The sequence below is a fragment of the Candidatus Collinsella stercoripullorum genome (genome assembly GCF_027669965.1).
GTDB lineage: Bacteria > Actinomycetota > Coriobacteriia > Coriobacteriales > Coriobacteriaceae > Collinsella > Collinsella stercoripullorum.
The window spans coordinates 1-55,620 of the sequence record NZ_JAQECM010000003.1; the positions used below are offsets into that span (position 1 = coordinate 1).

Below are 55,620 nucleotides of genomic sequence, written 5' to 3' on the forward strand. Positions count from 1 at the left end.
CCTCGCGGTCGACGTGGACGGTGACGGCCGGTCCGCCGCGGGGCCGGCGGACGACGTCCCGGACTCGTTCACGCTCGTGTACCCGGAGGAGGCGCGCGCCCGCGTGACGCCCGCCCCCCGCCCCCCGCGCGACTCCTACAGCTACACCTCGCTGTCCGCGGAGCTCCATGCGGATCCGGAGGACCGCGCCCCGGCGCGCGCCGCCGGATCGGATGCCGTGGACGCCCTGAACGCCGCCGCGGTCCCCGACGAGCCCGTCCCGGGGTCCGGGGTGGAGCTGTCGCCTGTCGCGGCCTGCGTCACCGATGTGGTCGAGGTCGACGGGGTCGGAGCCGCGACCGCCGCGCCCGCGATCGCCGTGGCCGCGTCGGACCCGGCCACGCGGGGCGCCGACGGCGATCCGACCGCGCTCGGGTCGGCCTTCCATGCCGCCGCGCAGTGGCTGATCGAGACGGGCGCTGACACCGTGCCCGCGGAGCGCGTCGACGCGCTCGCGCGCTACTGGGGCGTGACGCCCGCCCAGCGCGTGCGGCTCGAGGCGGCGCTCGCGCGCTGGGAGGCCTCGCGCGCCCGTGCCGAGCTCATGGCATGGCCGCAGGTCCGCGCCGAGGTCCCGTTCTTCTCCGTCGGCCTGGACGACGCAGAGGTCCGCGCGCGGTTCGGCGCCTATGCGGAGGGGGCGATCGACGCGCTCGCGACCGATCCGTCGCATCCGGGCGCGGCGCTCGTCATCGACTACAAGACCGGCGGGAGCCCCGATGAGACGCCCGAGCGGCTGCGCGAGAAGCACGCGCTGCAGGCCCGCGTGTACGCCGACGTGCTGCACCGCGCCGGGTTCGCCGAGGTCGAGCTGCGCTTCGTGCGCGTCGAGGTCCCCGATTCCGAGAACCCCGGCGAGCCCCAGGCCGTCACCTACCGTCTGTGACGGCTCGGCCGGTCTCCCGTCCCATCTGAAACCACCCGCGCCCCGCGGCGCTGCTCCCCGCCCCGGGGTGCAGCGCCGTGCCCCGGGAGGCCGGGCACCTGCCCCGACGACGCCGCACCGTGCCCGGGATGCCGGGCACTTGCCCCGGAAACGCCGGGGCATGCCCCAGGGACGCCTCGCCCAACCCCGGGAAGCCCGGTTTCACCCTGAGACAGGGGAAACCGGGCTTCCCGGGGCGGGGCGCTCCCTTCCGGGGGTAGCGCGCCTCCAGCCGAGCGCGCCCCCCGCCCCGCCCCGCGCCCTGCCCGTCCCCGGTTTTCGTTCTCCCTATGGTTTTGCTCTGTTTGCGCGCCGCTCCGCGCCCGACGCGTTAGGATAGGCGCTCGGCCGATCCCGTCCGAGAGGAGCACCATGAAGGTATTCGTCGCCCACATGTCCGCCGAGTGCAACGAGCGCGTGACCCGCGACGCCAAGCTGTCCGATTTCAAGCTGCTGTACGGCGAGGACTGCATCGAGGCCATGCGCGTCCGCGACGTCTTCGAGGGCGCGGGGATCGAGATCGTCCCGTCGCTCTACGCGGGCATCAACCCGAGCGGCATGATCGAGCGCGAGGCCTACGATTTCATCAGCGGCCGAATCCTCGACGACCTGCGTGCCCACCTGCACGAGATCGACGCGATCTACCTCCAGCTGCACGGCGCCTCCGGCGTGCTCGGGCTGGACTGCGTCTCCGGCGAGCACGACCTGCTGCGCCGCATCCGCACCGTCACCGGCGTGCACCTTCCCATCGCGGTCTCGCTCGACCCGCACGGCAACGTGACGGCGGAGCTCGCCTCCTACACCAACATCCTGCGCTGCTACCGCGAGTCCCCGCACATCGACACCGTCGACACCTGGCGGACCGTCGCGGCCAAGCTCATCGACCTCATGCGCGACCGCCGGCCCATGCACCCGATCGTGCGCAAGCTTCCCATCATCGTGGAGGGCGAGCGCAGCGTGTCGGCCAACGAGCCCATGCGCTCCATCAACCGCCTGCTCGACGAGGCCGAGGCCGACGAGCGCGTCTTCTCCGGCTCCTACCACGTGGGCTACCTGCGCCACGACGACGACAAGCTCGGCGCCGCGGTGGTGGTCGTGCCCAACCGCCCCGAGGACGCGGGGCACTGCGCCGAGGTGGCCGACCGCATCGCGCGCTACGCGTGGGACCATCGCGCCGAGTTCACCTTCGGCGGCAACTACGGCGACCCCGCGACCGCGGTCGCGCAGGCCGTGGCCTTCGACGGCAAGACGGCCGTGATCACCGACTCGGGCGACAACTGCGGCGCGGGCGCCACGGGCTACGGCACCGTCATGGTGCGCGAGCTGCTCGCCGCCGACCTGCGCGGCAAGCGCGTGCTCGTGGCCGGCGTGAACGACCCCGCATCCTGCGAGATGCTGAGCGACCGCGCGGTGGGCGACCGCGTCGAGTTCATGCTCGGCGTGGGCGAGGACGAGGTGTCCGAGCCCGTGGCCATCTCCGGCGTGCTGTCCGTGCGCGGCGAGGCGACGCTCGGCGTCGGGGTGCGCGAGCACTCCGTGGGGCCCGCCTGCATCGTGACCGTGGACGGCACGGGGCTCGACGTCCTCGTGATGCCGCGCAACGTCCAGTACGGCCACATGGAGCAGTTCGCCGCGGCCGGCGTCGACTTCCACGACTACGACATCGTCGTCGTCAAGATGGGCTATCTCGACACCTACCTAATCCCCGAGACCGCCTACCACGTCATGGCGCTCACCGGCGGCCCCACCGACCAGATCTACGAGAAGATCCCGCTGCGCCGCATCTTCCGCCCCATGTGGCCCATCGACGAGATGGACGAGCTCGTCTACATCGAGTAGCCGAGGGGTCGGTTGGGGACGGGTTCGTTTCATCCCATCGCGCTGGGAGGGGTCGGTTGGGGACGGGTTCGTTCCAACCCATTCCGCCGCGGGCGCCCTTCCGCCCGCGGCGCCGTGTCCGCGCCGTGCGGTAGAATGCTTTTCAGCAAGCACGTGAGAGATCCGAGGAGCATATCGGCCTATGGCGTTCGTCCACCTGCACAACCACACCGAATACTCCATGCTCGACGGCGCGACGCGCATCGGCGACATGGTGAACCGCGCCGTCGAGCTGGGGATGCCCGCCGTCGCCATCACCGACCACGGGTACATGTACGGCGTGCCCGAGCTGGGCCTCGCCTGCGACGCCGTGAACCACGGCACGCCCGAGTACAAGGTGTGGAGCCACGACAAGTCGTTTCTGACCAAGGGGCGCCGCGACGAGCTCGAGGTCCCCGACCCCGAGAAGAACCCGCGCGGCTACGCGCAGTTCCAGCGGGACATGGAGGAGTGGGACCGCTCCGGCAGCCTGGACGCCACCAAGCCCCCGCTCGTCATCAAGCCCATTTTCGGGTGCGAGGTCTACTTCACCCCGGACGATACGCTCGCACGCGACCGCAAGCCCGAGCTCTACCACATGGTGCTGTTCGCCCGCAACGAGACGGGCTACGTGAACCTCATGCAGACGGTTTCGGAGGCCGCGGTCGACGGCTTCTACTACAAGCCCCGCGTCACCCTGGACAACCTGCGCCGCCACCGCGAGGGGCTCATCGCCAGCTCGGCGTGCATCGCGGGGATCATCCCCAAGTGCATCGACCGCGGCGACCTCGACGCCGCGGTGCGCTGGGCGGAGACCTTCCGCGACCTGTTCGAGCCCGGCAGCTTCTACATCGAGATCCAGGAGCACGGCATCACCACCGATTCGGGCCTTACCGACGAGCAGCTCGACCGCCAGCTCATCGACATCGCCAACCAAGTCGGCGTCAAGGTCATCGCCACCAATGACTTCCACTACCTCACGCGCGACGACGCGCCGGTGCAGGACATCATGATGTGCATCGGCATGAACTCCAAGGTAGACGATCCCAACCGCATGCGCATGCAGGGCTCCGAGTTCTACATGAAGACCGAGGAGGAGATGCGCGCGCTGTTCCCGTACTGCCCGGAGGCGTGCGACAACACGGTCGAGATCGCCGAGAAGTGCAACGTGGAGCTCGAGTGGGGCAAGATCATCCTGCCCCGCTACCCGCTGCTCGACGAGGGGGAGACCCACGAGAGCCAGTTCCGCCGCGAGTGCGAGGAGGGCCTGGCCAAGCGCTACGGCGAGGACTGGCGCGACCAGGTGATCGGCGGCGTCTCCATCAGCGAGCGCTTCGAGTACGAGTACAAGGTCATCTGCGACAAGGGCTTCGCGGCCTACTTCCTCATCGTGGCCGAGTACGTGCGCTGGGCCAAGCAGAACGGCATCGGCGTCGGCCCGGGCCGCGGCTCGGCGGCGGGCGCGCTCGTCGCCTACGCCATGGACATCACCACCTTCGACCCGCTGTCGAACGGCCTCATGTTCGAGAGGTTCCTCTCACCGGAGCGCTCGGAGATGCCCGATATCGACATGGACTTCGACGATGAGCGTCGCCTCGAGGTCATCGAGCACGTGCGCCAGCTCTACGGCCCCGAGAAGGTCACCCACGTCATCACCTACTCGACCATCAAGGCGAAGCAGGCCATCAACGACGCCGCGCGCGTGCTGGACTACCCGGTCTACATCGGCCAGCGCCTGTCAAAGATGATCTCGAGCGACCCCTCCGTCAAGCTCAAGCAGGTGCTCACCCGCGTCGAGGGCAAGGAGGACCTCTACAACCCCGATTTCGCCGAGGCGTATCAGAAGGACGACGACTCCCGGCGCATCATCGACGCGGCGCTCGCCATCGAGGGCCTGACGCGCGGCGAGGGCGTGCACGCGTGCGCCGTCCTCATCTGCCGCGACCCGGTCAACGAGCACGTGCCCACGAAGCTCGACACCAAGGGCGGCGTGGAGATCACCCAGTACGAAGGCCACACCGTGGCGGACATGGGCCTGCTCAAGATGGACTTCCTGGGCCTGCGCACGCTCACGGTCATCTCCAAGGCCAAGGCCAACATCAAGGCGAACCACGGCATCGACATCGACGTGGACGCGATCCCCTTCGACGACCCCAAGATCTTCGAGCTCATGCAGGCCGGCCATACCGCGGGCGTGTTCCAGATCGAGTCCGCGGGCATGACCGCGACCATCAAGAACATGAAGCCGACCGAGTACAAGCACGTGGTCGCTCTGATCGCCCTGTACCGCCCGGGCCCGCTCGGCGCGGGCATGGTCTCGTCCTACATCAACCGCATGAACGGCAAGGAGCCCGCCGTCTCCTACGACCCGCGCCTGGACGACATCCTGGGCGAGACCTACGGCACCATGGTCTACCAGGAGCAGGTCATGAACATCTCGGTCGAGATGTGCGGCTTCTCCAAGGGCGAGTCCGACTCGCGCATCCGCAAGCCGGTGGCCAAGAAGAAGATCAAGATGCTCACCGAGCAGGTCTTCAACTGGTCGGACGGCGAGGATGAGACCATCTACGACCACTGGATGAACGGCGCGGAGCGCAACGGCTACAAGCGCGAGACCGCCCAGCGCATCTGGGACGACGTCCTCGAGTTCGCGTCCTACGCGTTCAACAAGTCGCATTCGGCGGGCTACGCCATCCTGGTCATGCAGACCGCGTGGCTGAAGGCGCACTATCCGCACGAGTACATGGCGGCCGTGCTCACCTCCTACACCGGCAAGACCGAGAAGATCGTGCACTACGTCTCCGCGTGCCGGCACGACGGCATCCCCGTCCTGCCGCCCGATGTGAACGAGAGCGGCCGCGAGTTCACGGCGACCGCCGAGGGCGTCCGCTTCGGCCTCGCCGGCATCCGCGGGGTGGGCGAGGGCGTGGCCGACGCGATCATCGAGGAGCGCGAGCGCGGCGGCGCTTTCAAGAACCTGCACGACTTCGTGGACCGCGTGGACTCCAGCCAGGCCAACCGCCGCGTGATCGAGGCGCTCATCAAGGCGGGCGCCTTCGACGCCAGCGGCTACCCGCGCCGCCAGCTCATGAGCTTCGTGGACAAGAACAACCCGGAGAACATCATCGACGCCGCGGTCAAGCGCCAGAAGGACCGCGCCGCGGGGCAGACCTCGCTGTTCGACGTGTTCGGCGATGTGGAGGGGTCGGGCTTCGAGGTCGTCGTGCCCGAGCCGGACGGCCAGGAATGGGACCGCCACATGAAGCTGTCCGCCGAGCGCGACGTGCTGGGCATCTACGTGTCCGACCACCCGCTGCGCCCGTTCGAGTACGCGCTCGCCAAGTCGCGCGAGTACTCGCTGTCCCAGATCGACACCGGGTTCGAGATCGCCAGCCCCACGGGCGAGGGAACCGTCAACCAGGAGATTCCCGAGGGCAAGCCGTTCTGGTTCGCCGGCATGGTGGCCGAGGTCTCCAAGCGCGTGACGAAGAACGGCGACCCCATGGCCATCGTGCGCATGGAGGACATGGAGGGCGAGGCCACGGTCGTGGTGTTCCCCAAGACCTACAAGGAGTGCGAGAGCTGCCTGTACGGCGAGACGGACCCCGAGACGGGCGCCGTGCTGTCCGACGCGTTCATCCGCGTGCGCGGCAAGCTCGAGCGGTCCGACCGCGGCGACCAGATCATCGCGCAGGAGATCCTGCCGCTCGAGCTGTCCGAGGAGAACAACCGCCCCAAGGTGTTCGAGATCATGGTGCCGAGCTCTCGGTTCTCCCAGGGGAACATGGCCCGCCTGGCCACCGTGCTGTCCACCAACCCCGGCGGGGACCGCGTCGAGCTGTTCATCGAGCAGAACGACGGCCAGACGATGCGCGCGGAGATCCCCGTGCGCGTGAACGCCCGCAGCATCCCGCTGCTCGCCGAGGTCAAGGGCATCGTCGGCAGCCGCGGCCGCGTCACCGTGGTGTAGCGCCGGCGGGTCCGGCGCCGGCGCTGTCGGGATTATAGGGCACGGATCGGTGCGGTCGCTTCCTTCGGTGGGGGGCGGCCGCATCCGCATTCGGGGCGCTCGGGGACGGCGCCGTCGGGATGCGAGCGGGCGCGGTAGAGGTCCCCCGGGGGTCGCGTGCTCCGATCGCGCTCTGCCCTCCTTGAATCTCGCATTCGCCGCCCTGGTTCGTCGCCGCGTCTCCCGCATGTGTTGCCTCAGCGCGTCGCCCTGCCGCCGCGGGCGCCGATTTTTCGTTCGTTTTCCGATTCCTGGCACGAAAACGCTGTTTGGGGGAGTGTCGATCATGCAACGGCCTCCCACGTTCGCTCGGTGCCGCCTCCAGGCCCCTTCGCCCGTCAGGTTTTTGTCGGGTGATGGGTCATGGAGGCTCCGGCGTGGTATTCCACGGGCCGCGGATGCCCTTCCGATGCGCCGGAAGCCTCTGTATCCGACCCTTTGCCCGCCGGTTGCCCGGAGCACCCTCCCCCAAACGGTGAAATCGTGCCAGGAAGCTGAACACGAACGCAACAGAGTATCGCGTCACGAAAAGTGGTGCGGGCGGGCCGGCTGGCCGTCGCCTCGAGTACGCGGCCTCATCGTTTGTGTTCCTTTGCGAGGTTTTGCCGTGGAGCTCGGTCGCGTAGCGCGACTGCGCCCCGTCGCGCGCATGAACCGTTTCCATCTTTACCTGCGCTGACGGCGCGGTGTCGGATTTCGTTCGGCTCTGTGCCGTCGTACGTTCAAGATCTTGTCAGCGACCGGTGGATTTCCGTACAGGACAGGGTGATATCCCTATGTCTCACGGGGCCTGCTCGCCTGCGACGGGAAGGGGGTGAAACGATCGCAGAGGGCTCGGGTCTCCGTACGAATCGAGCGAGGCGGGATGCACGGTTCGTCGAGACGGCTTTCGCCGGATGCCGTGCCGTCGTGAAGGAGGTCGGACTGATGCCGCGACATGAGGTTATACTGAGTCTAAACATTCCGACGCTCGATATGGGGAGACGGTTGGCCATGCTGACATCTACGCTGACGAAATGGGGAAACAGCCAGGGAATCGTTCTTCCCAAATCGGTTTGCGAGGACCTCCGCCTGAAGCCGGGTGACAAGCTCAACCTCCAGGTCGTCGATGGCGAGCTGCGCGCCCGCCCTGTCGGGGCGCATACCATCCGCACCTTGCTCGAGGGGTATGACGGTTCGGTGCCGGACCGGGTGGATTATTGGGAGGGCTGGGGCGGTCCCGTCGGGAAGGAGATGTGGTAGGTGCTGTACCGAAAGGGCGATATCGTCGTCAACAGGTATTCCGACCCGGTGGGGCACGAGCCTGCATATTCCCGGCCGGCGCTCGTGGTGAGCGAGGATTTCTTCAACATGTCGACGTCTATGGCGCTGCTGTGCCCCATCACCTCGTCGGACCACGCGTTTCCGCTCCACATCGAGCTTCCTGAGGGGTTGAGCGTGCACGGCCGGGTGGTGACGGAGCAGATCCGGGCGTACGACCTGGAGTTCCGGCAGCCCGAGGTGGTCGACCACCTCGATGCCGACTCCGGTACCATGGCCGCGATCACCGAGTGCATCCGTTCGTTCTTCTGAGGCGAGCCGGGCTGCTGCCGGGCGCTGCGGTGCGCACTCGGTTTCGCGCCGGCCCGAGCCGGCGGCATCCTGCGCCATACATGACGGTGCCCCGCGCGGCGGATACCGTGCGGGGCACCGAGGTGGGGCTCTCGGAGTCGAGCGAGCTCGGCTACTTCTTGATCCAGCTGAACATGGAGCGGATCTTCTCACCGGTCTTCTCGATCTCGTGCTCGTTGATCTTCTCGCGCTGCTCGAGCAGCCACTTGTGGCCGTTCGCGCAGTCGTCCACGAACTCCTGGGCGAAGGAGCCGTCCTGGATGCGCGCCAGGATCTGCTTCATGGCCGCGCGGCTCTCCTCGTTGATGACCTTCGGCCCCGCGTAGTACTCGCCGTACTCGGCCGTGTTGGAGATGGAGTAGTTCATGAAGTGGATGCCGCTCTCGTACATGAGGTCCACGATCATCTTCATCTCGTGGTAGCACTCGAAGTAGGCGAGCTCAGGCGGGTAGCCGGCCTCGGTGAGCGTCTCGAAGCCCGCCTTCACGAGCTCGACGAGGCCGCCGCAGAGCACGGCCTGCTCGCCGAACAGGTCCTCCTCGGTCTCCTCCTTGAAGGTGGCCTTGATGATGCCGGAGCGCGCGCCGCCCACGCCCCAGCAGTAGGCGAGCGCGATATCCCAGGCGTCGCCGGTGGCGTCCTGCGCCACGCAGGCCAGGTCGGGCACGCCGGAGCCCTCGGTGAACTGGCGGCGCACGATGTGGCCGGGGCCCTTGGGCGCGCACATGATGACGTTCACGTCCTCGGGCGGCACGATGTATCCGAAGTGGATGTTGAAGCCGTGGGCGAACGCGAGGGTGTCGCCGGCCTTCAGGTGGTCCTTGATGTGCTCCTCGTAGACCTTGGGCTGGGTCTCATCGGGGGTGAGGATCATGATGACGTCGGCTTCCTCGGCGGCGGTGTCCATGTCGACCACCTTGAGGCCGGCCTCCTCGGCCTTCGCCCAGGAGCTGGAGCCCTCGCGCAGGCCGACGCGCACGTCGCAGCCGGAGTCGAGCAGGTTCAGCGCGTGGGCGTGGCCCTGGGAGCCGTAGCCGATGATGGCCACCTTCTTGCCCTGGATGACCTCGGGGTTGCAGTCGGATTCGTAGTAGATCGTAACAGCCATGCGTTTCTCCTTAGTTGATCGTGGCTGGTGTTACCTGGTAGGGAAGGCACGCCCGGGACTTTGGGGGACTTTCGGGGACGGGGTCATTTTTACCCATCTTCCGATGGGCGCCGTGTCGCCGGCGTTCCGTGGGACATGGGTAAAAATGACCCCGTCCCCGAAAGTCCCAGCCGGCCCCGAACGGCGCCCGGGGCCGCGCTAGCGGTCGCTCGCCCCGCGGCTCATGGCGATCTTGCCGGTGCGCGTGAGCTGGCGGATCCCGTAGCTGCGGAACAGGTCCTCCATGGCGTCGAGCTTGCTTGCCGTGCCGGTCGCCTCCACCGTGAGCGAGTTCTTCCCCACGTCCACGATGTTCGCGCGGAAGATGTTGGCGATCTCGATGATCTCGTGGCGCCGGTCGGGCGGGGCGATCACCTTGAACAGCACGAGCTCGCGCTCGATGGCGTCGGTGTCGGTGAGGTCGGAGATCTTGTAGACGGAGACGAGCTTGTGCAGCTGCTTGGTGAGCTGCTCGTAGGCGACCTCGTCGGCGTCGACGATGATCGTCATGCGGCTCATGGTGAGGTCCTCGGTGGGGGCCACGGTGAGCGAGTCGATGTTGAACCCGCGGCGCGAGATGAGGCCGGTCACGCGCGACAGCACGCCGGGCTTGTTCTCGACGAGGACGGACAGGATGTACTTCACGTCACTCACCTCCCTTCCGGGCGGACTCGTCCAGGACGGTGTCCGCCGTCGCGCCCGCCACGTGCGCGTCCGCGTCGTCGTCGGTGAGCGGCAGGGGATGCGCGATGGCGCCGCTCGTCTCGCCGGCCGGGCTCATGCCCTTCTCGGTCACGCGGACGCCGCCGAGGGTGACGTCGATGGCGCCGATGATGTCGTCGATCGCCGCGCCGGGGGCCACCATGGGGTAGACCGTCTGGGCGGTGGGGATGACCACGTCGAGCAGGAAGGGGCCGTCCGCGGCGAGCATCCGGTCGAGGGCGCCGTCGACCTGGTCGGGATGGGTGATGCGCTCGGCGCCCCAGCCGTAGGCCTCGGCGAGCAGGACGAAATCGGGGTTGGCGGTGAACTCGGTGCAGCTGTAGCGCTCGTGGTAGAACAGGCGCTGCCACTGGTGGACCATGCCGAGCGCGTTGTTGTTGATCAGCAGGACCTTCACCGCCACGCCGTTGCCGACGGCGGTCGCCATCTCCTGGATGTTCATCTGCAGGGAGCCGTCGCCGGCGACGCAGACCACCTGGCAGTCGGGTCTGCCGATCTTGGCGCCGATGGCCGCGGGGAAGCCGAAGCCCATGGTGCCCAGGCCGCCGCTCGAGATGAAGGTGCGCGACTCCTCGCGATGGATGTGCTGGTGCGCCCACATCTGGTGCTGGCCGACCTCGGTGGTGACCACGCTCGCGTGCGGGTCGAGCTTGGCGGAGAGCTTCTCCAGCACGATCTCGGGGGCGATGCGGTCGGGGTAGTCGGCGAAGTCGGCGGTGTAGAACGGCCAGCGCTCGCGCCAGGAGAAGCAGGTGTCGACCCAGTCCCCGTCGACCGGTTCGGCCCCGATGCGCGCGATGCGCTCGTTGATGGCGGCGACCACGGCGCGCGCGTCGCCGACGATGGGCACCTGCGGGTCGCGGACCTTGCCGATCTCGGCGGGGTCGATGTCGATGTGGATGACCTTCGCGTGGGGGGCGAACTCGGAGAGCTTGCCGGTCACGCGGTCGGAGAAGCGCGCGCCGACGGCGATGATGAGGTCGCACTCGGTCACCGCCATGTTGGCGTACTTGGAGCCGTGCATGCCCACCGGTCCGAGGTTGAGCGGGTTGGAGCAGGGCATAGCGGCCTTGCCGAGCAGCGTGGTGACCACCGGGATCCGCATGGTCTCGGCGAGCTCGACCACTTCGTCGCAGGCATGGCTGGACACCACGCCGCCGCCCACCATGAGCAGCGGCCGGCGCGCCGCGCGGATGAGCTCGACTGCCTGCTTGACCTGCTTGGCGTTCCCGCGGTAGGTGGGACGGTAGCTGGGGATGCCCACCGAGTCCGGGTAGTGGAACACCATCTGCTCGCCGGCGAGGTCGCTCGGCACGTCGATGAGCACCGGGCCGGGGCGACCGGTGCTGGCGATGTAGAACGCCTCGCGGATGGTGCGGGTGAGGTCGTCGTTGGACTGCAGCAGGAAGCTGTGCTTCACCACGGGCATGGTGATGTCCACGATATCGGCCTCCTGGAAGGCGTCGGTGCCGATGACCCCGCGCGTGACCTGGCCCGAAATCACCACGAGGGGCACCGAGTCCATGTAGGCGGTGGCGATGCCCGTGACCGTGTTGGTCGCCCCCGGGCCGCTCGTCACGAGCGCGACGCCCACGCGCCCGGTGGCGCGTGCGTAGCCGTCGGCCTCGTGGACCGCGGCCTGCTCGTGGCGGGCGAGGATGTGGCGGATCTTGGTGGAGTCGTACAGCGCGTCGTAGATCTTGATGGCCTGGCCGCCGGGGTAGCCGAAGACCGTGTCGACGCCCTCGGCCTCGAGGCTGGCGATGAGCGCCTGCGCGCCGGTCATGGTCTCGCCCTCGTGCTCGGTGGCGCTCCCCGGTCCGAACGGCTCGCCGGAGGCGGCGCGTGCCTTGCGGGCCAGCCGCGCCTCGCGGCTCATGTCGACCGGCTCGGCGCGCCGCGCGCCCGCGGCGCTCGTGCAGCGGGACTGGCGGATGTCGTCGGGCATGTCCGGGGTGCGCGGGCTGCCGGCGGGTGCGGATGTGCGGTCGGTGTCCGTCATGAGAGGTACGCCCCCTTGTCTGCGCTCGTGACGAGCTTCGCGTAGCGCGAGAGCACGCCGTGGGTGTACTTGGGCTCGGGCGGCTGCCAGGCGGCGCGCCGGCGCTCGAGCTCGTCGGCCTCCACGCACAGCTCGAGCGTGCCGGCCTCGATGTCGATGTCGATGATGTCGCCCTCGTGGACCAGGGCGATGGGGCCGCCCGCGGCGGCCTCGGGGCTCACGTGCCCGATGCAGGGGCCCTTGCTCGCGCCGGAGAAGCGGCCGTCGGTGATGAGGGCGACGGAGTGGTCGAGGCCCATGCCGCAGATGGCGGAGGTGGGGGTGAGCATCTCGCGCATCCCCGGGCCGCCTGCCGGCCCCTCGTAGCGAATGACGACGACGTCGCCCTCGCGGATCTGCCCGCCGAAGATGGCCTCGCAGGCCTCCTCCTCGCTGTCGAAGACGCGCGCGGGCCCGCGGTGGCGATACATGTCCGGCGCGCAGGCGCTGCGCTTGACCACGCCGCAGTCCGGCGCGAGGCTGCCGCGCATGACCTTGAGCCCGCCGATGGGGGAGTAGGCGCCCTCCACGGTGCGCACGATCTCCCCGTCGGGCTCGGGGCAGGAGGCGATCCAGTCCGCCATCGTCCCGTGGCAGGTGAGGGCGTCCCCGTCGAGCAGGCCGGCGCGGCCGAGCACGCCGATGATGGCGGGGATGCCGCCCACGGCGTTCAGGTCCTCGATATGCAGCGGGCCCGCGGGGGCGATGCGCACGATGTTGGGGGTCTCGTCCGAGACGCGGTCCCAGTCGTCCATGGAGACGGGGCAGCCTGCGGCATGGGCGATGGCGGTGAGGTGCAGCATGGTGTTGGTCGAGCCGCCGAAGGCCATGTCGAGCACCATGCCGTTGCGGATGGAGCGCTCGTTCAGGATATCGAGGGCGCGGGTGCCCGCACGCACGAGGTCCATGACCTTCATGCCCGTCCGCTTGGCCAGGCGGATGCGCTCGGAGAACACGGCGGGCACGGTGCCGTTGCCGGGAAGCGCCAGGCCCAGCGCCTCGGCCAGGCAGCAGATCGAGTTCGCGGTGAACATGCCCGAGCAGCTGCCGCAGGTGGGGCAGGCGGTGTTCTCGAGCCACGCGCACTCCTCCTCGGTCATGGTGCCGGCGGTGACCTGCCCCACGGCGTCGAAAAGCGTGTTCAGGTCCGTCTGCCTCCCGCACCTGTCGCGGCCGGCGAGCATCGGGCCGCCGGAGACGAGCATGGTGGGGATGTTCAGCCGCGCCGCGGCGATGAGCATGCCGGGGACGATCTTGTCGCAGGAGGGGATGAGGACCATCGCGTCGAACTGATGCCCCTGGATGGCGCATTCGACGGAGTCGGCGATGACCTCGCGGCTCGTGAGCGAGTAGCGCATGCCCTCATGGTTCATGGCGATGCCGTCGCATACGCCGATGGTGTTGATCTGGAGCGGGGTGCCGCCGGCCAGCCGCACGCCCGCCTTGACGGCGTCGGCGATCTGCTGGAGGTGGATGTGGCCGGGGATGACCTCGTTCTGGGCGGAGACGACCGCCACGAGCGGTCGCTCGAGCTCCTCGTCGGTGAGCCCGTCGGCTTTGAGGAGGCTGCGGTGGGGCGCTCGCGCCAGCCCCTTCTTGATGGCATCGCTTCGCAGGTGCATGGTCCCTCGATTCCTGTCCGACTGCGTATCAGGCAATGCGAGGGCACGGCGGCTGCTCGATCGATGCCCGTGACGGGGGCGTCCGGCGCGGCGTAGTTGCGCGTGCCGCAGCGCCGGGGGTCTCCCGCGGCGGCATCGCGCGTTCAGCCGGGCTGCTCGAGGGTGTGTTCCCGACCGTCCGCCGCGGGTTCTCACGGTCCCCGCTCGCTGTGGCACGCACGTCCGGTACTCGCCCTGTCGTCGCATTTGCTGAGTTGCTTTACTATGCTACAGCACAGGGGCGAAGGGCAAGGGTCATCGTGCCCGGAGGCGCTTTAGTCGACGAAAGTTAACAATCGGCCGGCGAGCGGACGGCGGAATCCGCGCGCCGGCCCAGGGGTCCGGGCGTCCCGGCCGCGGTGCCCGCCCCGGCGGGCCCGTCGGCACTCGGCTACAGCATGGTCTGGCTCGCGTGCGGCTCGAAGCCCGCCTCGCGCAGCGCGTCGATGATCTGCGCCTTGTGCTCCGCGCCGTAGGCCTCGATGGTCACGCGCAGCTCCACCGCTGCGTTGCGGTTGGTGCTCACGAACTGGTTGTGCTCCAGCTTGATGACGTTGCCGTTGCGCTCCGCGATGGCGCTGGCCACCTTGACGAGCATGCCCGGGCGGTCGGGGAGCAGCACGCTCACCGTGAAGATGCGGTCGCGCTGGATGAGGCCGTGCTGCACCACGCTCGACATGGTGATGACGTCCATGTTGCCGCCGGACAGGATCGACACGACGCGCCTGTTCTCGGCGGGCAGATGCTTGAGCGCGGCCACGGTGAGCAGGCCGGAGTTCTCGACGATCATCTTGTGGTTCTCGACCATGTCGAGGAAGGCGACGATGAGCTCCTCGTCGGGCACGCGGATGACGCCGTCGAGGTTCTCCTGCAGGTAGGGGAAGACGGCGTCGCCGCATTCGAGCACCGCGGTGCCGTCGGCGATGGTGTTGGCGCTCGGCAGCTTGACGGGACGGCCGGCCTCGAGCGCCGCGGTGAGGCATGCCGCGCCCTCCGGCTCCACGCCGATCACGCGGATCTTGGGGTTGTAGAGCTTGGCGAAGGTGGACACGCCGCAGGCGAGGCCGCCGCCGCCCACGGGGACGAGGATCGTGTCGACGAGCGGGAGCTCCTGGATGATCTCCATGGCGATGGTGCCCTGGCCCGTGGCGACGACCGGGTCGTTGAAGGGGTGGATGAAGGTGTAGCCGTGCTCTGCCGCAAGCTCCAGGGCGTGCTCGCACGCCTCGTCGTAGACGTCCCCGTGCAGGACGACCTCGGCGCCGTAGCCCTTGGTGCGCTCCACCTTGATGAGCGGGGTGGTGGTGGGCATGACCACGACGGACTTGGCGCCGGCGCGCGTGGCGGCGAAGGCGACGCCCTGCGCGTGGTTGCCGGCGCTCGCCGTGATGATGCCGCGGCCGAGCTCCTCGGGCGTGAGGGTCGAGATCTTGTAGTAGGCGCCGCGCACCTTGTAGGCGCCCGTGCGCTGCATGTTCTCGGGTTTGAAGAAGACGCGGTTGCCGGTGAGCTGGCTGAAGTGGGGGCTCTCGACGAGCTCGGTCGTCTGCGTGACCTCGCGGACCTTCTCGGAGGCCTGCTCGAATGCGTCCAAGGTGAGCATCTCGGCCATGGTATGCGCCTTCTTTCGTGTGCGATCGCTCTTTCGTAGTAAAGTATCGTAGCAAAAACGCGCGGCGCCGTCGGCGTGCCCGCGCGACCGCGTTCGCAAGGAGGCCGCCATGGACACATCCGAGGAAAGCCGGGGCAGCGCCCAGCCGCCGCTGTTCTCCCTGCGCGACGCGCAGGTGGTGCGCGCGGGCCGCACCATCCTGTCGGTCGACCGCTTCGACCTGGCGGAGGGCGAGCACGTGGCCCTGCTCGGTCCCAACGGCGCCGGCAAGTCGACCTTCATCCAGCTGCTCACCCGCGAGGTCTTCCCCCTGCACCGCGAGGAGGCGCCGGTGCGCTTCCGCGGGCAGGCCCGGCCCCTGCTCTCCGACATCAAGAGCGCGCTCGGCATCGTAAGCGCCACCATGCACGACCAGGTGCGCGTCCACCTCCCGGTGGCGGACATCGTTTGCGGCGGCGCCTTCGGCACGCTGGGGCTGCCCCGCCACGTGGAGGCGACCGGCGACGTGCGCGCACGCGCCCTCGACGCGCTCGAGCGCCTGGGGATCGCCGAGCTCGCCGACCGCGACGTGATGACGCTGTCCACCGGTCAGGTCCGCCGCGTGCTCGTGGCGCGCGAGCTCATGAGCGACCCGCGGGCGCTCATCTTCGACGAGCCGTGCACGGGCCTCGACCCCGAGGGCATGTACCATGTGCGCGACACCATGCGGCTGCTCGCCGAGGAGGGCCGCTCGGTGGTGCTCGTCACCCATTACCCGGAGGACATCATCCCGGCCATCGAGCGGGTCCTGCTCATCAAGGACGCCGTGGTGTTCGCCGACGGCCCCAAGCGCGAGCTGCTCCGCGGCGAGACGATGTCCGACCTGTTCGGCGTGCCCCTGGAGGTCGACGAGCACGACGGGTGGTACGCCATGCGCGGCCGCTACGGAGCCGGTCAGGGGGCGTAAGCCGCCGGCGGCGGCATATGCGGCGCGCTGCGCCCCGGGCGGGTATAACGCCGGTGAGGCCGTATCCGCTCGAGGGAGGGAGCACCGATGTTGTTCAAGAACGTGCTGGTACCCTATGACGAGTCCGAACACGCGCGAAGCGCCCTGCACGTCGCGCTCGGCATGGTGGGGGATGACGGCGACGCCCGCGTGCACGTGGTCTCGGTCGTCTCGGTGGGGGCGGTCAGCGCGCCCTCGCTTTCCGGGGGAGCCTTCGACGACCCCTACGCGATGGGCGGCTTCGACTACGACGCGATGATGGGCGCGCTCGTCCAGCGCATGCGCACGGACATGGAGCGCGTCATCGCCGACGCCCGCGACGGCGCGGTGTGCCGGGTGGACGTGAACGCGGTCGTCGCTCCGTCGGCGGTCGAGGGGATCGCGGACTACGTGGAGAGCCACGGCATCGACCTCGTCGTCATGGGGCGCCGCGGGCTGGGCGCCCTGCGCGGCATGCTCGGCTCGGTGAGCTTCGGCGTGCTCCGCTCGGTCGACGTGCCCGTCCTGACGGTGAAGTAGCGCCGCCGCGCCCGTATCGTGGCGTTCGCGTGCAGACGGCCGCCGATGTTTGCCGACCTCGGCCGTGGGCATAATAGGCTCACGTACATACGCGACGAGAAGGGAAAGATACATGGCTACCTTCTATAAGAACGACGACACCTTCCTGGCCGGCATCTCCGGGGACGCCGCCCCCGCCGGCTTCGAGGCGCTCGATCCCAACACGGTCGACGCCGCGACCGAGAAGCACGTCCCCTACGTGGACGTCCAGCGCGACGGCCACATCATCCGCGTGCAGGTCGGCGAGGTGGAGCACCCCATGGAGGAGGCCCACTACATCGAGTGGGTCGCGCTCGAGGCCGACGACCGCCTCGAGGTCCATCACCTCAAGCCCGGCCAGACGCCCGTGACGTTTTTCGCCGGCGGCGTGAAGAGCGGTACGGTCTACGCGTACTGCAACCTGCACGGCCTGTGGAAGGCGACGTTCTAGGGACCGCCGGGGCCCGTTCGGGCACAGGGTTTCAGCAGGGGGCCGTCCGCGGATGCGGGCGGCCCCATCGCTGTCGAGGGGCCATGCCGCTATGATGGGGTGTGGACGACCATGGGAGGGACGAGCATGAAACTTGCGCTTGCGCAGATAGACCTGCGCCTGGGCGATCTGGAGGGCGCCCGCGCCCGCATCGCCGACCAGGCCCGGCTCGCCGCCGCCCAGGGGACGGACCTGCTGTGCACCCCCGCCCCGCTGTTCGCGGGCATGCAGCCGACCGCGCTGGTCGGCTATCCCAACTACGAGCACGCCCTGCTGCGCTGCCTGCGCGACCTGGCGCGGGAGACCGCGCACGCCGGCGCGGCGCTGCTGGTCCCCGCCGTGGTGCCGCTCGAGGGCTTCCCCCTCATGGAGGCCTTCCTGCTGCGCGAGGGGCGCTGCATCCCGCTGCGGGCGATGGCGATGGCGCGCTCCGGCCGCATGGACGCCTCCGCGTGGGAGCCGCCCGTGTTCGACGTCGCCGGGACGCGCGTCGCGGCGGTGTTCGACGCCGCCCCCGACGCCCGCCGCATCCCGCGCGGCTGCGACGTGGCGGTCCTGTTCCAGACCTCCGGTTTCTGCGCGTCCGACGGCGCGACGCACGGGGCCGCCGGCGTCGCGGACGGGCATTTCGCCGACGAGGCCGTACGGGCGGGCTCCTGGCTGGCCTACATGGCCCCCGTGGGCGCCTTCGACGAGACGGTCTTCGCCGGCGCGTCCTTCGTCATGGACGACGCCGGCTCCGTCGTGGCCGCCGCCCCCGCCTTCGAGGAGGACCTGCTCGTGTGCGAGGTGCGCCGCGGCACGGCCTCGCACGCCCTCGACGCCCGGGACCTTCCCCGCTACGAGCGCGACGAATGGCTGTGGGAGGCGCTGCGCCTGTACGTGCGCGACACGGTCGAGGCGCGCGGGCGCTCCTGCGCGGCGCTGCCCCTGGAAGGGGACCTGCCCTCCTCGCTGCTCGCCGCGCTCGCCGTGGACGCGCTGGGGTCGCGCAACGTGGTGGGGGTGCTCTGCGCCCGCAGCGACGTGTTCACCCCGCGCCAGGAGGAGCTCGAGCGGCGCCGCGTCGAGCGCGTGCGCGAGCTCGCGTCCAACCTCAACATGCGCCTGGTCGAGCGCGACCAGGGCGACGCCTCGCGCCGCATGGACCGCGACGTCCCGTCGCGCGACGGCGCGGGCCTGCGGGCGGGGATCGACGCGCTGTGCGTGGCCGACGTCGCGCACGGGCTCGACGCGTGCATCCTGTCGCCGCTGACCAAGACCGACGCCGCCCTCGCCCCCGGCGCGGCCCTCGTGTCGGGCGCGGCGCTGGCTGACGCGGCGCCGTTCGGCGACATCTACCTCACCGCGCTCGAGTTCCTCGCGCGGCACCGCAACGCCCTCGCGCCGGCGCTTCCCGCGGGCCTCGTCTCGCTCGCCGCGGTCGAGGAGCGCCTGTCCTCCATCCTGGCGGCTGCGGTGGCCTCCCGGCCCGCCGACGCCGCATGGACGGGCAGGATGGCGGCGCTGCTCGCCGGGCTCGAGCCCGCGCAGGTCGACGGCGCGCTCGAGGCGCACGTGGACCGCGACCGCCCCTTCGAGGAGGCCCCGCTCTCCGCGCGCTCGCCGGAGGCCGCGGCGGTCCTGCTCATGCTCGTGCGCCGCGGGGAGGCCCGCCGCCGCTCGCTGCCCCCCGCGCCCATGGTCTCCGCGCGCCCCTTCGCCGAGCGCGCCTGGCCGGCCTCGCTGGCCTGGTCCGACCTGGGGCGCGACGGCGAGGAGCCCGAGCGCCTGGCCGACCTGGTCGAGGAGGAGTCCCATCGGATCGAGGAACTCGGCGCCGAGCACGGCCAGCGCGTCCGCGGCGAGATCCTCGGGCTGCTGGGAAGCCTGCTCGGGCTCACCCCCGAGCAGCAGGCCGAGCTGGCGAGCGAGGAGGGCCAGCGCCGGATGCGCGAGAGCGCGGAGCGCTTCGAGAGCCAGCTGCGCCAGGCGCTCTCGTCGGGCGACGACGCCGGGGAGGAGCCCGAGGAGCCGTTTGCCGGCCAGGGGCATCCGACGGCCCTGCCGGGGCGCTTCCCGTTCTTCTCGCAGAACTGACGCGTTCAGCGCCCGCGCCGGCCCCCGCCCCTTCGCGGCGGGCCCCCGGCGGCGGGACGCCTTCAGCGCCGCCTGCTCGGCGCATCAGGCGCGCCGGCCCCTCCGACGCAGCCGCCTTCCCCGCCCGCCGTGCCCGTGCGACCCGTCCCGTGGCGCCGTTCTCCGCGACCTCGGGCCTCCGGTATGGTATAGTTTAGAACAGATGTTCGAGATTCACCCGGAGGGGAGGGAGCATGGTCATCCTGGGTATCGACCCCGGTCTCGCGAACACCGGCTGGGGCATCGTCGAGGAGCGCCGCGGCGAGGTCCGCTGCCGCGCCTACGGCTGCATCCAGACCTCCTCCGGGAGCGACCTCGCCGTCCGCCTCCGGCACATCGCGGACGACCTCACGGCCGTCGTGGAGCGCTACCGCCCCCAGGAGGCGGCATGCGAGGGCATCTATTTCGGGGCCAACGTGCGCTCCGCCATCCCGACCGCGCACGCGCGCGGCGCGGCGCTGGTGGCGGTGTCGCTCGCCGGCGTCGAGGTGGGCGAGTACACGCCCATGCAGATCAAGCAGTCCGTGGTGGGCACGGGCGCCGCGGACAAGGGCCAGGTCATCTACATGGTGCGCAACCTGCTGCATCTCGACCACGACCCCAGGCCCGACCACGCGGCGGACGCGCTCGCCTGCGCGATCTGCCACGCCAACTCGCGCCGCACCGCGGCGCTGTCGGGCTGGGAGTACGTCCAGGAGAGGGGAAACGGCTACTCATGATCACCTTGCTACACGGGACCCTCGTCGAGGCCTCGCCGAGCGCCGCGGTGCTCGATGTGGGCGGCGTCGGCTTCGAGCTCGGCATCTCCGGGACCACGGCGGCCTCGCTGCCCGTCCCGGGGTCGGACTGCCGGCTGTTCTGCCGGCTGCAGGTGCGCGAGGACGCCCTCACCCTGTTCGGCTTCGCCTCCAAGGAGGAGCGCACCATGTTCGACCGGCTCGTCGCCGTCTCGAGCGTGGGGCCGCGCCTGGCGCTCGCCGTGCTCACCACGTTCACGGTGGGGCAGCTCTACACCGTGGTGATGGCGGAGGACGCCAAGGGCATGGCGACCGTGCCCGGCGTGGGCAAGAAGACCGCCCAACGTCTGATCTTGGAACTCAAGAGCGTCTTCGCCAAGGACCGCGGGCTCCTCGCCGCCGAGGTCCCCTCCGCAGGGCAGCTCCCGCTCGGCGCGGAGCCCGCCTCGAGCGCGGTCGACGACGCCCGCGCCGCCCTGCTCTCCATGGGCTTCAGCCCGCAGGAGGCCGAGCTCGCCCTCGACGGGCTCGACGGCGCGCAGCGCGTGGAGGACCTGCTGGCGTCCGCGCTCAAGCGCATCGGGATGGAGGCATGATGTGGGAAGCCGATGACTCCGTCGACCTGTGGGCGGACGCCGCCCCCGCCCGCGGGGGCGCGCCGCATGCCGGCGAGCGCGAGGCGGGGCGGTTCGTCACGGGGGACCTCACCTCGGAGGACCTCGACGTCGAGCGCACCCTGCGCCCGCAGCGCCTGGACGACTACTGCGGCCAGGACCATATCAAGCAGAGCCTGCGCATCCTCATCCAGGCGGCCCAGTCGCGCGGCGAGTGCCTGGACCACGTGATCTTCTCCGGCCCCCCGGGCCTCGGGAAGACGACGCTCGCCGCGGTCGTGGCCAACGAGATGGGGGCGCAGATCAGGACGACCTCGGGTCCCGCCATCGCCCGGACCGGCGACCTCGCGGCCATTCTCACCAACCTGCAGGCCGGGGACGTGCTGTTCATCGACGAGATCCACCGCCTGAACCGCCAGGTCGAGGAGATCCTGTACCCCGCGATGGAGGACTTCGCGCTCGACATCGTGATCGGCAAGGGCCCCGCCGCCCGCTCCATCAGGCTCGACATCCCCCGCTTCACCCTGATCGGCGCCACCACCCGCTCGGGCATGCTCACCGGCCCTTTGCGCGACCGCTTCGGCATCTCGTTCCGCCTGGACTACTACTCCGTGGCGGACCTCGCCGACATCGTCATCCGCTCGGCGACGATCCTCGGCGTCCAGATCGACCACGACTCGGCCTGCGAGATCGCCTCCCGCTCGCGCGGGACGCCGCGCCTCGCGAACCGCCTCCTGAAGCGCGTGCGCGATTACGCCCAGGTGCGCGGGGGAGGGCGGATCGACGAGGCGATCACCCGCGAGGCGCTCGAGTTCTTCGAGATCGACGAGCTCGGTCTGGACTGGATGGACATCCGGATCCTGGAGACCCTCGTCAAGACCTTCCGGGGGCGCCCCGTCGGCCTCACCACGCTCGCGAGCGCGGTGGGGGAGGACCCCAACACGATGGAGGACGTCTACGAGCCCTACCTGCTGCAGCGCGGACTGATCGTGCGCACGCCGCAGGGGCGCGTGGCGACCGCCGTGGCCTTCGACCACCTGGGTATCGAGCCGCCGTCGGGCGTCTGACCGGCGCCTTCACCGTCGCGTAACCGGTCGCGGAGCGTCCGGGGCCCGGCGGGGCGGTTCGTTGTATGCTGTAACGGTCCTCGTCCCGCGCGTCGCATCGGAGGTACGCATGCTGTCAGACATCGAGATCGCCCATTCCGTCACGCCGCTTCCCATCCTCGACATCGCCCGCGAGGCGGGCGTCGATGAGAAGTACCTCGTCCCGTACGGCTTCGACAAGGCCAAGGTCGACTACTCCCTGCTGAGCGAGCCGACCGACCACCGGGCCAAGCTCGTGCTCGTGACCGCCATCAACCCCACCCCCGCGGGCGAGGGCAAGACCACGACCACCATCGGCCTGGCCGACGGCCTGCGCCGCCGCGGCATCAAGAGCACCGTCGCGCTGCGCGAGCCCTCGCTCGGCCCCGTGTTCGGCGTCAAGGGCGGCGCCGCGGGCGGCGGCTGGGCGCAGGTCATCCCCATGGAGGATATCAACCTGCACTTCACCGGAGACTTCCACGCCATCGGCGCGGCGAACAACCTGCTGGCCGCCATGCTGGACAACCATATCCAGCAGGGCAACGAGCTGGGCATCGACACCAAGCGCATCACGTGGAAGCGCGCCGTCGACATGAACGACCGCCAGCTGCGCCACATCGTGGACGGCCTGGGCGGCCGCGCGCAGGGCGTGCCGCGCGAGGACGGCTTCGACATCACCGTCGCGTCGGAGATCATGGCGATCTTCTGCCTGTCCACCTCCATCTCCGACCTCAAGCAGCGCCTGGGCGAGATCGTGGTCGGCTACACCTACGACGGCCGCCCGGTGCGCGCCTCCGAGCTCAAGGCGCAGGGCGCCATGGCGGCGCTCCTGAAGGACGCGCTCAAGCCCAACCTGGTCCAGACGCTCGAGCACACGCCGGCCTTCGTGCACGGCGGCCCGTTCGCCAACATCGCCCACGGCTGCAACTCCATCATGGCCACCCGCATGGCCATGCGCTTCGGGGACATCGCCATCACCGAGGCGGGCTTCGGCGCGGATCTGGGCGCGGAGAAGTTCCTCGACATCAAGTGCCGCATGACGGGGCTCGTCCCCGACGCCGTGGTCATCGTGGCCACCGCCCGCGCGCTCAAGTACAACGGCGGCGTGGCGAAGGCGGACCTCAACGAGGAGAACCTCGAGGCGCTGCGCGCCGGCCTGCCCAACCTGCTGCGTCACGTGGACAACATCCAGAACGTCTACGGCCTGCCGTGCGTCGTGGCCATCAACCGCTTCCCGTCCGACACCGAGGCCGAGCTCGCCCTCATCGAGGAGGAGTGCGAGAAGCTCGGCGTGAACGTCAAGCTCTCCGAGGTCTGGGCGAAGGGCGGCGAGGGCGCGCTCGAGCTCGCCGACGAGGTCTTGCGCCTGGTGGACGAGCCGAGCGACTTCCGCTTCTCCTACGAGGACGGCACCGATATCGCCGAGGCCATCGAGGCCGTGGCGACCAAGGTCTACCGCGCCGACGGCGTGGACTTCACGCCCGCGGCGAAGCGTCAGCTCGCCCAGCTGCGCGAGAACGGCTTCGGCAACCTGCCGGTCTGCATCGCCAAGACCCAGTACTCCTTCACCGACCAGGACAAGCTGCTCGGCGCGCCCGAGGGCTTCCGCATCACGGTGCGCGAGCTCAAGGTGTCCGCGGGCGCCCGCTTCGTGGTCGCGCTCACCGGCAGCGTGCTGACCATGCCCGGCCTGCCCAAGCATCCGGCGGCCGAGAACATCGACGTCGACGATAACGGCGTGATCAGCGGCCTGTTCTAAGCCATTTTGTCCTCACGGTCGGGGTCCCCATCCCCGGGGGCGTGGTCCTCGGCGCTTGCGCGCCTGCGGGAAACGCCCCCGGGGATGGGGACCCCGACCTGACGGCCCGGTGCCGCTTCGCTGCCGGCTTCTGCGCGGTGCGTGCCTTCGGGCCTGGGTGGGGAGCGGTCCCCGGCGCTCGCGCGCCTGCGGGAAACGCCCTCGGGGAAGGGCTCCGACCTGTCTTCGGTTCCGCTTCGCTGCCGGCATCTGCGCGGTGCGGATGCCCATGGGTATCGGGCGGACGTGTTTCCGGTTTGTGACGGTTCCCCGGGGGACCGGTTGCCGGTGGCGGGCGGGGCTGCTGCGGTGTAGCCTAGTGAGCGTTTCGCCCGACGACGAAAGGATGGCCCGTGGCGACGATTATCGATGGCAAGGCGCTGGCGGCGCGGATGCGCGAGCGCGCGGCGGCCGATGTCGCCTTCCTGGCGGAGCGCGGCATCTCGTGCGGGCTCGCCGTGGTGCTCGTGGGCGACGACCAGGCGTCGGCGACCTACGTCCGCTCCAAGCTGCGCGACTGCGAGCAGTGCGGCATCCGCTCGTTCGACTGCAAGCTCCCCGCCGACACGCCCCAGGACGAGCTCATGGCGCTCATCGCCGAGCTGAACGCCGACCCGGAGGTGACGGGCATCCTCGTGCAGATGCCGCTGCCCTCCCATCTGGACACCGAGGCCGTCGTGCTCGCGGTGGACCCCGAGAAGGACGTCGACGGCTTCCACCCCCTCAACATGGGAAGGCTCGTGCGCGACCTGCCGGGCCTGCGCCCCTGCACGCCCGCCGGCATCATGGAGATGCTCGACGCCTACGGCATCGACCCCGCGGGGAAGAACGCCGTGATCGTGGGGCGCTCCTCGATCGTGGGCAAGCCGATGTCGCTCATGCTGCTCTCCCGCAACGCCACCATCTCCGTCGCCCACTCCCACACCGATCCGCGCGAGCTTGCGCGGATCTGCCAGAGCGCCGACATCCTCGTCGCCGCCTGCGGCGTCCCCAAGATGATCAAGGGGCCCTGGGTGAAGCCGGGTGCCACGGTGATCGACGTGGGCATGGACCGCGACGAGGAGGGGAGGCTCTGCGGCGACGTCGACTTCGCCTCCGCTGAGGCCGTCGCCGGGGCCATCACGCCGGTGCCCGGCGGCGTGGGCCCCATGACGCGCGCCATGCTCATGACGAACGTCGTCATGGCGGCGCGCCTGCAGCACGGGCTGTAGGCGCCGGGGCGCAGCGCCCCCGCGGCGTGTCAATGTCCGCACGGCGCGCTACACTGTGGTCGTTCGGCAGTCGATAAGCCGGGGCGTCCCGGCGCGAAGGAGGCACCATGCCCTGCACGACCATCCTGGTGGGCAAGCGCGCGAGCTACGACGGGTCCACGATCGTCGCCCGCAACGAGGACTCCCCGGGCGGGCAGTTCGAACCCAAGCGCATGGCGGTGGTGGAGCCCGCCGACCAGCCGCGCACCTACACGGCCACCGAGTCGCACCTCACCATCGGGCTGCCGGACGACCCCATGCGCTACAGCTCGGTGCCCGACGCGCTGCCCGGCCACGGCATCTGGGCCGCCGCCGGCTTCAACGAGGCCAACGTGGGCATGTCGGCGACCGAGACCATCACGAGCAACGAGCGCGTGCTGGGCGCCGACCCGCTCGTGGAGTACGTGCCCGCCCGCGGCACCGAGGGCGAGGAGGGCTACGTGCCCGCGACCCCCGGCGGGCTCGGCGAGGAGGACTTCGTCACCGTCGTGCTGCCCTACGTCCGCACCGCCCGCGAGGGCGTGGAGCGCCTGGGCGCGCTGCTCGAGCGCTACGGCACCTACGAGATGAACGGCATCGCCTTCTCCGATGCCGATGAGATCTGGTGGCTCGAGACCGTCGGCGGCCATCATTGGATCGCCAAGCGCGTGCCCGACGACGCCTACGTCACCATGCCGAACCAGCTCGGCATCGACTACTTCGACCTGGCGGACGCCGAGGGCGACCAGGTCGAGCACATGGCGAGCGCCGACCTGCGTGCGTGGATGGAGGCCAACCACCTGAACCTCACCATGCTCGCGCCGCATGTGGTCGATGACGCGCTGGACGATATCTGCGACGAGCTGGCCGACACGCTGTTCGACGCCGACGACGACATGCTCGACGACCTCGACGGATTCATGGACGACGTCCGCGAGGGCCTGCTCGCGGGCGACATCTTCAACCCGCGCGAGGCCTTCGGCTCCCATTCGGACTCCGACCATGTCTACAACACGCCGCGCGCCTGGTACATGCAGCGTTTCCTGAACCCGTCCGACGGCTGGGACGGTCCGAACGCGAGCTTCCATCCCGAGTCCGACGACATCCCCTGGTGCCGCGTGCCGGAGCGCAAGATCACGATCGAGGACGTGAAGTACGTGCTGTCCGCCCACTACCAGGGCACGCCGTTCGACCCGTACGGCCGCGACGGCTCCGCGGCGACCCGCGGCGCCTACCGGCCCATCGGCATCAACCGCAACGGGCAGCTCGCCGTGCTGCAGATCCGCCCCTACTGCGACCATGCGCACGCCTGCATCCAGTGGATGGCGTTCGGGTCCAACCCCTTCAACGCCCTCGTCCCCCTCTACGCCAACGTGCACGCCATGCCCGCCTACCTGGAGAACACCCCGGCCGTCGTGACGACCGACAGCTTCTACTGGGCCAACCGCCTCATCGGGGCGCTCGCCGACGCGCGCTTCCACGACAACTCCGCCCATATCGAGCGCTACCGGGAGAAGGTCGGCGCCGCCGGGCACCGCATGCTGCGGGAGACCGACGCCGAGGTCGCCGGGCTCGCCCCCGAGGAGGTCCCGGCCGCCCTCGAGCGCGCCAACGCGCGGATGGCCGAGCTGCTCCGGCGCGAGACCGACGACCTGCTGGGGAAGGTCCTCCACACCACGAGCCTTGCGATGAGGAACGCCTTCTCCATGTCCGATAACTGAGGGCGCGGCCCTGCCGCCCGTGCTTCGTCTGCCCGGACGGTTCCCCCGCGCCCCCATGCGGGGGTGCGGGGCCGGGACGGGTCCCGGCGCCCTTCCCCGGGCCGGTCGGTCCTCCCGGATCCGCGGCCCCGCGCCGCAGGGCGGGCGGTTTGGGTACAAGGACTGAATAGGTGCGCGGGGCGCCCCGCGCTAGACGACAGGAGGAACACATGGCCACGCGATTCGAGGACCTCGTCAACAACATGGTGAACATCGGGTTCGGAGCCGCCGCGCTCACTGCCGAGAAGGGCAAGGAGGTGCTCGACAGCCTCTCCGCCAAGGGCGAGGAGGTCCGTCACGACCCGTCGACCCCCGATTTCGCGCGGTCGATGTCGGACGTGTTCGAGCGCGCCGGCGGCGCCTTCACCGACGTCACCGACCGCCTGGGCACCCAGGGCGAGTCGGTCGCCGAGCGGATCTTGGACGAGCTCATCGTCGCGCGCGTCCGCCCGATGACCAAGGCCGAGCGCACGGGCTTCCTGGCCCACGTGCGCGACATCGTCGATTCCGCCGACGACGCCACGGTGAGCGTGAAGGTCGAGGCCGTGGAGGTCGACGGGGACGCCGAGGCCGAAGGGGACGCCCCGGCCGCAGACGGCGGCGAGCAGACGGAGGAGTAGCGTCCGCCATGGCAGCGCAGTCCGGCAAGAGCCCGCGGTGGGAGCCGCTCGACCCCGATGACACCATCGTCTTCGCCGACGAGGAGCAGATGGCCGCGCGCGGCTTCCACCGCCGCCCGCGCGCCGTGGACGACGTCCCCGAGGGGCCCGAGGTCATGGCCCCCTCCGAGGAGTTCCAGCTCACCGCGAAGGGGCGCCGCAGGCGCATGGGCGAGATCTTCACCCTGGTGCGCAAGTACGAGGTGTGGAACGACATCACGCCGGTCCGCCTGCGCTGCCTGCTCGAGGAGCTCGGCCCCATGTTCGTCAAGATGGGGCAGATCCTCGCCAACCGCTCCGAGATCCTGCCCCAGCGCTTCTGCGACGAGCTGCGCCGCCTGCGGACCGACGTCGAGCCGGTGCCCTTCTGGGTGGTCCGCGACTGCCTGCAGGCGGAGTACGGGCGCAAGGTCTCCGAGGTGTTCGAGTGGATCGACCGCAAGCCGCTCGGCAGCGCGTCGCTCGCCCAGGTGCACCGCGCCAAGCTGCTCTCCGGGGAGGAGGTCGCCGTCAAGGTCCAGCGCCCCGGCGCGCAGCAGGTGATGGCGCAGGACATCGACATCATCCGGTCGCTCGTGCGCACCGCCTCGCGCTTCGTCCGGACCGATCAGTTCGTGGACCTCCAGGGCGTGGTCGAGGAGCTGTGGCAGTCCTTCCGCGAGGAGACGAACTTCCTCATGGAGGCGCGCAACCTCGACGACTTCTACCTCTACCACAAGCGGACGCGGGGGATCTCGTGCCCCCGGTCCTACCCGGAGTACTGCACCGAGCACATCGTGGTCATGGACTACGTCGAGGGCATCTCGATCGCCGACCCCGCCCGGTTGCGGGAGGCGGGCTACGACCTGGAGAAGATCGGCGCCCGCATCGTCGAGGACTACGCGACCCAGGTGCTCGACGATGGGTTCTTCCACGCGGACCCGCACGCGGGTAACATCATCGTGAAGGACGACGTCGTCTACTTCATCGACCTCGGCATGGTGGGGCGCATGTCGAGCCACGACCGCGCCATCGTGAAGGACATGATCTTCTCCGTGGCGGAGAACGACGTGCCCAAGCTCAAGGACTCCCTCATGCGCTTCGCCGTGACGCGCGGCGACTCCTCCGAGCTCGACCATTCGACGTTTCTGTCCGACCTCGACTTCATCGTGGCCGATTTCGCCGGCCTGAACCTCAAGGACTTGGATATCGGCGAGTTCCTGACCTCGCTCGTGAGCCTCGCGCGCAAGAACGACGTCGAGCTGCCGAGCGTGGTGACGATGTTCGCGCGCGGCATGGTGACCCTCGAGGGCCTGCTGACCGAGTACATGCCCGAGGTCAACATGGTCCAGATCATCTCCGCGCACATCAAGAACGAGAAGAGCAGCTTCGCCCGCGCCTCCGAGACCGCCGAGGAGCTCGCGGGCGCCTCGATGCGCGCCCTCAAGGGGCATCTGGAGATGGCCGAGCAGCTGGGCCTGGCGTCGCGCATGCTCACCCGCGGGCAGCTGAAGGTGAACATGCAGGTCCTCGGATCGGAGCGGGTGCTGCGCCGCGTGGGCGGCATCGTGGACCGCCTGTCCATGTCCATCGTCATCGCGGGCCTGTTCATCGGCTCGTCGGTGGTCTACTACGCCAAGATCGAGCCGGTCATCTTCGGCATCCCCGTCATCGGCTTTCTGGGGTACTTCTGCGCCCTCGTGCTCGCGCTCATGCTGGGGCGCGAGATCTGGCGGAACTCGCACGGCAAGCGCTGACGCCGTCCCGCGCCCGTGACGGGCGCGTTTCCCCGAACCGCCTCGCGACAGCGTCCGCCCTCGCTGCGAGACGGCTGCTAACATAGGCATCTACCTGCGGATCAGATGCCTTCTGTGCTCTTTCTGAAGGGGTCGCGGCGCCTCGGTGCCTCTGCCATAATCTGTTCCCGCCCGGTGCCCGCGCGCCGGGCTCTTCTGCGTCGCACTGCATCTCGCCCGTGGATGGGGGTACCGATATGACCGATTCGCTGACCATGCGTCTGGCGCGCCCCGCCGAGGACGCGCGCGTGACGGAGATCCTCGAGGACGGCAAACGCTCGATCGCCCGGTTCGGCATCGCGCAGTGGCAGAACGGTTACCCCGGCATCGAGTCGGTCCGCGCCGACATCGCGCGCGGGGCCTGCTATGTCGCCGAGGACGCGGACGGGGTCCTTCTGGGCACCCTCGCGCTGCTCGACGGCATCGACGCCGAGTACTGCCGGGCGCAGGTGCCCTGGCTGACAGAGAACCCCTTCGAGGGGGAGGATGCCGAGCTCGCGCGCTACCTCGCCATCCATCGCTGCGCCACGGCCGCGGCCGCCCTGAAGCGGGGGGTCATGGGCTTCATGTTCGCGCGCTCGGAGGAGATCGCCCGCGCGCAGGGGAAGGCGAGCATCCGCATCGACACCCATCCGGGCAACCGCGCCATGCGCGCCTTCCTGTCCAAGCTGGGCTACACCGAGCTCGGCGTGTTCGACCTCACGCAGAAGGGGGCCGCGGAGACCGACCTCACCCGCATCGCCTTCGAGAAGCTGGTGTAGGCGATGAACCCCGCACGCATCGAGAAGTTCGCGCGGGTCGCCGACGCGCTGCGCTGCCCGCTGTGCGGCGAGCCGATGGCCCTGCGGGGGCGGAGCCTGCGCTGCGGGCGCGGCCACAGCTTCGACGTCTCCGCCAAGGGGTACGTGAACCTGATGCGCCGCGCGGTCCGCGACGACTACGATGCGGGCTTCTTCGAGGCGCGCTCGCGCATCCTCGAGGCGGGGTTCTACCGCCATGTGCTCGACGCCCTCCTGGAGGCCCTCGACGGCGCGGCGCCCGCGGGGCCGGTGCTCGATGCGGGCTGCGGGGAGGGCTACTACGCGAAGGCGCTGGACCTGCGCGCGGACGTCCCCGTCATCGGCCTCGACACCTCGCGCGACGCGATCGCGCGCGCGGCGCGCGGGGGCAACGGCGTGTGCTGGCTCGTCTCGGACGTGGCGAACCTCCCTGTGCGCGACCGCGCCCTCGGCTGCATCCTGAACATCTTCACACCGGCGAACTACGCCGAGTTCACACGCGCGCTCGCCGGGGGAGGCCGTCTCGTCAAGATCGTCCCCGGCCCGCTTCACCTCCGCGAGCTGCGCGAGCTCGCGGGCGACCGCCTGCGGCACGCGACCCACTCCAACCGGCGGGTCGTCGAGCATCTGGAGCGGCATATGGTCCTCGAGCGGCGCCTGCGCGCCCGCGCGACCTACGAGGTGGCGCCCGATCAGGTCGACGACCTCCTGCGCATGACGCCGCTGATGTTCGGCGTCGACACCGATGCGCTCCCGCGCGACCGGGTCCGCAGCGTCACGGTGGACGCGGAGCTGCTCGTCGCGCGCTGAGCCCTTCGCGCCCCGTGCGGGGCCGGGCGCATGCGCGCGCCCGGCCGGGGTCGATGCTGCCGGCCCCGGCCGCAGGCGGCCTAGGCCTGGCTCGGGTGCTTCTCGAAGAAGTCGAAGCGCGGCGGCAGCGGTTTCACCGCGTGCGCGCCGGGCTGCTCGCCCAGGCTCGCCACGAGCTCGTCGCAGGTGTCGAAGATGTGCTCCCACGAGAAGAAGACGGACGGGTCGATGGCGAAGTGCTCGCAGATGAGCTCGCAGCCGACCGGCACGATGCCGTGCATGAGGACGGTCGCCACGCGCAGCTCGTGGAAGGCGTCGACGAGCGCCTGCTTCATCGCGGCGTTGTCCCCGGCGTTCTTGGCGGCCTTGCTCGCGTCGCTCCAGCGCTTGTTCGCGGCGCGCAGGTACTCGTCGCACACGCCGAGGGCGTGGTGGAACTCGAAGGTGTGCATGGCCCGCTCGAAGGCCAGGACTGCCTGCTCGGACGCCTCGACGACGCGGGCGTCGGGGGCGCCTGCGGGGATGCAGCCGGTCCGGTGCGCCGCATCGTCGCCCTCCTTCACGGCCACGCCGTAGAAGCAGGAGCGCGCCAGGCGGTTGAACACGCCGGTGAGCAGCGCGCCCTCCTTCAGGACGGGGTCGATGACGCGCTTGTCGTCGCGGGCGAGCAGCGGCGTGCCGTCGGCGTTCCTGCCGGTCTCGCGCGTGTCGTACGCCTTGGGGCTGAAGGAGACGGGCTTCTCGCCCAGGCCGAGCGACAGGAAGTGCGCGCGCAGCTGCTCGGCGGTGTAGTGCTCCAGGAGCTCCGAGGCGGGCGGCGGCGGGGTCTGGGAGCTGGAGCTCGCCTTCTTGCCCATGTAGAGCACGTGGTAGTTGGCCACGAGCGTGCTCTGCCGCATATGGCAGCCGAGCGCCTCCCACAGGGCCGTCTGCGCGATGCCGTAGAAGTAGATGTTGTCCTGGCCGATGAACTGGTAGGCGTGGGCGTCCTCGCTGCACCACCAGTCATGCCAGTCGAGGCTCGCGTAGCGGTCGGCGCGGCCCGTGCGCTCGGCCTCGGCCAGCACGGTGCGCGTGAAGCTGATGGGCGCCCAGAGGCTCTCGGGCCACACCCAGCAGGTGAGGCCGGAGCAGCCGCACGCGTCGGGCACGGGCACGCCCCATTCGATGTTGCCGGTGATGCGGAAGGGGACGAGCGCCTTGCCGGAGCGGAAGCGCACCCCTTCCGCGGCGAGCACCTCGTGCGCCGCGTCGCGCTCCTCCCAGCTGGGGAACGTGACGGTGAACGAGCTCTTGGTGCCCTCGGGCTCGGTCACGGTATGGGCGGGCAGCCGGTCCTCGATGGCGCCGAAGGCCTCGCGGAACTTGTTCTGGATGTAGATCTGCGCGGGGAGCAGCCACTCCTCCATGGTCTTGGACACCACGGGGCGCACCGTCTCGTCCGCCTCGAGCTTCGCGGTGTAGTCCTTCAGGAAGTCGAGGTAGGCGGGCAGGTCGAAGTAGATGTTGTCGACCGGGCGCAGCTCGGGGGTCTCGCCGGTGAGGGCGGACTTGGGCGCGATGAGCTCCTCGGGCTCGTACTGATGGCCGAGGTCGCACTCGTCGGCGTAGGCCTTTTCGGACTTGCAGCCCTGGATGGGGCAGCGCCCGACGACCTGGCGGCCGTTCAGGAACTGGCCGGCTTTCGCATCGTAGAACTGCTTGGTCGCGCGCTTATGGAGCACGCCGCGCTCGCTCAGGCGCTCGATGATCTCCGCGGTCGTCCGGTTGTGGATGGGCGCCGCGGGCGGCAGCGCGGACCCGCCGAACAGGTCGAGCTCGATCTCGAAGCCGTCGATCGCGGACTGCTGCAGGTCGTGGTTGGCCTGCACGTAGTCGGTGAGCGTGCAGTCGGTGCCGCAGGACTCGCGCAGCTTGCGATGGCCCTCCATGATGGGGGAGCCGTAGCAGTCGGTGCCCGAGACGAAGATCACGTTCCGCTCGCCGAGGCGGTCGCGCAGGAAGCGGGCGAAGAAGTCGGCCGGGACGAACACGCCGCCCACGTGGCCGAAGTGCAGGTTCTTGTTGCCGTAGGGCATGCCCGCGGTGACGACGGCGCGGTGCGGCCACGCGGGGCGGGAGTCTTTGCTGAGCTTGGCAGCCATGGGGAAGCTCCTGGTCTTGCAGGTGGGTATCGGCGCGCTGCGGCTCGGCCGCGATGCGCAGCCCAACATTATCGCACAAGGCGCGCCGCCCTGCGCGCCGCGGCGGGGCCGGGGCGCGGGCTTCCGAGGACGGGCCGTGACGGTCGCGCGCACGGCGGCCGCCGCCCCGCGCATGCGGTATCCTTGTGCCATGATCGAGATCGGTGGCATACGAACGTTCGAGGACCGCGCCTTCCAGGAGCGCATGGTCCGCATGTCCGCGGCGGTGCTGGTCGCCGGGGCGGTGCTCGGGGCGGCGTGGTTCGCCGCGGGCATGCCGGACCGGCTGGGCCTGCCGCCCTGCGAACTCGCCGGGGTCCTGTCCGGCGGCGCCGGACCGCGCATCGCCGGGCTCCCGCCGTTCGTGTGGTGGCTCGCCCTGCTCGCGACGGGGAGCCTCGCCTCGCTGGCGCTCCACGAGGCGGTGCACGCCGTGTTCTTCAAGGCCTTCGCCCCGCCGGGCGCCCGGGTGACCTTCGGGGCCAACTGGGGTGCCGGCATGCTCTACGCCTGCGCGGAGGGCGTCGTCTACACCCGCGGGCAGTACCTGGCGATCGCGCTCGCCCCCAGCCTCGCGGTGAGCGCGGCGGCGTTCGCGCTCGGCATGGCGAGCGGGTGGCCGCTTCTGTGGTACGCCGTCGCGGTGCTGCATCTCACGGGGTGCACGGGCGATTGGGGCTACGTGCGCGCCATCAGGTCGAACCGCTCGATCGCCTACTGCGAGGACACCGATTGGGGCGTGTGCTTCTACGCCGAGGGCGGCTCGGCGGGCGATGCCCCGGCCCCCGGTGGCGGCGCCGGGGCCGGTGCGCCTGCCCGCCGCGACGCCGGAGCCGGCGGGGACGCCCTCGCCGAGGGCGGCGCCGGGGCCGGTGCGCCCTCGAAGGAAGCGGGCCGCCCCGATGCGGTCCCGGAATGGAGGCGCCCATGACCCGCCTGCTGCTGCACGCCTGCTGCGCACCCTGTTCGCTCGAGCCGGTGCGCCTGCTCGCCGAGGAGGGCTTCGAGCCCGTCATCTGCTGGACGAATCCCAACATCCAACCGGTCGCCGAGCACGACCGCCGCTTGGCCGAGCTCAGGCGCTGGTGCGCCGACCAGGACATCCCGCTCATCGAGGCGGGGGAGGACCGCCGGGCCTGGGAGCGCGGCGTCGCGCCGATCGGGGCGCGCGACCGGCTCCGCCGCTGCCGCGCCTGCTACGCCCTGCGCCTGGCGGAGGCGTGCCGCGTCGCCTCGGAGCAGGGGATCGGCCATATCGCCACCACCCTCGCCGTATCGCCCTACCAGCTGTTCGACACCTGCAACGAGGTGCTCGGACGCCTGGCGGCGGCCCGCGGCCTCACGCCGGTCGTCCGCGATTTCCGCCCGTGGTACCCCGAGGCGACGCGGCGCTCCCGCGAGCTGGGCATGTACCGGCAGAACTACTGCGGCTGCCGGTTTTCCGCCGCCGAGGCCGCGCTCGACCGCGCCCGCCTGCGCGACGAGCGCCGCGCCGCGAAGCACCGGGAGGATTAGGACGCTGCCGCTCAGTCGCCTTGAGCGGCTGTGACACATGAGAATCGGTCTGTCTCGCGCGATATGCAAGCGCAGGCGAATCTGTCCCAGTTTTATTCATGCGCGAATGCCGGGGAAACGTTCCCTGCGGCCGATATGGCACAAAATGAACGGTTGCTGACCGCATTGCCGCGTGGGATGTCCCGGGCGCGTGCGCCGAAGGTGTCAGATGCCCTGTAGGGGCTCGGCAGCCGGAAAGCGAAGTGCCTGCGGCACGAACACCCTTCGACATATACTCGTGAGTTGTCCAAACCGGACTACAAACCGGACCGCAGCCGGACAAATCGGACTGTATAGTGTTAAGGCGCAGGGCCCGGCTTTCAGTAATCGTTCGGCTATGACCAGCATGGGCAAAACGAGCGACGAAAGGATGCGTCGGAGCCGATTGGCTCGCTGTGACGCGTGCATGTCGGGGCTGTCCCGGTGCATTGTTGCCGCTTAGGGTCCATGTGGCGTGTTTCGCGATTGTTCCGTCTTTTCCGATTTTGTCGGCGCCTGCTCGAACACGCCTGTTCGTGGGTATAGGTGATGCAACGATAGCCAACTTGCCCGTGCGGAGATATGCCATGAATCGGAGAAAAGATCGCCCCTCTTCCAACCAAGGACGTGCCGGCGTGCCGGTTCCGATGGGCAGAAGGGTCGTGGGTGCGGCACAGATGTCCGCCGGCGCAGCCCTTGCCATCGCAGGCATTCCCCTGTGCGTGCTGCCAGGGCCGGGTATCGCCGCAATTGCGGGCGGCGCCGCTTTGGCGAGCAAGGGGCAGCGAAACTTTTCCGGACGTGCCGCGACTCGTCCTGAGGAGCGCCTCGACAGCACCGCCGAGAAAATGGCTGCGGCGGCAAAGGAGCAGACGGTAAAGGCGGCGCGCGCCGCCGCTCGCAAGGCACCGGAGGCTGCCTATGCGGTTGCTGCGGCAGCGGGGCGCGGGCTTGCCGGTGCGGCAAAGGCTGGCGGCAAGACTGCCGCCAGCGCCGTGCGAGCTGCACGGATGCGGGCGAGAGGATAGCAAATGGGTTACATCGACATCACGGGCGTCGAGGTCTACCGCGGTAGCGCGGGAGACACCTCGCCGGTCATCTACGTTATCGATTCCCCTGAGCATCCCGCCGGTTTGGCGGCCATGGCGACCGGTCGCGCAGCGACGGTCGTGGGCGTGCCCGTCCGCACGTGGAGCGCTGCCCTTACTCCCTGGGAGGCAGCGCCGCTGCGCCGCGGGACCCCGCGCTTCGCCGGCGATGCCGCGGCGACCTTGGCCGAGTTGCGGGAGACCGTGGTGCCGCTCGTCGAGGCGCAGACGGGCGCTCGCCGCCCCGCGCACCGTGCTATTTGCGGTTATTCGCTCGGCGGCCTGTTCGCGCTGTATGCGTTCACGCATGACCGCATCTTCTCGGCATGCGCCTGTCTGTCGGGCTCGCTGTGGTACGAGGGCTGGGTCGACTATCTGCGCGAGCTCCCGTTCGAAGGGGCCGGGAAATACGCCTTCTTCTCGCTGGGCAAAAAGGAGCCCAAGGCGGGCGCGCCCATCATGCACAGCGTACTGGACAACATGGGGCAGTGCGCCGACATCTTGCGCGATCGGGGCTGCGAGGTGGCGTGCTCGATCGGTCCGGGCAATCACATGCAACACCATCGCGAGCGGTTCGAGACCGGGCTTGCCGCGCTCGAATCGTTTTTGGCGTAGCCGTCCCGCTAGACCTTGAGCGACTGCAGGTAGGCCTTCTGCTCAGTGGAGATGCGACGGCTCTCGCGCGCCTTTTGGAGCGCCTTGTTATGCGTCCAGGCATCGAGGGCGATCGGCCTTTGTTCAAAGAGCGGCAGCGTCGCGCAGGGCTGTTTGATGAGCGCGAACGAAAAGTACCAAGCACGTGCCATGTTGATGTAGTACTCGGGGCGATCGATGGCGGCGATAAGGTCGAGCTGCCCGGGATCGAACGCGTCATCCAAGAAGAGTGTCATGAGCTGGACCACGCCGAAGCGCACCGTGTATTCGTGCTCGGCGGCGATCCATAAACGGATTTTGCCGAGCACCGCAGGCAGGTCGTGCTTGAAGGCGGGAACGCGGATGAGGTCGCAGGTCGCCCAGTTGTCGACAAAGGGGAGAAAGGCGTCGAGCAGAGTAAACGCCTCCTCGGGTGTCTGCGCCACCCGTCCGATGAGCTCGCCGTGCAGATTGTTCTCGTCGTACGTCGCATGGGGAAGCGCGTTGAGAAACGCATGCGCCTCGTCTGCGCGCTCGCGGACGAGCCGCTTGGCGTACGCGCGAAGCGCCGGCGTGCGCACGCCGAGGATGCGCGCGGCGTCGACGGTGGGTACGAGCTTGGCCTGGAACGACCGGTATGCCGGGTCGGCAATCGCCTCGAGTTCACGTTCGATTCGAATCGGTGCGTCGGACATCTTCACCTTCTCCTTGCGGCACGTCGGGCCGAATCCATGTTCGTTGCGGCAGCTTGAGCGGAAGGCAGTCTTGACGATGTCACGACTCCGGGGGCTGGCGCAAAATCGTTTCTATCGCGCGTCCGCGCGCGAGCTCGTCGACGAGCTTGTCGAGATAGCGGGCGTTCTGCTCAACGGGATTCTCTATGGTCGCCACGTCGATGCCGCAAATCTTGCCGGTGATGAGCGTGCGGTTGGGATTCAGACAGGGTGCCTCAGCAAAGAAGGTCTCGTAGGTCACATCGCGCGCAAGCTGGCGTTCGAGGTCGTCGCGGCTGTAGCCGGTGAGCCAGCAGGTGACGGTATCGACGTCCTCGCGCGTGCGGCCCTTGCGCTCAGCTTTCTGCACGAGCAGGGGATAGATTTGGGTGAATGAGAGCTGGGCGATGGGCTTGCGAGGCATGATGGTCTCCTGTTGCCGCGGGGTTGTCATTCGGCAAGCGCGCGCAGCACGTCAGCGGTGTCGGCAGATGTGTCGAGATGGAGTATGAGATCGAGGGGCGTTACCGTGAGGGTCACCACGTTCGAGTCCCGATAGGTGATGACCTCGAGGATTTGGATCTCCTCAGCGTCGGCGGCATCCTCGCCGAGTTTCACGGTCGTCGGCTGCCAGACCTCAATCAGGTACTCCTCGGCGTTCTCCGGTTTCGAGGTCAGGCCGTTTTCCGAGCTGAACGGTGCGAACGCAGCCTCAATCGTTGGCTGGTCGGTGACCTCGGCGACCACATCGCCCGTGGCGGCATCGCGTACCACAGCGCGGCTGAGCTTATCCCATTCGACGCCTTGGAGCTGATCGGCGGCTTCCACGGCGTTTTCGACAAGGTCGGTGAGTGAGTCGACGGGGCTATCCGTCGTGTCGCCAACTATGTCGAAGCAGCCCGACAAGGGGAGGGTGAGCGCCGCTGCGAGCATGCCAGCGGCGATGATGCGAGCTTTCATAGCCGGTGCCTTTCTAAGTGCCGTGGGATGAACGGGGTGCCCTTGCTGATTTGAGGCAAAGTGTACCCAACGTCGTACGTTGGCGACGGCGGCATGCGCAATCCGGCACGCATGGTCGGCGGGCGGACGCGATGCGCGGGTAGGCGAATCGCGATACGGGCGACTCTACGGTCCGTAGGTGGCGCGCTGCCAATCGACCGGGCATACTGGGGCACGAATGGATGACGCGGCGCATGAGACGCCAGCTGAAAGAAGAGTGCCCCCATGGCATCGTATCTGACCGCCGAGGCCATCAAGACCCTGCGCGAGCAGCGCGGGCTCACCCAGCGTGCACTTGCCGACGCCGTCGGCGTGACGGATAAGGCGGTATCCAAATGGGAATCCGGGCGAGGGCTGCCCGATATCTCGCTCGTAGAGCCGCTGTCCGCGGCACTCGGTGTCTCGGTTGCTGAATTGCTGACAGGCGATGTGCGCCAAAACGCCAACCGGGCGGCGAACCTCATGCGCTCCAAGTTCTACGTATGCCCCGTGTGCGGTAACGTGATTTATGCGCTGGGCGAAGGGTCGTTTTCGTGCTGCGGCGTGCAGCTGGTGCCCTGCGAGGCGGAGGAGCCGGATGAGGCCCATGCGATCGCGGTGGAGCGCATCGAGGACGAGTGGTACATCACGCTCGACCATCCCATGACCAAAGATCACCACATCAGCTTCATCGCCTACGTGAGCACGGGCGGCATCACGCTTGTGAAACTCTATCCGGAGCAGGATGCCGCCGCGCGCATTCGCATGGGGATGTCAGGCACGATCTTTGCGTACTGCAATCGGCATGGGCTGTTCCGCGTCCGCACGCCGCGGCGCGAGCGCCTTGCGTGACAAGATGGTGCCGGGTGCAAACTCGTCGGGGCAACGTGTCACATGTCCGTCTCGTCGGTGTGGGACAGCTGAACGAGCGCTAGGCAGGCAAGGCCGATGCCGAGCAGGCAGAACGCATGACGAGGCTCGATCTCGTCCATGATGGTGAGGGCGGTGACGCCGACGCCCATGGCGAGTGCGACGGCCTTGAGCACGAGTTCGACGAGGGCGGGGACCTTCGCGGTCGAGGCCTTGGGTTCCTCCTGCGCGGCGCTCTTTACTTCAAGCAGCTCGTCGACGGAGGTGCCGAGTACCTCTGCCAGCTTGGGCAGCGAGGCGACGTCCGGAAACGAGAGGTCGCGTTCCCACTTGGAGACGGCCTTGTCGGTCACGCCCATCTGGCGGGCGAGTTCAAGCTGCGTCATGCCTTTCTGCTTGCGAAGGGCGGCGATGGTGGCGCCAAAGCTCTGTGCGGTCATGATCGGTCCTTTCCCGGTGGCGTGTGTGGCGAGCCCATCGTTTCATAGGAGGGCAGCGCGCTCAACCGACAGCTGGTTTAGTTTGCTCGACCGCCAGTAGAGTCCCAGTTGAGCGGCAAGATGGTGCTAGGTACAAACCTGTCGCTTGGAATTACGTCAGACGTCATTTCACATCGGGTCGCATCAGCGTCGGCTATCCCGGAATCGCCGTAGCGCCCACCCGCAGGCAAGGCCGATTGCGCCGGGTGCGAGGCCCGTAAAGAAAGCCGCAAGACCGACAGGCGCGATGTTTGCGAGCCCCAGGGCGGAAGACAAGCTGAACGTGAGCAACAGGGCGGCGACGTAGAGCGACGCATCGGCAAGCGGTGCGAGGAGGCGCTCCTTTCCAAGTTCTGCGCGCCAGCCCGCGAGCGCGCAGGCAACGGCGGAGGCTGCAGGCAGCGTGATGTAGTACACGAGCAACGTGTAGGCGAAGATTCCACCGCCAGAAAACGGTATGCCCAGCCAGAACCAGAGGATGCATGCCAGCCAAAGGAGCAGATAGATGGCGGCTGCAACCGACAGTGCCCGTCCGGCGCGATCAATCCACATCCGCATCTCGGTCACCTCCTGAGCGCATACTCATTTGGAGGATACCCCGTCCCATGCCTATACCGTCTGACGTCCTCGCGCAATTCCAGAGGCTTCGGCGTGCGGTCGGAGCGGGGGATGTATGCATGCCCATGAGGCGCCATTGCCGAAAGCCCCTGGGTTTTATGCCCGCGCAGCTACAGGGCTGCCACGCATACCTTCGAGCCGTGCCGCGTCAGCAACTCAATGAGATCGTTTGTGGCAAGAAGAACCGTGGCGGTGTTTTCGCAGGGGTGCACGGCTACGCGTCCGGCATCGACGATTTCCTGGTCGATAACGATTCCTACGCGGTGTTCGACATCGTTGAGCGCGCCGAGCGGCGTGACCGATCCGGGGATGAGGCCGAGCATCGAGGCCAGGTCTCGGTCGCTCGCAAACGAGAGGCGCCGTGCACCCAGGCGCTCTTGGATTTCGCGGAGGGAAACGCGTTTTTGATCCGGCAAGACGACGAGATAGTATGCGCGGTGCTTGTCATCGCGCAGGAACAGGTTCTTGGCGCCGAATTCGCCATGGGGGATATGCGCGGCAATGGCCTGTGCCGCGGTGAAGACCGCGGCGTGCTCATAGAGCTCGTAGCTGATGCCTTCTCGATCGAGCAGCTGCAGGGTTTCCGTTTTTCCGTACACGGCGCCTCCCTTTGATTCGCCACATCGGTTGGTTGGGGACGTGTTCCGTTCAACCCATTCAGCATGTCGAGCAGGTCGGTTGGTTGGGGACGTGTTCCGTTCAGCCCATCTTGCATGTCGAACAGGTCGAAAAACCCGGGGGTTATTGTACGTCAATACCGCCTATCGGATGCCCTCGTAATGCGTCCACATGCGAACGACCTTGACTGTGCCTTGAAATTGCTCGCCGTCAAAGGCGACGGGGGTGGCATCAACGGTGTAGACAAAGCGGTGCTGGAGCGAGATGCGCCGCGTATAGAGCCCCTCTATACTGCCGACAAGGCCCTCAAAGGCAGGGGGCGTTGCAAACGGATCAGCGCGCACGACCTCGATGCGCCCTTCCTCCGACCCCATCACCAGCTCGCGCCTCCTTGCACGCGAGTACCTCGACGCGCTCGACGTGGCGCACCGCTACGTTGAACCGGCGATCCGCGAGGGCGTGGCCGACGGCACGGTGACCTCCGAATACCCGCGCGAGACCGCCGAGGTGATGCTCCTGCTTGCGAACCTCTGGATGGTGCCACTCTACCACCCGCTTGCCGACGAGGCGGAGTTCGAGCGCCGCGCGGCCGTGCTCGTGCGCGTAATGCACGCGCTCGGCGTTGACCTCGTAGACTGGGAGTCCTTCGACCCCACGCGCATGTGGGATGACTCCTGGGGCGAGCTCGCCCGTGATCTCGCGGGGGAGGGCGCTGTCGAGGACGGCGGCGATTCGCCGCAGTAAGCGGGGTTTTAATAGCCCATGAAAGACAGCCGCACAAGCGGCTTTCTTTCGAGCGAATATACATACCAATCGAATGTATGAAAGAGAGGAAGCGATGAAGAACAACAACGAGAAGAGGCCAACCGGGGAGAAGAAGCGCGCTGCTGGGAGAAATGCCGGCATTGCGACCCCGCGCTTCGCGGCGGTCATGGCGTCCCAGGCGGTCGGCTTGCTCGGCATGGAGATCCTGCAGTTCGTGCTGCCCCTGCACCTGCTCAACCTCACGGGGTCGGGCGCGCTCTACGGGGGCGTGGTCGCGGCGGGGTTCGTACCCTACACGCTGCTTGCGCCCGTGGGCGGTGTCATCGCCGATCGCACGCGCAAGCGGGGCGTGATGGTGGCCGTGGGCGCGGCGCTCGCGGCGGCGATGGCGGCCTGCCTCCCCCTCGCGGGGACGGCCGCGGTCGTGCCGGCGACGGTCGTCGTCCTCATGCTCGCCTTCGCGGCGCAGGCGCTCGAGCAGCCCTGCGTGCAGTCGGCGATTCCGCACCTTGTGGTGCCCGCCGAAGTCGAGCGCGCCGTGGCGCTCGTAAACCAGGTTGGCATGGTCACGGGTATCGGCGGGCCCGTGGTGGGCGGGCTGGCCTTCGGGTTTTTCGGCCTTGCGCCCATTGTCATTGTATGCGTTGCCTGTTTCGCGGCATCGGCTGTCGTGGCGGCTCTTTTCGTGCGTGTCCCCTATGAGCCGCCTATACGTACGGCGGGCGCCGTCGCCACCGCCCGCGCGGACCTCGCCGAGGCGCTTGCCTTCCTGCGCTCGAGCCCGCTCATGTGGCGCACCATCCTGGGCGCAACGCTCGTGAACCTTTTCGGGTCGTCGTTCTTCAACGTGTGCTCGCCCTATAGCGTCGTGGCCACCAGCTATCTGCAGATGAAGAGCCCCGGCACCCTCGTGGGCAAGGTCATGGCGCTCGCCCTCATGCTGGCAAACTTCGCCACGCCCCTAGGCCAGCTCGGTTACGGCGTGGCGCTCGGCTTGGTTTCTGCATGGGCGATTGCGCTTCTGGCGGCCGGTGCGACCGCCGTCGTCGCTGCGTGGCTCGCGAATGCCGCAAGGGCCTGACGGCGATGGGTTGGTTGGGGACGTGTTCCGTTCAACCCATTTTGGGTTGGTTGGGGACGTGTTCCGTTCAACCCATTTTGGGTTGGTTGGGGACGTGTTCCGTTCAACCCATTCGATCGCAACAGGATGGTGCCAGGTTCAATCTTGTCGACAAGAATGAACCTGGCGTTAACTTGCCATTGCGCACGAAATCAAGAAGCTGACGGGGCGCTAAGATGGGGGTTGATGTTCCGGCTCGCTAGGTGGAGCTTGTATAGGTGTGTTGGTTGATGGAAGGTTCCGTGAAGACGCGTGAGGGAAACAGATATGCAGATTGATAAGAACAAGACCGCGCTTTTGGTCATCGATGCCATCGAGGCGACGGGCGACGATACACTCTACGATCCGGAGACCGCGACTGGCGCCTATCGCGCCGCCGTGGCGCGCTCGGTCGCCGCCTGTCACGCTGCCGGCATCCCTGTCATCTTCTGCAACGACGCGCACGTTCCCGGGCTCGATCGAGAGCTGGAGCTTTGGGGCGAGCACGGCATCGCCGGCGCCATGCGCATCTTCCCCGAGATCGAGCGTGCCGACTCGGACATCGTCATCCCCAAGCGCCGCTACTCGGGTTTCTTCCAGACCGACCTCGACCTGACGCTTCGCGAGCTCGGCGCCACCTGTGTCATCGCCGTCGGCGCCGACACCAACATCTGCGTGCTGCACACGCTTGCCGACGCCTACTTCTTGAACTACGACTCGATCGTGGTGACCGATGCCACCATGACCTTCCTCTGCGGCACGCAGGAGGGTGCGCTCGAGCACTGCGAGAAGTGCTACGGCTCCGCGCTCTGCACGGTCGCCGAGCTGGAGGCCGTGCTCTCGGCGTAAGCCTCAGCGTTCAATCTTCCAAGGGCGAGGCGTTTACCCGCGCGTCCTGGTGATGCGCGCGGCGACTTCGTGTGGGGTGAGGCCGGTGGTGTCCACGAGCTCGGTGCCAAGGTCGCGGTAGCGCGGGAGGTAGGAGAGCGACCGCGCCACCGCCTCTTCGTCGCGCACGCCCGCGCGCACATCTCCCTCGATGCGGCGGCACAACTCGTCCTCTTGCGCAACTAGGGAGACGGTGCGGACCTCGACGCCGCACTCCTCGATGGGTAGCCGCCCGAGGATCTTGTCGATGATCGCGCGCTCGCGCATGACCCAGCAGAGGATGACGTTCTCGTATGCGCTGCTGCGCAGGAAGTTGCCGAGCAGGTGGCAGATGTTGTCGAGCACCATGCGCTTGGTCTCCTCTGTTACCTGGAACGGGTCGGCGCACCAGCACCAATCCCCGTCGAGCATGACGGAGGCGGGCAGCATCCGATTGAGCTCGCGGCAGACGGTGGTCTTTCCCACGCCCATGGGGCCGCCGATGAGATAGAGGGTCTTGGTCATGCGAGTTCCTCCGGGAAGCTTGGATAGTCGCAACTTATTATTGCAGGTAATCGCGCCTGTAAAGCACTTTATACTGCATCTTGTGCGCCCCGCGGCTACGTTGGGGTTGCAGGAGAGGCCGCGAGGGATGAGGAAGCGCGCATGGACGTCGGCAACCAGATCAGGGAGCGCAGGCAGGCGCTCGGTCTCTCCCAGGAGGAGCTCGCGCAGAGGCTCTACGTGAGCCGCGTCACGGTGAGCCACGGGGAGACGAACAAGACCCTGCCCGACGTCCAGAGCATGCTCCTGCTCGCGAACCTCTTCGGCACCACGATCGACGAGATGGTGAGAGGGGACGTGGACGAGATGCGCGAGATGGTCGAGAAGGACGAGCAGCAGAGGAAGGCCTTCGCGATAGCGCTGGGGGCGGTCGAGGTCACCGTCATCGGCGTGCTCGCCTTTATGGCTGTTGCAGGGAGAGACTACCTGGATTCGGCGCTGCGCCTGCTGCTGGCGGTGCTTGTGCTGGCGTCCGCCGTGGTCGCCCTCGTCGCTCGGCGCGGCGGGGAGGGCCGGGAGGCAAAGAGTGCGGCCGAGCTTCTGGGCGCGGCGTCAGGAGACCCGGTGGAGGCGGCGCAGGAGAGCGCCTCCGCCAACGTCATGTGATTGGTGCTCCAGGTGTTCGTGGGGCTCGCCGTGGGCATCGGCGTGCTGGTGATAGGCGGACTATTGCTCGACGTGCAGGATTTTACCGGGCTTGCGGCAGCCGTCGGTGGCGCCGCTGCGTTGGCGGCAGCGCAGATGCTGGGTCGATACACGCGCTCAGCGTGGACGGCGGCCGTCCTGCCGACGCTCTGGGTCGCGCTCGTTGTCATTCTCAGTGTTACGACGGGCAACTCCGTCACGCCGCGCAGATGGATCGCTGTCGCGGGTGTTGCGATCTCGTTCCTCGCGTTCTGGGCGATCGGGCGGGGGCGTAGGAAACAAACCATTTAAGGATTGTTGCGATACGGGTTCTTCTTTGCTGATAGGGCATGGCGACCTATCATCGTTGGAAATCGAGTGCCTAGGACGTTCCGGGCGAGGAGGCGCAGCGCAATGAAGGTCATCGGCCTTATCGGCGGCATGAGCTGGGCGAGTACGGTCACCTACTATCAGGTCATCAACCGCGTGGTGGCAGAGCAGCTGGGAGGGCTCCATTCCGCCCGCATCGTGTTGTATAGCGTGGATTTCGACGAGATCGAGCGCTGCCAGTCCTCTGGCGACTGGGGTCGTAGCGCCGAGATTCTTGCCGAGGCGGCGCGTGCCCTCGAGCGCGCTGGGGCAGACATGGTTCTCATCTGCACGAACACCATGCACAAGGTCGCGGGCGAGGTCGCGGCGGCGGTGAGCGTCCCGCTGCTCCATATCGCCGACATGACGGCAGACGAGCTCGATCATGCCGGCATCGCCACAGTGGGGCTTCTCGGCACACGCTACACCATGGAGCAGGACTTCTACACCGGTGTCCTCGAGAAGCGTGGGATTGCCATTCTCACGCCGGATGAGAAGGACCGCGAGCTCGTGAACCGGGTGATCTTCGACGAGCTCTGCTTGGGCGAGATCCGTGATGACTCGCGCGCCGAGTTCCTCCGCGTCATCGACGACCTCGCCGTGCGCGGGGCGCAGGGGGTCATCCTCGGCTGCACGGAGATCGGTCTGCTCGTCCACCCGGAGGACACGGACGTCCCGCTCTTTGACACGACGCTCATCCATGCGCGCGGGGCGGCGCTGAGGGCCCTCGAGGGCTGATCGTACAGAACCCGCGGCGCTTCGCGGCGATGGCTCTCGTCATCGCGTTCAAAGCAGACTGAGATAATGCAAGTTGGGTACAATGAATAGCAAATCTCAACAAAATGATGGAGGTTGTTATGAGTTCGCAGCTTGCTACACGAGTAGAAGATGCCGAAGCGGCGCGTTTCCGAGAGACGACCCGCCTGCTGGGCACGACGCCGGCGGATGCCATGCGCATCTTCGTGTCCGCGTTCAACGCCCATCGCGGATTTCCGTTTGACGTGCGCCTGCCCGAGCCCAAGGTCGAGGCATTCGCTTCCGAGCAGGAGGCGGCGGAGTTTTCAGATCGGCTCGCGCTGAGGATGATGAGCGATGCGCGGTGAGATCTGGACGATGCGAGATGACCTTTATGCGAGCAAGGCGCGACCGGTTGTCATCGTGCAAAGCGACGAGATAAGCGGCTTCGACTCAGTCGTGCTCTGCTTGATGACGACGTTCGAGAGCTCCGGCATGCCGACGCGCGTCAGAGTCGAGCCCTCCGCAGAAAACGGCCTCGAGCGCACGAGCTTCGTGATGACGGACAAGATCGCTTCGGTCAGTTGCGGCATGTTGGGTAAGCGAATCGGCATCTTGGAGAGAGACCGGATGGACGAGGTGACGGAGAAGCTCGCACTCGTTCTGGGGCTCTCATAGCCACGTTCTGCAAAGTATGGGAGTACATCGATCTTGCCGCTTGCGGCTACCGGGCACTCGCAGAAGCCGTTCTTGCCGATCGGCCGTACCGCATCGAGTGCCCCGCGCTTCTCATCTGCGGTGACCACGACGCTGCGGGTTCGGCCAAGCGCTGCAACCGAGCATGGGAAAGGCACGCGGGCCTTCCCATGAGGTGGATCGAAGGCGCGGGCCATAACGCCAACACCGATGCTCCGGAGTGTGTGAACAGACTGATCGAGCGATTCATTGCGGATATCGGACAACAATCGGCGTAGGGAAAATAGGGACTGTCCCTATTTTCCCGCGTTGCGCTGTCGCATGACGCGCTTCTTGGGCGCGCGGGCGGCCTGCTCGGCTTGCTTCAGGCGCTCGACGGCGGCAAGGGCTTCGGCGCCGGGGTCGGTGGGTTCGCTCGTGGTCGAGCCGCTGCGTCGGGTGCGCCGCTTGCCTGCAGCCATGCGTTTCAGTGCTTTCCGCTGCCCGCGGAAGATCAGAACGAGTGCGATGACGATGATGAGCGCGTAGCCGATGCCGTCGAAATCGAAGTAGACGATCGTGCCCTCCGGTGTGGTCTTCTGCACAAGTCCCATATCGGCCCATGCGCAGGTGGGGGAGACCAACATCGCAGCAGCCCCAAACGCTGCAATCCTCGAAAACGCCCTATCGACCATCATGCTTCCTCACCATGCAAAAATACCCCAGGGGTTATTTTACGCCTTTGGGGTTTTCGCGTCGGGCGGGCTACGCGGGGCATTCGTTATACTGGGGCGCAACTGATGCGAAGGGAGCCGTTCATGGGCGCGACGCGCGTGCTGATCGTCGAGGACGATGCCGATATCAACCAGATCGTCGCCACGCACCTGGCGCGGCATGGGATGGCCTGCGCGCAGGCGTTCTCCGGGAGCGAGGCGCGCCTGCTCATCGGGGGCGGCGAGGGCTCGCTCCCCTTCGATATCGTGGTGTGCGACCTGATGCTGCCCGGCATGCCCGGCGAGGGGCTCGTGGGGCTCATCCGCGAGCGCGACGCCCGCGTCTCCATCATCGTGATCTCCGCGCGCACGGCCGCCTCCGACCGCATCGACCTGCTCAAGCTCGGCGCGGACGATTACCTCATCAAGCCGTTCGACCTGGACGAGCTCGTCGCGCGCATCGAGGTCCAGCTGCGCCACCGCGGCGTCCCCGCATCGGAGGGCGCGGGCGGGGGCGTGCGGCCCGCGGACGCGGCGCTGCGCTTTCGCGCGTGGGAGCTCGACCCCGAGGCGCGCACGTTCTCCGCGGACGGGCGGGGAGTCGAGCTCACCCGCATCGAATTCAACATCCTGCAGGCGCTGATGGAGCACCCCCGCCGCGTGTTCTCCAAGCAGGAGCTCTTCGAGCGGGCGTGGGGCGAGCCCTACACCGCCGACGACAACACCGTGAACGTGCACGTGTCGAACATCCGCGCCAAGCTGCGCGCGACGGGCACCGAGGGTTACATCAAGACCGTGTGGGGCATGGGCTTCAAGCTGCAGCAGGACGAGTAGCGCCGTGCGGAGGGGTGCGCCACCGGGGACGGCTCCCCCGGCCCTGCGGGAAAATAGTGACAGGCACTTTTTTCCCACGACGCCGTTCCCCCGACGCGCCGAGCGCGCCGTCGGCATCTTTAGGCTTTCTTAATCCTTGGGAAAGACTTGCTCAAAGATCGTCCCCCATACTCATGCACGAGCGGCGGGGAAGGGACTCGGATGGCCCCGCCGCGGGGATGATTGATGGGAGCAACCATGAATGTGATCGATATCCGTGGGCTCACCAAGCGCTACGGGAAGACGTTCGCGGTCGAGCGCCTGGACATGCATGTGGCCGCGGGGGACATCTACGGCTTCGTGGGCAAGAACGGCGCGGGCAAGTCGACGACGATGAAGATGATCGCCGGGCTTGCCACGCCGAGCGCCGGACAGCTCGCGCTGTTCGGCGAGGACCGCTCGCACGTGGCGGGGAGCTTCTCGGGAGCGCCCTCGCGCATCGGCGCCCTGATCGAGGAGCCGGGCGTGCTGCCGAACTTCTCCGCGACGGAGAACATGATGATGAAGGCGCTCGCCATGGGCGTCGTCCGCCCGCGCGAGCAGGTGGACGACCTGCTCGCCCTCGTGGGGCTCGAGGGCGTCGGCCCGCGACGGGTGAAGAAGTTCTCCCTGGGTATGAAGCAGCGGCTGGGGCTCGCGCTCGCGCTCGTGGGCTCGCCCGACCTGCTGCTGCTCGACGAGCCGTTCAACGGCATGGATCCCGAGACGACGCGCGACCTGCGACGCGCCCTCGTGCGGCTCAACCGCGACCGCGGCGTGACGATCGTGATCTCGAGCCACGTGCTCGACCAGCTCATGCGCGTGTGCACGCGCTTCGGCGTCATCGCGGGCGGCCACATGGTGCGCGAGTTCACCGACGAGGAGCTGCATGCGGCCTGCGGCAGCTCGGTGCGCGTGAAGACGGCCGACCCGGCCCGCGCGCTCGCGATCCTGGAGGAGCGGCTGCCGGGGGCGACCTTCCGCGTGGAGCCCGACCAGGCGATCGTGGTCGGCGGGGGAGCGCGCCGGGCGACCTCCGCGTACGGCGGGGCGTCGAGCGATCCTGCGGCGTCGGGCGCGCCCTCGGTGGAGGACGTGTCGCGCGTGCTGCACGACGCCGGCCAGGTGGTGCTCGAGCTCACGGTGCTCGAGCGCGACATCGAGGACTACTTCGTCGAGCTCATGGACGGCGGCTCCCGCCCTGCGGCTCCCGCGCCCGAGGGGAGGTAGGCCGATGCTGGATTGCCTGATCGATTTTCTGCTCGAGCTCGTCCCGTCCCTGTTCTCGCGTCGCAAAGGAAGGTAGCGCCATGCTGAACCTCATCAAATCCGACCTGTACCGCATCACGCGCGCCCGCGGCCTGCGCGGCAGCTTCTGGCAGTACTCCCTCGCGATCGTCGCCGCGTACGCCGCCGTCGTGGCGCTGATGCTGTTCGCCAAGACACAGACCTACGCCGCGCTCTCGGAGGGGGCGGCAAATCCCGTGCCGTCCGATTTCGCCTCCTACACCGCGTACCTTGCGGACATGGCGAGCGGCATCGTCCCGCTGTGCGTCTGCTTCATGGTGGCGGAGCACGTCCTGCAGGAGTTCAAGGGCGGCTACGCCCGCACCGCGCTCAGCGCCCGCGTCGGCAGGCTCTCGTACGTCCTCGGCAAGGTGGCGTTCGCGGGCGTCCTGTCCGCGGTCATGCTGCTGCTCTCGATCGCGGTCATCACCGGGTGCGCATGGATCGGCGGGTACACGTTCGCGCAGGCCGACAGCCCGGTCGGGTTCCTGGGATGGCTCGGCGGCTACTGGCTCAACATCTGGGCGCTCGCCGTGCTCTCGCTCGTCCTCGTGTACGCCACGCGCGTCAGCCCTGTGAGCTACATCGGCGCGTTCTGCTTCTGCTTCGGGACGGTCTCGAGCCTGCTGAGCGGGCTGGCGTTCTCCTCGGGCGGCATCCTGCGCGTCATGCAGCCCGTCCGCCCCGCCCTCGAGACGCTCGCCGCGTGGCTGCCCTCTTCCTCGCTGGGCAACCTCAAGTTCGGCGGCGGCCTGTTCTGGATGTCGCCCGCCGACGTCTGGGGGGCATCGTCGCAGGCGCTGACCGTCGCGCCCGGCGTCCAGGCGCTGATCGCGGGCGTCATCTGGGTCGCGATCCCCGCCGCGGTCGTGCTCCTCATCGCCCGCGAGCGCGATATCTAGGGCAAGCGGCGCGCGGTCGGTTCCAGAATAATCGTTTGGAGACGCCCATGGATACGAGCCTGCTCGCCATCATCCTGCTTGTCGTCGGGGTCGGCATGGGCGCGCTGCTCGCGAGCGCGCGCTATCTCGGCGAGATGCGCCGCATCGCCCGCTTCCTGCGCGAACGCGATGCGGAGAGCAACGCGCGCGTGACGGCGGGGGCCGCGCCCGGCGTGACCGAGCTCGCCGACGCCGTCAACGCCGAGCTCGACCGCGGCGCGCAGGCCCATATCGAGGCGATGCGCCGCCAGCAGGAGTTCCAGCGCGACCTGTCGGCGCTGTCGCACGACATCCGCACGCCGCTCATGGGCGCGAAGGGCTACCTGCAGCTCGCGTGCGACGAGGGGGACCCGGAGGTGCGCGCCCGGCACCTGGAGGCGGCGGCGAGCCGCATCGATGCGACGACGGAGCTGCTCGACCAGCTGTTCGCCTACACGAAGTCGACCGACCCCGACCTCGCGCTCAAGATGGAGCCGGTGGCGCTCAAGCCCTTCGTGGAGGAGGTGCTGCTGGGGCAGTACCCCGCCTTCGAGGAGCGTGGCTGGGAGCCGGCCGTCTCCTTCGACGACGCGACCGTCACGGTCGAGGCGGACCGGGACGCGCTCGCGCGCATCTTCACGAACCTGACGGTGAACGCGCTGCGCCACGGGGCCGCGGCGCCGGCGATCGGGTGCCGGTGCGCGGGCGGCCATGCGGTCCTGCGCGTCGCGAACGCCGTCGCGGACCCGGGGGTCATCGATGCCGAGCGGCTCTTCGACCGGTTCTACCAGGCCGACGCGTCGCGCGGCGCGAAGGGCAGCGGACTCGGCCTGTCGGTGGCGGCGAACCTCGCGCATGCCATGGACATGGGGATCTCCGCCTCGCTCGAGGACGATGTGCTGTCCATCGCGCTCGACATGCACGCGCTTTCCTGACGGGGCGCCGGCGCGCCCCGTGCCGTGCCCGGCGGCGCTCCTGTCGATTTGCCGCTGTCCGCCCCGCGTCGGCCCGCCTGCGCGCCGTTGCGCTAGGATGGGGAGGTTCAAACGCGGCCGGGCTGCGGCCGCTTCGCGAAAGAGGACCCCATGCGCACCGACGATTTCGATTACGACCTGCCCGAAGAGCTCATCGCCCAGGCGCCGGCCGAGCCGCGCGACAGCTGCCGCCTGCTCGTGCTGGATCGCGCGGGCACCGCGTCAGAGGGCGACGGCAGGGTCGCGCTCGCCCACGGGGGCACCGTGGAGCACCGCATCTTCCGCGATATCGTCGACTACATCGAGCCCGGCGACGTCCTCGTGATCAACCGGACCCGCGTCATGCCCGCCCGCCTCGTCGGGCGCAAGGCGGCCACCGGCGGCGTCGCCGAGACGCTGCTGCTGCGCCGGCGCGAGGACATCGACCCTCTCGGGCACGTGTGGGAGTGCCTCGTCAACCCGGGGCGCCGCCTCAAGCCCGGCGCGGTCATCGAGTACCGCGCCGGCGGCCTGCACGCCCCCGAGTCGGCCCCGGTCGTGCTCACCGGCGAGGTCGTCGACTTCGTCCCCGAGAGCCGCGGCGGCCGCCTCGTGCGCTTCGCCCCCCGCGGCGAGGGCGCGTCCGGCGCGCCGCGCACCCTCGATGAGGCGATCCACGCGGCGGGCCACGTGCCGCTGCCGCCCTACATCACCGACTACCAGGGCGATCCCGAGAAGTACCAGACCGTCTACGCCATGGAGGAGGAGCACTCCGCCGCGGCGCCGACGGCCGGCCTGCACTTCACGCCCGAGCTCATGGAGCGCATCGAGGACAAGGGCGCGACCTTCGCGGCCGTGGAGCTCGAGGTGGGTATCGACACCTTCCGCCTGGTGGAGGAGGACGATCCCACCCAGCACGTGATGCACACCGAGCGCTACCACGTCCCCGAGGAGGTCGTCCGCGCCGTCCACGCCGCCAAGGCGGCGGGGCACCGGGTCATCGCGGTGGGGACGACGGCGGTGCGCTCGCTCGAGAGCGCCTTCGACGCGCAGGCGCCCGCGGCGGAGCCCCCCGTCACCGCGCGGTACTTCGAAGGGCGTCCGGACGGGGCCGACGTGCTCGGCCGCGGCGACATCACCCCGCGCGCGGACGCGACCACCGACCTCTTCCTCATGCCGGGTTCCACCTACCACGTGGTCGACGCCCTCATTACCAACTTCCACGTGCCGCGGTCCACGCTGATGATGCTCGTCTCCGCGTTCGCCTCCCGCGACCAGGTCATGGACGCCTACGCCGAGGCGGTGCACGAGTGCTACCGCTTCTTCAGCTTCGGCGACGCGATGCTCATCGAGTGACGGGTCCCGGCACGGGCCGCCGGGGCCGCTTGGCGGCGGGCCGATTATTTCCAATCGGGCAACGCGTGCGCGCGACGGTTGCCGCGCGGCGGCTCTTCGGGGGATAATCCCCTGCACATCCCTGTCGACCGACCGTTCGAGAAGGAGCGCCTATGTCCATGCGGTTCAAGCGCCTGCTGCCTATCCCCAAGGAGATCCGCGAGGAGATGCCGCTGTCGGCGGAGATGAGCGAGCGGAAGGTCTCCTTCGACGAGCAGGTCGCCGCGGTGCTCACCGGCGCCGACCCCCGTCTGCTGCTGATCTGCGGCCCGTGCTCGGCCGACCGCGAGGACTCGGTCCTCGAGTACGTCACCCGCCTCGCCGCCCTGGCGGACCGCGTGCGCGACCGGCTCCTCATCATCCCGCGCGTCTACACCAACAAGCCCCGCACGAAGGGCACCGGCTACAAGGGCCTGCTGCACAACCCCGATCCCGAGGCCGCGCCCAACCTGCTCGAGGGTGTGAAGGCCATCCGCCGCATGCACCTGCGGGTGGTCGAGGAGACCGGGATGTTCACCGCCGACGAGATGCTGTACCCCACCAACTACCAGTACCTCATCGACCTGCTCGGCTACATCGCGGTCGGCGCGCGCTCCGTGGAGAACCAGGAGCACCGCCTCGTGGCGTCGGGCGTGCCCATGCCGGTCGGCATGAAGAACCCCACGGGCGGGTCCACCGATGTGATGCTGAACTCGATCTACGCGGCGCAGCAGCCCCAGACCTTCATCTTCCGTAACTGGGAGGTCTCCACCACCGGCAACCCGCTCGCACATGCCGTGCTGCGCGGCTACATCGGAATGGACGGCCTCAACTACCCCAACTACCACTACGAGTACCTGGAGCGCCTCGCCGCGTCCTACACCGAGGCGGATTTCGCCAACCCCGCGGCGATCATCGACTGCAACCACGACAACTCGGGCAAGCGCCCGCTCGAGCAGATCCGCATCATGAAGGAGGTGCTCGACTCCATGCGCCGGTCCGAGCCCATCCGCAGGCTCGTGCGCGGCTTCATGGTGGAGAGCTACCTCGAGGACGGCAACCAGCCGCTCGACGGGGGCGTGTTCGGCAAGTCGATCACCGACGCGTGCCTGGGCTGGGACAAGACCGAGCGCCTGGTGCTCGAGATCGCCGACCGCATCTAGGCGCCCGCGCCGGATACCCGACCGCCGGGCCCGATTGCCGGGCCGGGCGGTATCATGGCGAGGACGCATCCCTTCCTGCGAAAGGCATCTTCCCATGCTCACCATCGGCTGCCATCTCTCCACCTCGAAGGGCTTCGAGGCCATGGGGCGCACGGCGCTCTCCATCGGCGCGGACACCTTCGCGTTCTTCACCCGCAACCCGCGCGGCGGCACCGTCCGCGAGCTCGATCCCGACGATGTCGCCGCCCTGCGCGGCATCTTGGACGAGCATGCGTTCGGGCCGCTCGTCGCCCATGCGCCCTACACCTACAACCCCTGCTCGGCCAAGGAGCGGGCGCGCGAGTTCGTGCTCGAGGCCATGGCGGAGGACCTGGAGCGCATGGAGGCCCTGCCGGGCAACCTCTACAACTTCCATCCCGGGGCGCACGTGGGCCAGGGACCCGACGCGGGCATCGAGATGATCGTCGACGTGCTCACCCGGGTCATGTTCGAGGGCCAGCGCACGACGGTCCTGCTCGAGACGATGGCCGGCAAGGGCACCGAGGTCGGGCGCTCCTTCGAGGAGCTCGCCGCCATCATCGACGGGGTGGCGCGCACCGCGCCCGCGCTCGCCGACAACCTCGGCGTGTGCCTGGACACCTGCCACGTGAGCGACGCCGGCTACGACCTCATCGGCGACCTCGACGGGGTGCTCGCCGAGTTCGACCGCGTCGTGGGGCTATCGCGCCTGCGCGCCGTGCACGTCAACGACTCCAAGAACCCCTGCGGCGCCCGCAAGGACCGCCATGCGCGCATCGGCGAGGGCTACCTCGGTTCCGCCGAGCTCGGGGGCGGGGAGGAGGTCTTCGCGCGGATCGTGTCCCATCCGGCCCTGCGCGACCTCCCGTTCATCCTCGAGACCCCCAACGAGCTGCCGGGCTACGCGCGCGAGATCGAGCTGCTGCGCTCCCTGCAGACCGGCGCCTGACGCGCGGCGGAGTGGCCTGCGGCGGCCGGGACGGCCCCGCATCATGACGCGGGGCCGCCCAGCGGTCGCCACCGTCCCGCCCTCCGGTCATTCTGTATGCCGCGCCGCTTTCCAGCCGGGGCGGGGCCGTCTGCGCCGTATAGTTGAGGGAGATGCCTCGCGCATGCCGGGTGCGGCCGGATCGGGCCGCCCGCCGCGCGCGGCGGCCGACGTACCCCGCGCCCGCCGGGCGCGACCGTGAGGAGGAACGGGATGAACGAGACGAGCGCCGCGACGCCCGGCCCCGAGGAGCGCCCCATCGTGCGCATCCGGGACCTGCGCAAGAGCTTCGGCGACCTGGACGTGCTGAAGGGGATCGACCTCGACGTCCACCGCGGCGAGGTCGTGGTGGTGCTCGGCCCCTCGGGCTCCGGGAAATCGACCATGCTGCGCTGCGTGAACCTGCTCGAGGTCCCCACGAGCGGCCAGGTCTTCTTCGAGGACACCGAGGTCACGGCCCCCGACGTCGACATCAACGCGGTGCGCGCCAAGCTCGGCATGGTCTTCCAGAGCTTCAACCTGTTCCCGCACCTGTCGGCCAAGAGAAACGTGATGATCGCCCAGCAGCGCGTGCTCAAGCGCAGCGCCGAGGAGGCGGAGCGCGTCGCGCTCGAGCAGCTCGCGCGCGTGGGGCTCGCCGAGCGGGTCGACTACATGCCGAGCCAGCTGTCGGGCGGACAGCAGCAGCGCGTGGCGATCGCCCGCGCCCTCGCCATGGACCCGCACGTCATGCTCTTCGACGAGGCCACGAGCGCGCTCGACCCCGAGCTCGTCCGCGATGTGCTGGGCGTCATGAAGGAGCTCGCCCGCGGCGGCATGACCATGATCGTCGTCACCCATGAGATGGGGTTCGCGCGCGAGGTCGCCGACCGCGTCATCTTCATGGACGGCGGCGTCATCGTCGAGCAGGGCACGCCCGACGAGGTCTTCGACAGCCCGC

General features: G+C 68.7%; 55 protein-coding genes (1 of these 55 only partly in view). 40 read left to right on the forward strand and 15 right to left on the reverse strand.

All coding sequences use genetic code 11. The features are described 5' to 3' along the window. The 5 genes from PHA29_RS01285 to PHA29_RS01305 all read left to right on the forward strand — a co-directional run. Positions 1 to 925 (forward strand): PD-(D/E)XK nuclease family protein (locus tag PHA29_RS01285; RefSeq protein ID WP_270847652.1); only part of this gene is annotated, 925 nt, incomplete at its 5' end. Positions 926 to 1,336: 411 nt separating this feature from the next. Next, entirely contained in the window at positions 1,337 to 2,803 is a 1,467-nt protein-coding gene (locus PHA29_RS01290; protein ID WP_270847654.1) for a M81 family metallopeptidase, read from the forward strand. 181 nt (positions 2,804 to 2,984) lie between these two features. Next, complete coding sequence (gene dnaE, locus PHA29_RS01295) at positions 2,985 to 6,791, forward strand: DNA polymerase III subunit alpha (RefSeq protein ID WP_270847656.1); 3,807 nt, start codon at positions 2,985 to 2,987, stop codon at positions 6,789 to 6,791. A gap of 1,032 nt (positions 6,792 to 7,823) precedes the next feature. After that, the gene (locus PHA29_RS01300) at positions 7,824 to 8,072 is read left to right on the forward strand and encodes an AbrB/MazE/SpoVT family DNA-binding domain-containing protein (RefSeq protein ID WP_270403644.1); all 249 of its coding nucleotides are present in this window, start codon (positions 7,824 to 7,826) and stop codon (positions 8,070 to 8,072) included. Further along, positions 8,073 to 8,402, forward strand: coding sequence for a type II toxin-antitoxin system PemK/MazF family toxin (locus tag PHA29_RS01305; protein WP_270403642.1), 330 nt, complete (start codon positions 8,073 to 8,075; stop codon positions 8,400 to 8,402). A gap of 151 nt (positions 8,403 to 8,553) precedes the next feature. On the opposite strand, the gene ilvC is transcribed toward PHA29_RS01305, so the two are convergent. From ilvC to ilvA, 5 genes are all read right to left on the reverse strand, one after another. After that, the gene (gene ilvC, locus PHA29_RS01310) at positions 8,554 to 9,549 is read right to left on the reverse strand and encodes a ketol-acid reductoisomerase (protein WP_270574195.1); all 996 of its coding nucleotides are present in this window, start codon (positions 9,547 to 9,549) and stop codon (positions 8,554 to 8,556) included. Between the two features lie 198 nt (positions 9,550 to 9,747). After that, complete coding sequence (gene ilvN, locus PHA29_RS01315) at positions 9,748 to 10,242, reverse strand: acetolactate synthase small subunit (protein ID WP_270403639.1); 495 nt, start codon at positions 10,240 to 10,242, stop codon at positions 9,748 to 9,750. Then, positions 10,235 to 12,313: a biosynthetic-type acetolactate synthase large subunit gene (ilvB, locus tag PHA29_RS01320; protein WP_333491372.1), complete on the reverse strand. Its 2,079-nt coding sequence runs from the start codon at positions 12,311 to 12,313 to the stop codon at positions 10,235 to 10,237. Before ilvB ends, ilvN begins: the two co-directional genes overlap by 8 nt. Then, entirely contained in the window at positions 12,310 to 13,974 is a 1,665-nt protein-coding gene (gene ilvD, locus PHA29_RS01325; protein WP_270574194.1) for a dihydroxy-acid dehydratase, read from the reverse strand. The genes ilvB and ilvD overlap by 4 nt, the downstream gene beginning before the upstream one ends. 430 nt (positions 13,975 to 14,404) lie before the next feature. After that, complete coding sequence (gene ilvA, locus PHA29_RS01330) at positions 14,405 to 15,625, reverse strand: threonine ammonia-lyase (protein ID WP_270847659.1); 1,221 nt, start codon at positions 15,623 to 15,625, stop codon at positions 14,405 to 14,407. Positions 15,626 to 15,734: 109 nt separating this feature from the next. On the opposite strand from ilvA, the gene PHA29_RS01335 reads away from it, so the two are divergent. The 14 genes from PHA29_RS01335 (at position 15,735) to PHA29_RS01400 (ending at position 31,001) form a co-directional block, all read left to right on the forward strand. Continuing rightward, entirely contained in the window at positions 15,735 to 16,571 is an 837-nt protein-coding gene (locus tag PHA29_RS01335; RefSeq protein ID WP_270847661.1) for an ABC transporter ATP-binding protein, read from the forward strand. 87 nt (positions 16,572 to 16,658) lie between these two features. Next, positions 16,659 to 17,129: a universal stress protein gene (locus PHA29_RS01340; RefSeq protein WP_270847663.1), complete on the forward strand. Its 471-nt coding sequence runs from the start codon at positions 16,659 to 16,661 to the stop codon at positions 17,127 to 17,129. 112 nt (positions 17,130 to 17,241) lie between these two features. Then, positions 17,242 to 17,598, forward strand: a complete 357-nt coding sequence (locus tag PHA29_RS01345) for a desulfoferrodoxin family protein (protein ID WP_270403630.1) — start codon at positions 17,242 to 17,244, stop codon at positions 17,596 to 17,598. A 126-nt stretch (positions 17,599 to 17,724) separates the two neighbouring features. Next, entirely contained in the window at positions 17,725 to 19,716 is a 1,992-nt protein-coding gene (locus PHA29_RS01350) for an NAD(+) synthetase (RefSeq protein ID WP_270847666.1), read from the forward strand. Positions 19,717 to 19,949: 233 nt separating this feature from the next. After that, the gene (gene ruvC / locus PHA29_RS01355; RefSeq protein WP_270403627.1) at positions 19,950 to 20,474 is read left to right on the forward strand and encodes a crossover junction endodeoxyribonuclease RuvC; all 525 of its coding nucleotides are present in this window, start codon (positions 19,950 to 19,952) and stop codon (positions 20,472 to 20,474) included. After that, positions 20,471 to 21,088: a Holliday junction branch migration protein RuvA gene (gene ruvA / locus PHA29_RS01360; RefSeq protein ID WP_270847667.1), complete on the forward strand. Its 618-nt coding sequence runs from the start codon at positions 20,471 to 20,473 to the stop codon at positions 21,086 to 21,088. The genes ruvC and ruvA overlap by 4 nt, the downstream gene beginning before the upstream one ends. Next, a complete protein-coding gene (gene ruvB / locus PHA29_RS01365) occupies positions 21,088 to 22,173 on the forward strand; it encodes a Holliday junction branch migration DNA helicase RuvB (RefSeq protein WP_270847670.1) in 1,086 nt (361 codons plus the stop codon). Before ruvA ends, ruvB begins: the two co-directional genes overlap by 1 nt. Positions 22,174 to 22,282: 109 nt before the next feature. Beyond that, the gene (locus PHA29_RS01370; RefSeq protein ID WP_270847671.1) at positions 22,283 to 23,950 is read left to right on the forward strand and encodes a formate--tetrahydrofolate ligase; all 1,668 of its coding nucleotides are present in this window, start codon (positions 22,283 to 22,285) and stop codon (positions 23,948 to 23,950) included. A 392-nt stretch (positions 23,951 to 24,342) separates the two neighbouring features. Then, a complete protein-coding gene (gene folD / locus PHA29_RS01375) occupies positions 24,343 to 25,200 on the forward strand; it encodes a bifunctional methylenetetrahydrofolate dehydrogenase/methenyltetrahydrofolate cyclohydrolase FolD (protein ID WP_270847673.1) in 858 nt (285 codons plus the stop codon). A gap of 107 nt (positions 25,201 to 25,307) precedes the next feature. Next, positions 25,308 to 26,939 carry a C69 family dipeptidase gene (locus PHA29_RS01380; RefSeq protein WP_270847675.1) on the forward strand — a complete coding sequence of 544 codons (1,632 nt, stop codon included), beginning with the start codon at positions 25,308 to 25,310 and terminating at the stop codon, positions 26,937 to 26,939. A gap of 209 nt (positions 26,940 to 27,148) precedes the next feature. After that, positions 27,149 to 27,598 (forward strand): hypothetical protein, encoded by a 450-nt coding sequence (locus PHA29_RS01385; protein WP_270574254.1) that lies wholly within the window; start codon positions 27,149 to 27,151, stop codon positions 27,596 to 27,598. An 8-nt stretch (positions 27,599 to 27,606) separates the two neighbouring features. Then, positions 27,607 to 29,373, forward strand: a complete 1,767-nt coding sequence (locus PHA29_RS01390) for an ABC1 kinase family protein (protein ID WP_408612001.1) — start codon at positions 27,607 to 27,609, stop codon at positions 29,371 to 29,373. A 236-nt stretch (positions 29,374 to 29,609) separates the two neighbouring features. After that, a complete protein-coding gene (locus tag PHA29_RS01395) occupies positions 29,610 to 30,173 on the forward strand; it encodes a GNAT family N-acetyltransferase (RefSeq protein ID WP_270847678.1) in 564 nt (187 codons plus the stop codon). 3 nt (positions 30,174 to 30,176) lie between these two features. After that, positions 30,177 to 31,001, forward strand: coding sequence for a putative RNA methyltransferase (locus tag PHA29_RS01400; RefSeq protein WP_270403617.1), 825 nt, complete (start codon positions 30,177 to 30,179; stop codon positions 30,999 to 31,001). Between the two features lie 80 nt (positions 31,002 to 31,081). Here PHA29_RS01400 and PHA29_RS01405 read toward each other — a convergent pair whose 3' ends face one another. Continuing rightward, a complete protein-coding gene (locus tag PHA29_RS01405) occupies positions 31,082 to 33,145 on the reverse strand; it encodes a class I tRNA ligase family protein (protein ID WP_270847680.1) in 2,064 nt (687 codons plus the stop codon). Positions 33,146 to 33,335: 190 nt separating this feature from the next. Between PHA29_RS01405 and PHA29_RS01410 the strand changes: the two genes are divergently transcribed. From PHA29_RS01410 to PHA29_RS01425, 4 genes are all read left to right on the forward strand, one after another. After that, positions 33,336 to 34,115, forward strand: a complete 780-nt coding sequence (locus PHA29_RS01410) for a DUF3267 domain-containing protein (RefSeq protein WP_270847681.1) — start codon at positions 33,336 to 33,338, stop codon at positions 34,113 to 34,115. Further along, positions 34,112 to 34,699 carry an epoxyqueuosine reductase QueH gene (locus PHA29_RS01415; RefSeq protein WP_270847682.1) on the forward strand — a complete coding sequence of 196 codons (588 nt, stop codon included), beginning with the start codon at positions 34,112 to 34,114 and terminating at the stop codon, positions 34,697 to 34,699. Before PHA29_RS01410 ends, PHA29_RS01415 begins: the two co-directional genes overlap by 4 nt. Before the next feature lie 653 nt (positions 34,700 to 35,352). Next, a complete protein-coding gene (locus PHA29_RS01420; protein WP_270847683.1) occupies positions 35,353 to 35,745 on the forward strand; it encodes a hypothetical protein in 393 nt (130 codons plus the stop codon). Between the two features lie 3 nt (positions 35,746 to 35,748). Continuing rightward, complete coding sequence (locus PHA29_RS01425) at positions 35,749 to 36,420, forward strand: alpha/beta hydrolase-fold protein (protein WP_270403613.1); 672 nt, start codon at positions 35,749 to 35,751, stop codon at positions 36,418 to 36,420. Between the two features lie 8 nt (positions 36,421 to 36,428). Here PHA29_RS01425 and PHA29_RS01430 read toward each other — a convergent pair whose 3' ends face one another. From PHA29_RS01430 to PHA29_RS01440, 3 genes are all read right to left on the reverse strand, one after another. After that, the gene (locus PHA29_RS01430; protein WP_270403612.1) at positions 36,429 to 37,133 is read right to left on the reverse strand and encodes a DNA alkylation repair protein; all 705 of its coding nucleotides are present in this window, start codon (positions 37,131 to 37,133) and stop codon (positions 36,429 to 36,431) included. A gap of 79 nt (positions 37,134 to 37,212) precedes the next feature. Continuing rightward, on the reverse strand, positions 37,213 to 37,575 hold the full coding sequence (locus tag PHA29_RS01435) for a DUF2200 domain-containing protein (RefSeq protein WP_270403611.1): 363 nt from the start codon (positions 37,573 to 37,575) through the stop codon (positions 37,213 to 37,215). A 26-nt stretch (positions 37,576 to 37,601) separates the two neighbouring features. After that, complete coding sequence (locus PHA29_RS01440; RefSeq protein WP_270403610.1) at positions 37,602 to 38,111, reverse strand: hypothetical protein; 510 nt, start codon at positions 38,109 to 38,111, stop codon at positions 37,602 to 37,604. Between the two features lie 264 nt (positions 38,112 to 38,375). Here PHA29_RS01440 and PHA29_RS01445 point away from each other — a divergent pair, with 264 nt between their 5' ends. Then, positions 38,376 to 38,981 carry a helix-turn-helix domain-containing protein gene (locus PHA29_RS01445; protein WP_270403609.1) on the forward strand — a complete coding sequence of 202 codons (606 nt, stop codon included), beginning with the start codon at positions 38,376 to 38,378 and terminating at the stop codon, positions 38,979 to 38,981. 38 nt (positions 38,982 to 39,019) lie between these two features. On the opposite strand, the gene PHA29_RS01450 is transcribed toward PHA29_RS01445, so the two are convergent. From PHA29_RS01450 to PHA29_RS01465, 4 genes are all read right to left on the reverse strand, one after another. Next, positions 39,020 to 39,439: a helix-turn-helix domain-containing protein gene (locus PHA29_RS01450; protein WP_270403608.1), complete on the reverse strand. Its 420-nt coding sequence runs from the start codon at positions 39,437 to 39,439 to the stop codon at positions 39,020 to 39,022. A gap of 183 nt (positions 39,440 to 39,622) precedes the next feature. Then, a complete protein-coding gene (locus PHA29_RS01455; RefSeq protein ID WP_270847684.1) occupies positions 39,623 to 40,036 on the reverse strand; it encodes a hypothetical protein in 414 nt (137 codons plus the stop codon). A gap of 170 nt (positions 40,037 to 40,206) precedes the next feature. Further along, positions 40,207 to 40,695 carry a prolyl-tRNA synthetase associated domain-containing protein gene (locus PHA29_RS01460; RefSeq protein WP_270403606.1) on the reverse strand — a complete coding sequence of 163 codons (489 nt, stop codon included), beginning with the start codon at positions 40,693 to 40,695 and terminating at the stop codon, positions 40,207 to 40,209. Between the two features lie 162 nt (positions 40,696 to 40,857). Further along, on the reverse strand, positions 40,858 to 41,088 hold the full coding sequence (locus tag PHA29_RS01465; RefSeq protein WP_270403605.1) for a type II toxin-antitoxin system RelE/ParE family toxin: 231 nt from the start codon (positions 41,086 to 41,088) through the stop codon (positions 40,858 to 40,860). Between PHA29_RS01465 and PHA29_RS01470 the strand changes: the two genes are divergently transcribed. From PHA29_RS01470 to PHA29_RS01480, 3 genes are all read left to right on the forward strand, one after another. Then, positions 41,066 to 41,458, forward strand: coding sequence for a hypothetical protein (locus PHA29_RS01470; protein ID WP_270403604.1), 393 nt, complete (start codon positions 41,066 to 41,068; stop codon positions 41,456 to 41,458). The genes PHA29_RS01465 and PHA29_RS01470 overlap by 23 nt on opposite strands. Positions 41,459 to 41,552: 94 nt before the next feature. Beyond that, complete coding sequence (locus PHA29_RS01475; protein ID WP_270403603.1) at positions 41,553 to 42,560, forward strand: MFS transporter; 1,008 nt, start codon at positions 41,553 to 41,555, stop codon at positions 42,558 to 42,560. 306 nt (positions 42,561 to 42,866) lie between these two features. Further along, entirely contained in the window at positions 42,867 to 43,427 is a 561-nt protein-coding gene (locus PHA29_RS01480) for a cysteine hydrolase family protein (RefSeq protein WP_270403602.1), read from the forward strand. 33 nt (positions 43,428 to 43,460) lie between these two features. Here the strand turns inward: PHA29_RS01480 and PHA29_RS01485 are convergent, their stop codons facing one another. Then, positions 43,461 to 43,970, reverse strand: a complete 510-nt coding sequence (locus tag PHA29_RS01485) for an AAA family ATPase (RefSeq protein ID WP_270403601.1) — start codon at positions 43,968 to 43,970, stop codon at positions 43,461 to 43,463. A gap of 141 nt (positions 43,971 to 44,111) precedes the next feature. On the opposite strand from PHA29_RS01485, the gene PHA29_RS01490 reads away from it, so the two are divergent. From PHA29_RS01490 to PHA29_RS01510, 5 genes are all read left to right on the forward strand, one after another. Next, a complete protein-coding gene (locus PHA29_RS01490; protein ID WP_270403600.1) occupies positions 44,112 to 44,615 on the forward strand; it encodes a helix-turn-helix transcriptional regulator in 504 nt (167 codons plus the stop codon). Positions 44,616 to 44,618: 3 nt separating this feature from the next. Continuing rightward, positions 44,619 to 44,945, forward strand: coding sequence for a hypothetical protein (locus tag PHA29_RS01495; protein ID WP_270403599.1), 327 nt, complete (start codon positions 44,619 to 44,621; stop codon positions 44,943 to 44,945). Positions 44,946 to 45,047: 102 nt separating this feature from the next. Then, positions 45,048 to 45,740, forward strand: coding sequence for an aspartate/glutamate racemase family protein (locus tag PHA29_RS01500; RefSeq protein ID WP_270403598.1), 693 nt, complete (start codon positions 45,048 to 45,050; stop codon positions 45,738 to 45,740). 119 nt (positions 45,741 to 45,859) lie between these two features. Continuing rightward, on the forward strand, positions 45,860 to 46,105 hold the full coding sequence (locus PHA29_RS01505) for a type II toxin-antitoxin system RelB/DinJ family antitoxin (RefSeq protein WP_270403597.1): 246 nt from the start codon (positions 45,860 to 45,862) through the stop codon (positions 46,103 to 46,105). Further along, complete coding sequence (locus PHA29_RS01510; protein ID WP_270403596.1) at positions 46,095 to 46,415, forward strand: type II toxin-antitoxin system PemK/MazF family toxin; 321 nt, start codon at positions 46,095 to 46,097, stop codon at positions 46,413 to 46,415. Before PHA29_RS01505 ends, PHA29_RS01510 begins: the two co-directional genes overlap by 11 nt. 314 nt (positions 46,416 to 46,729) lie before the next feature. Here PHA29_RS01510 and PHA29_RS01515 read toward each other — a convergent pair whose 3' ends face one another. Further along, positions 46,730 to 47,110 carry a hypothetical protein gene (locus tag PHA29_RS01515; protein WP_270847685.1) on the reverse strand — a complete coding sequence of 127 codons (381 nt, stop codon included), beginning with the start codon at positions 47,108 to 47,110 and terminating at the stop codon, positions 46,730 to 46,732. A 120-nt stretch (positions 47,111 to 47,230) separates the two neighbouring features. Here PHA29_RS01515 and PHA29_RS01520 point away from each other — a divergent pair, with 120 nt between their 5' ends. The 8 genes from PHA29_RS01520 to PHA29_RS01555 form a co-directional block, all read left to right on the forward strand. Further along, on the forward strand, positions 47,231 to 47,959 hold the full coding sequence (locus PHA29_RS01520) for a response regulator transcription factor (RefSeq protein ID WP_270403594.1): 729 nt from the start codon (positions 47,231 to 47,233) through the stop codon (positions 47,957 to 47,959). A 237-nt stretch (positions 47,960 to 48,196) separates the two neighbouring features. Further along, positions 48,197 to 49,207 (forward strand): ABC transporter ATP-binding protein, encoded by a 1,011-nt coding sequence (locus tag PHA29_RS01525; protein ID WP_270847686.1) that lies wholly within the window; start codon positions 48,197 to 48,199, stop codon positions 49,205 to 49,207. 80 nt (positions 49,208 to 49,287) lie between these two features. Next, positions 49,288 to 50,166 carry a hypothetical protein gene (locus tag PHA29_RS01530; protein WP_270847687.1) on the forward strand — a complete coding sequence of 293 codons (879 nt, stop codon included), beginning with the start codon at positions 49,288 to 49,290 and terminating at the stop codon, positions 50,164 to 50,166. A gap of 47 nt (positions 50,167 to 50,213) precedes the next feature. Next, the gene (locus PHA29_RS01535; RefSeq protein WP_270847688.1) at positions 50,214 to 51,119 is read left to right on the forward strand and encodes a sensor histidine kinase; all 906 of its coding nucleotides are present in this window, start codon (positions 50,214 to 50,216) and stop codon (positions 51,117 to 51,119) included. A gap of 150 nt (positions 51,120 to 51,269) precedes the next feature. After that, positions 51,270 to 52,493: a tRNA preQ1(34) S-adenosylmethionine ribosyltransferase-isomerase QueA gene (gene queA, locus PHA29_RS01540; RefSeq protein ID WP_270847689.1), complete on the forward strand. Its 1,224-nt coding sequence runs from the start codon at positions 51,270 to 51,272 to the stop codon at positions 52,491 to 52,493. A gap of 152 nt (positions 52,494 to 52,645) precedes the next feature. Beyond that, positions 52,646 to 53,674: a 3-deoxy-7-phosphoheptulonate synthase gene (locus PHA29_RS01545; protein ID WP_270403586.1), complete on the forward strand. Its 1,029-nt coding sequence runs from the start codon at positions 52,646 to 52,648 to the stop codon at positions 53,672 to 53,674. A 94-nt stretch (positions 53,675 to 53,768) separates the two neighbouring features. Beyond that, positions 53,769 to 54,641 (forward strand): deoxyribonuclease IV, encoded by an 873-nt coding sequence (locus PHA29_RS01550; protein WP_270847690.1) that lies wholly within the window; start codon positions 53,769 to 53,771, stop codon positions 54,639 to 54,641. A gap of 252 nt (positions 54,642 to 54,893) precedes the next feature. Further along, positions 54,894 to 55,620, forward strand: the 5' portion of a protein-coding gene (locus PHA29_RS01555; protein WP_270574518.1) for an amino acid ABC transporter ATP-binding protein. The gene runs 41 nt beyond the window's last position; the window shows 727 of its 768 coding nt (coding positions 1-727); it begins with the start codon at positions 54,894 to 54,896; its stop codon lies off the right edge, out of view.

Coding starts and splice junctions, on each gene's coding strand:
- PHA29_RS01290 (WP_270847654.1), top strand. CDS start 1,337: ATGAAGGTATTCGTCGCCCACATGTCCGCCGAGTGCAACGAGCGCGTG.
- dnaE (WP_270847656.1), top strand. CDS start 2,985: ATGGCGTTCGTCCACCTGCACAACCACACCGAATACTCCATGCTCGAC.
- PHA29_RS01300 (WP_270403644.1), top strand. CDS start 7,824: ATGCTGACATCTACGCTGACGAAATGGGGAAACAGCCAGGGAATCGTT.
- ilvC (WP_270574195.1), bottom strand. CDS start 9,549: ATGGCTGTTACGATCTACTACGAATCCGACTGCAACCCCGAGGTCATC.
- ilvB (WP_333491372.1), bottom strand. CDS start 12,313: ATGACGGACACCGACCGCACATCCGCACCCGCCGGCAGCCCGCGCACC.
- ilvD (WP_270574194.1), bottom strand. CDS start 13,974: ATGCACCTGCGAAGCGATGCCATCAAGAAGGGGCTGGCGCGAGCGCCC.
- ilvA (WP_270847659.1), bottom strand. CDS start 15,625: ATGGCCGAGATGCTCACCTTGGACGCATTCGAGCAGGCCTCCGAGAAG.
- PHA29_RS01335 (WP_270847661.1), top strand. CDS start 15,735: ATGGACACATCCGAGGAAAGCCGGGGCAGCGCCCAGCCGCCGCTGTTC.
- PHA29_RS01340 (WP_270847663.1), top strand. CDS start 16,659: ATGTTGTTCAAGAACGTGCTGGTACCCTATGACGAGTCCGAACACGCG.
- PHA29_RS01345 (WP_270403630.1), top strand. CDS start 17,242: ATGGCTACCTTCTATAAGAACGACGACACCTTCCTGGCCGGCATCTCC.
- PHA29_RS01350 (WP_270847666.1), top strand. CDS start 17,725: ATGAAACTTGCGCTTGCGCAGATAGACCTGCGCCTGGGCGATCTGGAG.
- ruvC (WP_270403627.1), top strand. CDS start 19,950: ATGGTCATCCTGGGTATCGACCCCGGTCTCGCGAACACCGGCTGGGGC.
- ruvA (WP_270847667.1), top strand. CDS start 20,471: ATGATCACCTTGCTACACGGGACCCTCGTCGAGGCCTCGCCGAGCGCC.
- ruvB (WP_270847670.1), top strand. CDS start 21,088: ATGTGGGAAGCCGATGACTCCGTCGACCTGTGGGCGGACGCCGCCCCC.
- PHA29_RS01370 (WP_270847671.1), top strand. CDS start 22,283: ATGCTGTCAGACATCGAGATCGCCCATTCCGTCACGCCGCTTCCCATC.
- PHA29_RS01380 (WP_270847675.1), top strand. CDS start 25,308: ATGCCCTGCACGACCATCCTGGTGGGCAAGCGCGCGAGCTACGACGGG.
- PHA29_RS01385 (WP_270574254.1), top strand. CDS start 27,149: ATGGCCACGCGATTCGAGGACCTCGTCAACAACATGGTGAACATCGGG.
- PHA29_RS01390 (WP_408612001.1), top strand. CDS start 27,607: ATGGCAGCGCAGTCCGGCAAGAGCCCGCGGTGGGAGCCGCTCGACCCC.
- PHA29_RS01395 (WP_270847678.1), top strand. CDS start 29,610: ATGACCGATTCGCTGACCATGCGTCTGGCGCGCCCCGCCGAGGACGCG.
- PHA29_RS01400 (WP_270403617.1), top strand. CDS start 30,177: ATGAACCCCGCACGCATCGAGAAGTTCGCGCGGGTCGCCGACGCGCTG.
- PHA29_RS01405 (WP_270847680.1), bottom strand. CDS start 33,145: ATGGCTGCCAAGCTCAGCAAAGACTCCCGCCCCGCGTGGCCGCACCGC.
- PHA29_RS01410 (WP_270847681.1), top strand. CDS start 33,336: ATGATCGAGATCGGTGGCATACGAACGTTCGAGGACCGCGCCTTCCAG.
- PHA29_RS01415 (WP_270847682.1), top strand. CDS start 34,112: ATGACCCGCCTGCTGCTGCACGCCTGCTGCGCACCCTGTTCGCTCGAG.
- PHA29_RS01425 (WP_270403613.1), top strand. CDS start 35,749: ATGGGTTACATCGACATCACGGGCGTCGAGGTCTACCGCGGTAGCGCG.
- PHA29_RS01430 (WP_270403612.1), bottom strand. CDS start 37,133: ATGTCCGACGCACCGATTCGAATCGAACGTGAACTCGAGGCGATTGCC.
- PHA29_RS01435 (WP_270403611.1), bottom strand. CDS start 37,575: ATGCCTCGCAAGCCCATCGCCCAGCTCTCATTCACCCAAATCTATCCC.
- PHA29_RS01440 (WP_270403610.1), bottom strand. CDS start 38,111: ATGAAAGCTCGCATCATCGCCGCTGGCATGCTCGCAGCGGCGCTCACC.
- PHA29_RS01445 (WP_270403609.1), top strand. CDS start 38,376: ATGGCATCGTATCTGACCGCCGAGGCCATCAAGACCCTGCGCGAGCAG.
- PHA29_RS01450 (WP_270403608.1), bottom strand. CDS start 39,439: ATGACCGCACAGAGCTTTGGCGCCACCATCGCCGCCCTTCGCAAGCAG.
- PHA29_RS01455 (WP_270847684.1), bottom strand. CDS start 40,036: ATGCGGATGTGGATTGATCGCGCCGGACGGGCACTGTCGGTTGCAGCC.
- PHA29_RS01470 (WP_270403604.1), top strand. CDS start 41,066: ATGCGCCCTTCCTCCGACCCCATCACCAGCTCGCGCCTCCTTGCACGC.
- PHA29_RS01465 (WP_270403605.1), bottom strand. CDS start 41,088: ATGGGGTCGGAGGAAGGGCGCATCGAGGTCGTGCGCGCTGATCCGTTT.
- PHA29_RS01475 (WP_270403603.1), top strand. CDS start 41,553: ATGAAGAACAACAACGAGAAGAGGCCAACCGGGGAGAAGAAGCGCGCT.
- PHA29_RS01480 (WP_270403602.1), top strand. CDS start 42,867: ATGCAGATTGATAAGAACAAGACCGCGCTTTTGGTCATCGATGCCATC.
- PHA29_RS01485 (WP_270403601.1), bottom strand. CDS start 43,970: ATGACCAAGACCCTCTATCTCATCGGCGGCCCCATGGGCGTGGGAAAG.
- PHA29_RS01490 (WP_270403600.1), top strand. CDS start 44,112: ATGGACGTCGGCAACCAGATCAGGGAGCGCAGGCAGGCGCTCGGTCTC.
- PHA29_RS01500 (WP_270403598.1), top strand. CDS start 45,048: ATGAAGGTCATCGGCCTTATCGGCGGCATGAGCTGGGCGAGTACGGTC.
- PHA29_RS01505 (WP_270403597.1), top strand. CDS start 45,860: ATGAGTTCGCAGCTTGCTACACGAGTAGAAGATGCCGAAGCGGCGCGT.
- PHA29_RS01510 (WP_270403596.1), top strand. CDS start 46,095: ATGCGCGGTGAGATCTGGACGATGCGAGATGACCTTTATGCGAGCAAG.
- PHA29_RS01515 (WP_270847685.1), bottom strand. CDS start 47,110: ATGATGGTCGATAGGGCGTTTTCGAGGATTGCAGCGTTTGGGGCTGCT.
- PHA29_RS01520 (WP_270403594.1), top strand. CDS start 47,231: ATGGGCGCGACGCGCGTGCTGATCGTCGAGGACGATGCCGATATCAAC.
- PHA29_RS01525 (WP_270847686.1), top strand. CDS start 48,197: ATGAATGTGATCGATATCCGTGGGCTCACCAAGCGCTACGGGAAGACG.
- PHA29_RS01530 (WP_270847687.1), top strand. CDS start 49,288: ATGCTGAACCTCATCAAATCCGACCTGTACCGCATCACGCGCGCCCGC.
- PHA29_RS01535 (WP_270847688.1), top strand. CDS start 50,214: ATGGATACGAGCCTGCTCGCCATCATCCTGCTTGTCGTCGGGGTCGGC.
- queA (WP_270847689.1), top strand. CDS start 51,270: ATGCGCACCGACGATTTCGATTACGACCTGCCCGAAGAGCTCATCGCC.
- PHA29_RS01545 (WP_270403586.1), top strand. CDS start 52,646: ATGTCCATGCGGTTCAAGCGCCTGCTGCCTATCCCCAAGGAGATCCGC.
- PHA29_RS01550 (WP_270847690.1), top strand. CDS start 53,769: ATGCTCACCATCGGCTGCCATCTCTCCACCTCGAAGGGCTTCGAGGCC.